We start from the raw sequence: 57,671 nt of genomic DNA, 5'->3' as shown, positions 1-57,671 counted from the left end.
CAATGTAATCGACAAAGCATTAACGGTGGAGCTTATTGTAAAATTTTATGAAGAAAATGCTTTGGCTCAAAAAGTCTATAACAGCATAATTGAGGGTTATGATGATAATTATAATACCTCCGTAAAGGATACAAAGGATAAGGGATTAACGGAAAAAGAATCCTATTTCATAGAGGCATATCATAATTTAGCGGACAAGTATGATAAGAATTATGACTATAATACTTCAATTAACTGGGATTTATTAGAGCAGCTCTCTTTTTCTAAGTTATCAGAGAAGGATGCTGCAAAATCAGACACAGCTGATACTGCAACACAATAAATCAATTATTATAAAAGAACGGAAAGACAGGTGAGGCTGTTGCAAAAGGAAGCTCTGCGGAGTATAACTTGCCATAATGCACTGTTTGACAGATAGATGATATGATTTGTATGCTATTAGCGAACATTTTATGTACGATTTTACCATACAAATCATGCCAGATGTCGGTCAACCGGTGTGTAAGGCAAGTTTATACTCCGCAGAGGTACATTTTGCAACAGCCTCCTATTAATAAATAAGGAGAGGTATGAGAAAATGAACGAATTTCAATTATTGCTTGCAGCAGAAGGTTATAAGGATGATAAAGCATGGAAAAAAGCATTAACAGCCTATGGAGTTCAGATAGATACGATATACTCAGCCCAATCTGTAGATGAGATGAAGGATATTATATCAAAATACCCGGATATCAATGCAATTATTGTTTCGGAGCAGTTGAAGGATTATTCTATTTCGGTGAACGATTTGATAGCGATGGGTAAAAATAATAATATAATAATTATCCCAATCCTTAACCGCAGCCGAAAAGGAAATGTGGAGTTATTGGATTACATCAAAAATAATTTATATAATATTTTATTTGAAAGTGATACTGTTATGGATGAGGCGGGGGAGCTTTTATTAATGGGCAGAGCAGGACAGGCTGCAATGATCTATGCCGGTTTGGATATGGGAGTTAAGGATGACTGGGGTAAGCTGTCAGAGAAAGAAGCTGAGAGTATACAATTTGAAAAGCCTGCACCGGAGAGAAGAAAGCAGCCAATCTTTAATGAAAGGTCTGTCACAATCGGATTTTGCGGCTCGGACAAAGAATTTGATTGCACAATTACTGCAATTTCCGCTGCAAATTATATTGCAATGGGAGGCTATAAAGTTGCATTGATTGAACCGGATTTTTCCCAAGGAACAATAGTAAGCAAATTAATTCCATCCTTATTAGAAAACGATATTGTTACCTGTGCAGCTGTAGATTATTATGCCTGCTGGAATCCGGACAATGATATTTATTCGGCGGATGTGATAATTTTTGATTTTAGTAGTATGAATTATGAGGAATCCGTATATTTAAGTAAAATGAAAAAAGTATTTATATGTTCGGATATGGCCGATACCACTCAATCTGGCAAGCTGCAGAATAACGGCAGCTTTAAATATTCAATTTTATACAAGGAAGATAAACAGGGCATAGAGCCTTTAAATGAATCCTTCGAAGTTTTTAGAGAGTGTTCTTTGGAATTAAAGAGATTACTAAAAATAACTCTGTCAAGCTATGACCTTGATATTACAAACGATGCAGATAGTAACAGTGTAAACAGAATAAAACAGCTGAATACATTAAATAAATCAGAGCACTCTTGGAGAAACGTCTGGCTGGAACGAGAAGCAAAACGTAAGAATAGTGATTCCAATAGTTCTTCACTTGGGAAAATGCTGTTGCCGGACCATGTACTAGCGCAAACAGTAAAGACGGTAAAATCAGAAGATCCAGAACGTACAAAGGGAAATAAAGTAAAATTGGCTGACCGGTTACAAAAGACACAGCCATCTAAGACTGAACCGGTACAGAAGATTACTGCTGCTCCCAAGGAAAATAAATACGTCAAAGAAGAATTGGCGGCAGCAAATACTTTTATAAAGCCTGATCATGAGGAGAAGTTTGTAAAAGAAAATAATATACCGGCTCAGAATAGCAATAAGGCTGATAACACCGGAATACAAGAGGATGAATATTATAATTATAAAGTAAATGATACAAGTAAGAAGCCATATGAGTTAAAAGAAGATTATCTCAAAGAATCGAGTACAGCTGCAAAAGGATTTTTGACCAACAAAGCCGATGGCAGCCCATCCAAATCGTACACACAGCAAAAGAATGAAAACAAGCCTTCAATACTAAACCAATGGTTTTCAGCAGAAAACAAACGGGGATTTTTCGCGGATAATGCTAAAAATAATGATGAGTATGAATATGGCTCTAAAAATGAAGGCACAGATAGCTATGATGACGATAATCAGGAAATGAGTACTTTTGAATATATAGAGGATAACAGGAACAAGCCCAGAAAAAAACAGTTAATAAATCAGGTCTTATGCGGAAAAGAAACTATATTTATAACAGGATTAAAACATGGCTGCGGCTGTTCTCATACCGGGTTAAGTTTTGCAAAATACATATCAGGTGCATATGCCGAAAATATTTGCATATGCCATAAAAAGGGTGCCTATGACATGGAGGATGAGGGAATAGCGGAATATACCAAAGATACTGATTATGGCAGTGTTTTTAGCAATAATCGATTTATTGTTTATGATTGTGGTATCCTGGGAGAATTAAATGAAGACCAGCTTTTAGAGCTGAAGCGTTGTAATATTAAAATCATGGTATGCAACGGAGATGAAAAATATCTTGGTAATTTATCGAAATTTATCAGGAGCCTGGGCAATTTGTCCGCAGAATGGATATTTGCATTTAACCTGGTAACTTCAAGAGAGAAAGAGATAATGATCCGTAGAATAATGGAAGGTTATAAAATATGTTTCATTCCTTTACATGACAGTGATAATCCTTCAAAAAAAACTTCCAAAATATGGGATTCTATATTGAAAAGAAATCTATTATAGATTATAATGATAAGTGCTTTCTAATAGCCTTATATTAAATATATAAAATAACTGTAAAAACTGTATACCACAAGTTAGCCATATTTTAGAATGGGTATAGTTTACCATAAGTAAAAAGTTATTTTGTTGTATTTATTACAAATTTTTAATCATATTATGATAGATTAGTTTTATTTATTTAAAATTAATATTTATATTTGTGTTAAAATTCTGGCTATGTATAACATTAAATTGATTTCTAACCGATAATTATTATAGACCTTATATACAGCAAAAACCTCTGAGAGCTATAATATTATTGTTATATTCTGAATTCATAGATAACAGTATATCTATGCATATTAGTATATAGAAAGGAGTATAATTTAAATGGACAATACTGTTATTAAAATGAATTATCTGGATTTAGTCAGAGACAGTATGTGTGAATATATTATGGGTAATTTTTACAAACAATTAACATATGAAGTAATTAATGCTTTTTATATAAATGATAAAGTTATTATTCATACATGCAATGGACATAATATCATCGAGAATGGTCTGGAGCCCAGTGAAAATATTATTAAAAGAATGAAGGAAATCGGCGGAAATGATATTTTAAAGGATAATGCTCTAAGCTTACATATTGGAGATTGGGAATTAACGGCCTTAAATGATGAAAACGCAGTATACATTACACAAAGATAGATATTATTTATGAAAAAAAGAGCTGTCAGCTCTTTTTTTGTTTTATAGAAAACAGTCTTAAATTTAATTGCAATAATATTTACTTTTTTATCTATATTTGTTATACTATGTTAATAAAAGGGGGAATTTATCTTTAAATCTATTTTTATACAGAAAGATAAAAAGGTAAATCGCATAAATATCTGTTAGTTAATAGTCTGTGAGAGGGGTTTGACGAATGGAAAATCAAAGCAGTGATATTTGTGATGAGGAACTGGTAAATGATGTAAAAAACATAATGAAGACCGGAAGTCTAATGGAGAAGTTAGACACTTTGGAGTTTGTATCCAGTTATTTTAACAGAGATGTAAAAATGACAGCAATTCTCGTTGAAGCTGCAAGAGACATGAATAATCCAGTGGTAAGTGACAGGGCAAAGGAACTGTTTATTAAAAAAATGGATAAATTCATATCAAAGTTTATTTCAGAACAATATCCCACTTTTATCAGAGCACATTATGAAGATATGATACAGGCTGCGCGGATGGGAATTGTGATTGGCTTGGAAAAGTTTAATCCGGAAATAGCAAAACCAACGACTTTTTTTATTTTATATATCAAGCATGAAGTAAGCCAGTATATCAATAATTATGTCAATGGGTTATCCACTTATTATGCAAATGAAAAGTATAAAATTAATAAGGCAATCAGTTTGCTGGAAAGTCAGAATCAGGAAACCACAGATGTAAAAATAGCTGAGATAACAGGGATAACACCTGAAAATGTAAAGCAGCTGAGATGCATGACAGCTTCGAGTGCAAATGTGGAGTTTGACGAAGTATTTATGAACAAAGCGGATGAAAATGATACACCTGAACAGATTATATTAAAGAAAGAGCTGGAAGAAACAATAAACAACACCATTGAGAAGCATTTGACGGAAACGGAGAAACAAATTATCACAATGTATTATGGACTGTCAGGCAAAGGGGATACCTCTGAAAAAGCGGCAGTATTTCCTACCAAAAAGGAATTTCGAAACATAAGTGATACTTTAGGCATCCCTTATGAAAAAGTACGGAAATATCATGCAAGTGCTTTAAGAAAACTTTATACTGCTGTAAAGAAGACCAATATAGTTTCCGGATTAAGTAAATCGGAAAAAATACTTAATGCAGAATATATTTCCTTTGTTTCTGAAGAAGAAGGAAATAGGATTATGCGTACCCATGCATTAACAGACAATGAATTTGATGTATAGATTACGGCAGCTGGAGCAGGGAATCCTGCATGGAAGGAAGTCCTGTTCCTGTATGTCTTTTATTATATTTTTTAAAACAATTAAAAGCTATTTTAAAATAGCTTTTTTTATTGCTATTTTTATAGCTTTTTTCTTGGAATAAGCAACTTAATAGGTTGAATATAAAAACATTCTGTCATATTAATATAAAATATAAAAAACATAAAAGGTGTAAATAATGAGAAAATTGAAACGAATTCTTTTTTTTATACTGGTATTCATATTGTTAATCCCTGTAAATTCCTATGCATCTGCCAGTTATACCACAGATGATTTAAGGGTGTTAATGGGGATGCACAGATTGTCGGAAGACGGTTCCATGCTTGAAATAAAGCGTCTCTTAAGCACTTGCTATAAAGAGAAAGAATGGAATGAACTGGTTTCCCATTTGGGAGAGGTTGGAGATGAAAAAATAAAGGAATTTAAAGAAAAAGAAGATGCCTGGTATAATGCAAAAGACATATTGGAGTCAAATTTTGTCAGTAATAAGCCAATCAAAACAATACTGAATAATTATGTCGAATATCAGACAGCAGCATCTCTTAGAGGTGTGGAGAGCAATGAAAGTTATTCAGATTTGTCATTAATAGACGAGGAGAATATAGAAGCTAAAATTGCTTATGCAAACTCTCTGTTAGAAGCAGCAGATGATAGCACCGATATCGGTATTATCGGTTATAAAATGAACCCCTTTACCAAAGCCGGTCTGTTAATTTCGATACCCTTTGGCAGCTCCTATTCCATTGACAGCGGCAAGCAGCAGTATAATAAGGGACTTACAATTGCTATAAAACAAAAAAATAAAATCTATTCTCAGTTTAATGGAATTGTAACAGCTGTTACGGATAATTCAGTTACGGTAAGGAGTGGTAAATCAATAGAAATAGAGTACCTAGGAATTCGGCCTTCTGTTGTAAAAAAACAAATAGTTAAACAGTATAACACTATTGGGAAAACAAAAACAAAAAGCATAACTATAAAATTCAAATTAAATACTGTCTATGCTGATCCATTGCTGCTGTATGGTTCGAGGAGCGGTAAATGGTATGAACAATGGGAAAATTCCAATCCTGGCTGTACCATTGAAAAAAGGGATTATTCTGAACTGCGAGATAGTATAACGGCTGATATAACAGCTGGAATTACTAAGAAAGCACCTGATTTTAAAGCCGGAACAATTACAGACAAAGCCGGTAAAACGGAGCAAATAACCATTCAGGGTGATAACAATTATACGGATACCCCTGATAACATAGTGATAGAAAAGGCACCATCGGAGAGTATTGATAAGGAAAATAAATGACTGAAAGAAGGGCGGCAATGAAAAAAGTACTATATTTAACGAAGAAACGGATTTTAATTATAGCATTCATCTTAATAATGCTTTTGGCAATACTGTTTGTTTATTTGAACGTGAATAAAAGACATAAAATCAATATAGATGCTAATAAGCAGGATTATACTGTGACGGAATATTTTGCAGAAAAGGATGAAAATTCTTCAAAAACCTATGAAGTCCGCTATGATACAGGGAAAAAGGAATCTTATCTAATATTGACCGAAAAAAACGGAGTTAAAACAAATAAAACTATTACTAAAATTAAGACGGAATTTACCAATGAATATGCCGGTTTTAAAATTGACAATAGGGCTCCTTTAAAGGCCGCCAGTCTGGAGCAGTATGCGGATGATTCAGGTTTTGTGTATAAATGCAGGACAGAGGAAATACAGGCATTTTTAACAAATGAAGCAGCTGGGGGTAAATTCCGGTTCCTGTTTTTAACGCCGGATTATTTGGAATGTTACATAGAAAAGAAAGAAGGAAATATAATGCGGGGATTACTCCTGTATAATTCTGATGCGGAAACAGGAACCTTGATTTACAAGCAGTGCAAAAAGGGCATTGATATCCCGGCGGCACTGGAATCAGTCACTGAAATTAAAAACGGCAAAGAGTAAGAAATGAAGGCTAATAAAAAAAATTCTGTCATATTAACTGTATGTAAGTTAATCCAATAAAAAACCTCTTAATAAAATCATTCAGGAAACCCAATAGGAAGGAGGTATCCCGTAAAGTATCATGTTACGGTGATAACGGATATGTACTCAAAGAAAAAGTACTTTGTAATGGCTATTGTGCTTGTATTGTTATTAGCAGCCGCAGGAGTTTTTATTATGAAAAAAAATGATGAAAATATCATAGCCCAGCGGGAGGCTGAGATAAACAAGCTGCAGCAGCAGTTGGACGAAATCGGTGAATTGGTTACGGTTTATCAGTTAAATACCAATGCCAAGAGCGGAACTCAAATGCAGGATTTTCAATTTTCGATGGTTCAGATTCCGGAATATTCAGTGCCGGCAAATGCAATTACATCATTGCCTGATATTGAAGGCTTTTATTACAAAATCTCGTTAGCCGGCGGCACAATTGTAACATCAGATATGTTAATGCAGCAGAAATTAACAGATGATGAAAGAACCTTAGATGTTGTTCTGGATGAAATTCCCATCGGAATCGAAATAGGAGATTATGTTGATATCAGAATTGCATTTCCATTAGGGCAGGATTATATTGCAATGACCCATAAAGAAGTAGTTGAAATTAATGGCTCAACACTTAAGCTGATTGTTTCTCAGCAGGATTTTTATTCCTATCAGTCCATGCAGACGGATGAGGCTTTATTTTCCAGTACAAAAGCATATGGCTCTACCTATATCGAAGGCGGGATACAGACTGCCGCACAGCAATATTATCCTGTCAGCCTTGATGTTCTGAAGACAATGCTGCTGGATCCCAATATTGATACCTCCGATTACAGTGATGTCTTAAAGCGGAGGGAACAGCTGGAAAAGCAGTTATTAAGCTCAGAAAAAGTAACAATTAATGATACGGTAACAAATGGAAAGCAGAGCCTTGCTGATAAATTTAAGCAGGCAAAAGATGATTATGATGCGTTACAGGCACAAAAGCAGGCAGAAGCAGAATACAATGCACAGGCACAAAATACACAGGAACAAAATACGCAGGAAGATTCTTCTGATGGCAAATAGTATCCTATGAGCTGGTGCAAAAGGAGAAGAACACAATATGATTAAATTAGCGATAACGGGAAAAGCCGACAAGAGAGTATTGGCATATCCATTTATGCGGGCATGTTCCATAGCAGGGCGCACATGGGTGGTTACGGATGATGCCGCATACAAAAGGCTCTACAGCGGTAAAGAAAATTACGGTGAAATTGAAAGTGTAAAGATTTACGTATTACCTACCATGTCGATGGAAAATATCCTGAAAATTGAAGAGCTGGCAATCAAAGATGAGACGGAATATCTTATTTTTATTTCCGATTCGTATATTTCAAAAGAAATGCAGTACAATTTGCTGCTATGTGAACAAAATACTACATTTTTGGGCAATTCTATTGAAGACATAAGAGAGGATTATGAAAATGCCGCCTTTGGAACCTTGACATTAACTCCTAATAAAAATAAAAGATTGGACCCCAAAGAGGTACATATGCATCAAATAGTCTGGAAGCCGGATTATTCCTTCTATTTATTTCGCGTAGAGCAGCTAAGGCAATTATTGCCTTTAAAAGATAAAACTGTTTCCATATTATTAGGGGATGCCTTTGCTGCTGCCCTGAACATAAAGCCGGAGGAATTTCAGAAATTGCTTAAAAGAAAGAGATATTCTTTTTCGAAATAATAATGGAAAGGAAATATGATTATGAATATATCGGTAATCTCACCCCATGTTCATGGAAATGGGAATACTACGGTGGCGGCACTTTTAGCCTATGAGCTGTCTTCCCGGAATAAAAGCGTTTGCCTAACGCATGTGACAAGTAAATCTGAATCCATGTTCCCTTATTTTGGATTAGAAGAATCAGATGACCAGACAAGTAATCCTCTGCAGCTAATAAACCTGATAAGAGAAGGCGGGCTCAGGAAAGAAGATATAGGGAATTATTGCAGGGAAATCACGGAACGCTTTGACTTATTCAGTCTTGATACCTTTGTTTCCAGAACCGGAAAAGACAAAAATGTAAATGATGAACAGATGCAGACGGTTCTGTCCTTTATATGCAAAGACTTCCCATATGATTATATTGTATTTGATATAGATGAAAACAATTTGGAAAAAGAGAATGTGAAATTGGTTCTTGCCCATACGGATTGCCTGATTATTGTTTTGACACAATCACTGTCAGAGCTCCAAAGGTTTTCAGGGCAAAAAGCAAAAATATTGAAACAAACTGCTAACATTCCAAATTTAGTTGTTATGAATAAATATATTGATATGATCGGCACAGATAAAGATGCGGCAAACGTACTCGGAATTAAGCATCCAAGCAAATGGTACCATATCAGGTTCAGCCAGTGGATTCCCTATTGTGAAAACAGAGGGCAGTTAAAGTATTTGTCGGAACAGATTCAAAAAAGAAATGTGGATGTATTGGAATTGGACGCTGATATCAAGCATTTGGTCAGCGGCATACAGAGCATTAAGCAAGCCGTCAGAGAAGAAAAGAGAAAAGCCAGGGGTTATTAAAGGGAGGATACATTATGAGCAATTTCAATCTCGGATTAGCTTCCATAATAGCAATTACTTTGATTCTCTTTTTCTTGTATGTGCGTGCGAAAGCTAAAAAGCAGGTGGTTGTAGAAGAGGATTTATCTTCCTTTGAAGAGGTATTGGATGCCCTGAAAATTTATATCGTTAATCTCACAAAAGAGGATTCTATAAGCAGCCTGGAAACCGATGAAGACTTAAAACGCCTTGCAAAAAGAAAAGCACAAAGGAAGGAAGCTCTTAAAAATTCAGTTTACGGTATAGATAGTGCAAAATTAATGGTAAAAGAAATGATACATACCTTTCTTGACGACCATATGAAGCCGGAGAAGATGAGGCAGATAATAGGTCTTGACAGGGAAAGCGAACCCAATACCAATACCATGTTCGAAATTATCATGTACAAATATAAAAAAGATTATGGGAGAGATGCCTTAACAAAGTGGATACTGGAAAATGAGTTCGAAGGTGAGAGACCGGCAGTTGGTATTGGCGGTGAGAATGACAGAGCCTACTACATAACAAAAACAGATTTGGAGGAAAGCTATTTTAAATTAGAGTACCACTTGACAGACCCGGAGGTTACCGACATTTTTACAACTCTTTTATATCAGGCCTATAAGGGCTTTGGCTGTATTGACACGCTGGCAGAGATGAATGTCAACGGTTACAATGTAGGAGTTTCCGGTTCCGTAATGGATGCCATCAATGTCAGCTCACAGGCAGACGGGGAAGAGAATGCCGACGCATGCAGTGAAGCAACCAATGCTTTATGGCTGTACTTTAAAGGCTCATATATACATTTGCAATTCCTCGATTTTGGTTCTGAGGATGAGATAAGGAGGATTGTACAGCTGCTGATCCGCTGGAATTCCCCGGGACCCTTATCGGCAAAACGCGGATATTTAGTAAATACAATGCACGATAAATCCCGTATTTTAGCTGTAAGGCCCCCGGCCGGTGAAGTATGGGCAGCTTTTGTACGTAAATTTACACTGGATATTATCACACCGGAAGCATTGGTCATAAAGCCGGGTGTTACGGATGGGGAAGTTGCTATCAAATTAATTGAGTTCCTGATGCGAGGACAGATAACAACTGCTGTTACAGGCCGCCAGGGCTCCGGTAAAACAACGCTTATGAAAGCGATTATTGCATATATGGACCCCAGGTATAATATCCGTGTACTTGAAATGGCACCTGAAATGTATCTACGTGAAATATACCCCAACAGGAATATCTATTCGGTACAGGAGACAGGCACGGTTACCGCAGAATCCTTACAGGATGCGTTAAAGAAATCGGATTCTTCTATTACGATAATCGGTGAAGTAGCCACTGACCCGGTTGCCGCCCGTATGATTCAGCTGGCAATGACAGGATCGTTGTTTACTTTGTTCTCACATCATGCCAACGAAGCCAAAGACCTTGTCTTAACATTAAGAAATTCACTGGTAAATGCCGGCGGCTTTGATAATATGACTACAGCGGAGAAGCAGGTTACCGATGTTTTGAAAATCAACATCCATCTTGATTTTACACCGGATGGGAAGCGTTATATTAAGCGTATTACAGAAATCACACAGTTAGAGGAGGGTATCCCTTATCCTGGTTACAATAATGAAATAGGGCTGGAAGAATCCAGATATGAATTGGACAAGGAATACTACACAAGGCAAACTGACCGTATATCCTTTTCAACAAGAGATGTTCTGGTCTATAACACGGAAACAGACACCTATATGGCGAAGGAAGAATTCAGCGACGGGTTAACAAGAAAAATCCGGGAAGTGCTTTCCAAAAAAGAACGGGAAGAATTTGACCGGTTCTTGGCCTATTATTGGAGGGGTGAATCCATGGAAGAATACCAGGGCGTTGCCAGAAAAGAAGCGTATGACGATACGGCTAAATTCGAAAATGCCAGAAGTGCGGAAGAAAATGCTGTGGATTTTAATTCGGCACTTGCAATTCTCAGCAACAGAAGTTCAGTAGCAAAACAATTTAATATGGGAGATTAAAGCATTGTGCAATAGGAGGCAAATAATACAATGGAATATTTAATTGAGATATTTCGTTCTCCTGTTATGATTGTTGGAGCGGTGATTTTTGTTATATCAACTGTCGCAGGGGCACTTGTTTTAAAATTATCGAAACAAAAAGTAAATTATAAGAAACAAACAAAACAAGAAGCATTTTATTGCTGCTTGTACGAAGAATATAAAAAATTTCCTATATTAAAAACGTATATACGGGTTATGACAAAAAAGCTGTCTTCCATGTCTGTTTATAGTAAAAATGAAGTAAAAGAAATAATTTCCAAATATTTGACGGCTACCATGGCCAGTGTTGCTGGGACCATTTCGGTGGCATTGCTTATATTCAGTGATATAGCAAGTGTGGTGCTATGCGGTATATTAGCGTACATATTAATTACAACAATGCTGGAAAAGCGTATGGAGCGTATTAATTACATTGTTTATACGCAATTGAAATACGCAATGGAATCCATCCGCCTTGAATATATGAGATGCAATGATGTTGTGGAATCCCTGGAGACTGCAAGCTATGGGAACAGAATAGCTAAAATAATGGAAAGAATCCATGGAGTGCTGATTTCAACCAACGGAGAATTAAAACTCAAGGAATTTTTCGAGTCTACTCCATTCAAACCCGTTCAAACCTTGGCATATGTCTGCTATTCAATCAATAATACCGGTGATGGCTATGATGCGGAAGGTAATTCTACCTTTATTAGTACCTTGTTAATTATGAACAAGGATATAAACCAGGAGCTGGAAAGGCAGGATTATCAATTTATGAAATTCGGTAAGCTTGAATATCTGACTTTGATACCAATTCCCTGTATACCCTTTGTCCAATGGTTCCTTTTAAAATATATGCCCGGTACCTCTATTATTATAGAAGGAATGGCAGGATATGTAATAAGAATATTAATTATTGTTGCCTGTATCTATTGCTATGACTATATATCCAAGGCAAACAGCATGCATGTAGTAAAAGAAGACGATAGAATATTGTTTATTTTTAATTTATTAAAAAACAAATTTATTTTTCATTTTGTAAAAAATATAACACCTAAAAACAGAAAAAGGCGGCTTTTAAAACAAAAACTTGAAAATGCCTTTTCAAAAAAATCCATCGAAGAATTGTATGTTGAAAAGCTTTTGTATGCAATGGCTGTCTTCGCTTTTGGTATTATGCTGTTTTTAAGTGCTACCATTGCCGGAAGGAACTATATGCTTCATTACACCGGCTCCTTATCCATGATATCCGATGAAAAAGATTACAAGGATAAGAACGGTAAGCCCATTTATACAAAAAAAGAGCTGTATGACATGGACCTGACTTATATAGGATTAAGAAATAAGGGCAAGTTTGACTTTGACCGCATGCAGGGAAGCTTGCTGGAATCCGGGCAGGAGGAACTGACAAAATTAATACGGGGAACGATGCCGACTATCAATGATCTGCAGGTAGAAGATCAGAAAACAAGACTTGCAAAGAAATATGACTGGCTGCAGAAGGTACATTTTTATTGGTATTACATCGATATTTCCTTTGTCATTGCTGCTGCCGGATTCTTTTTACCTAACTTAAATCTTAAGAAGCGCAGCAGCTTTTTAAAAGAGGAAGAGGAGGAGGAGTTCTTACAGCTGCAGACGATTATGACCATTCTTATGTCAATGAACTGTGATACGATGGAAGCCCTGGAACATCTGACCCAGGTTTCAACGATACACAAGGATATGCTGACTTACGGCTACCAGGGCTATGCCTCCAATCCCATTGCGGAATTAAGCAATATGATTGAAAAAACTCCGATTCCGGATTTCAAACGTTTCATAGAAAAAATGAAAATGACAGTTGATGAATTATCCCTGGAGGAAGCCTTTGTGGACTTAATACAAAACAGAGAGCATATCTGTAATACCCGTGATGAAGTTTTGAAGAACAATATTGACAAGCGCCGCAATAAATGCGGACAACGGGCTAAGGTACCATTTATGATGACACTTATACTGCTCTTTGTATTTCCTCTTATGTACATGGGATTTACAGAGATGATGTCCGGTATTAATGAGCTCCAGGATATTTAAAAGGCGGGACTGCCGGGCAGGATATCCGTTACCCCTTTCTATAAAATGGAGTTTAAAAAGCAATGGAATAAATATGGTTTAAAAAAAACTCTATCATATTAATAATAGAAACACAAACAAAACAAAAAGGTTTTAAAAATAACGGATTGCGTTATTGTTTTCCCAAAACAATAACTGGAGATCCAATCAAAAACAAGAGGAAAGGAATGATGATAAAATGGCAGGAATGGGAGACGAAAGTATAGACCTATCGAAACTTGGAACGGCGTTATTTGCCTTTGGCTTTGTTTTGGTAATCGGTCTTACAATTTTTACAGTTGGTAAATCTATTACAAATTCAGGTGCCGATAAGGTTACCACTCAGCTGAATACGGTTGAGCAGTCGGAGTTTGAGGATTATGACCAGCAAACGGTTCTGGGAACAAAGGTAAAAGCTGCTTACTCTAATTTTGAGGGTAAACCTTTTGCAATTGTTGTTACAACAAGAAGTATGATTGATAATGAAGGTACTATTGGGCAGTGTCCTGAATTAGATACAACAGGAACACCTGGCAAAGATGCTATTAGGCAAATTTATCTGGAGGGTTTGACTGCAGTTAACAGTAAAGGAAATCCTTTTGTGAAATATTGGGGCGTAAATTATAATGCAGTATTGAAAGATCCTAATTCACTTAAAATGGACAATGGTGCATTCGTTACACAGGATACGTTTGTAATGGACAATGGTTCCATTCAGTATTATAACCAGGTTTCCAATATGAGAAAACAAGGTACGGCAGAATTTATTCCCACCGGTGCCAAGTATATGTCTACATTAATTAAAGACTCTACCGGCTCTACCTGCGGTGTTGTATTTGTTCAGACATCATCTAACTAATACAAGGTGTACAAACGAAAAGATGGGTTGGGAAGTCTGGCATTTCCCAGCTCGTTTTTTAAAATCTGGTGTTAAAATCAGAAGGATTTGGTATTTGCGAAAGGAGTTTGTGTGAATATTAAAAAGCAATTTTTACACAAGTGCCTGCGAAATCTTCGGCCTAATCTTGCAGCGTGCTGGGAAGGCATGGCAGTTAGTTTGAAAAAACGTTGCATTTTTCAAATTCCTATTTAAGCAGTATCCCAAGCAAGTTCGGGATATGCATGGGGATTAGTTTGAAAAAAAAAGCTGTTATTTAACTATGGATTAAAAAATATCTAAATGGAAATTGGATTTTCTGGAAAGAGGTTAAAATGACAAGGGAAACACTGGAAGAGATGATTACTATCGGTGTTGAGTTTTTGACGGTAGCAATCTTTCTGGTTTTTGTCGTTAATTTCGTGGGAATAAAAAAAGACTTTGCAGAGGTAAAGAACAATAAGACAGCAACGGCACATCAGGTCCGGCAATATAGAGAATTTGGAAAATATGAAACTGGATTTTCACCCAAAACAGAGGCGGCCAATTATAAAAGTGAATGTCTTTATGCCGATGATGTTCTGGAAGCAATTAGAAACTATAGAGACGGCAGTATTGAGATTTATGTTGACAAGCCAAACAGTACGGGAGTACCGATTCATTTAACCACAGGGGATGCCGAGCAAAATCCGTCGAACTATTCCCTGGAAGTGCTGACATCTACGGCAAAAGGAGTTGATTTAAGCGCCCTGTTTCATCCTTACCTGATTTACAATGGAAGTGATGTTACGGATCCTTCCTATTATAATAACTATTCCTCCGGAACTGTTACAGGGATTGCTTTTATCAGATATTAATAATGCTCTGCCGGAAAGGTACTATTTATGAGAAGTGAAGAGCTGCAAGATGTTATCAGGATGGCAGTCAATATGGCTGCCATGGGAATTTTCTGTGTAATCCTGTTTTTTCTTTCAATAACCGCCAGACATTTGTATAATCGGGAAGCGATGATTACTAATCAGGGTGAATTGCTGCGGAATGAAGCTGCGGATTATTTATTTGAACATGGAGAGAGGGTTTCCGGTAATGATATTGTTGAATTTATACTGAAATACGACAACAAGTATGATTACTACATAACCATCAATGAAAAGATATATCCCATAACAAATGAACTGTATCTCAGCTATCTGAAAAATCCCGGAACCGTAGAATTTCCAACTATTTTGTGGACTCAGGATTACCTGGTAAATCATGTGATGAAGGATAATATATATGATAATTTCCTGGTTACCATAGATAAAAGCAAGCTGAGAAAAATATACAGGTTCAAAGCCTACTAAAGGAGGGCAAACATGCAGAGGGGGTTAGGTTATGAAGGCATTGATGTTATTAAAATAGGTGTTATGATGGGGTTCATTTCGATATTGCTTGTCTATGTAATATATGGAGTTCAGGTCGGGAAAGGAATGGGAAACAAGGTCTATGATAATATGTCGGATGCTGAAATAGAGACGGACAATGCTAACCTGAAATCCTTATCCTACGATTATGCTATATTGCCGGCAGCTTCCGTGTATTCACTAATACAATATAATTCCAATGAAATTCATGACATAACGTGCTATATCTGCGACAATGCCCATGGTAAATATGAAACGGTAAGCGACACTCCTTGCCTGCTGGAGCATTTACAGGGAAAGGTGAAGCTAATTACGGAATATGATGAAATGCTTGGCCAATACCACTTAAAAATTTATCCCTATTCTTATACGATTAAATTTGATGCAAATGGCGGCAGCGGGAATATGGCAAACCAGGAGTTTGTTTATGATAATTCGAATAGCAGTTCGGTCTTAGGAGAAGCCTTAACCAAAAATGCTTTTTACAAGCAGGGATATAATTTTGCAGGCTGGTCTATAACAAAGGGAGGAAATGTTACTTACACTGAGGGGCAAAAAGTAAAGAACCTTCTGCTTTTTGGAGAGTTCATCTTATATGCCGTATGGACCCAGTAAAGGAGTGTGAATACAAATGGATAAAGAAGCTATGGAAGTGTTGGATTTAGGAATACTAATGCTTGTTCTGGCACTCTGTATTGTTACAGGTGTCGCTTCCACCTTTGAAACAAACCGAAGGGCATATGGTTACAATGAAACGTATATGCAGGATAAAAACACAACAATAAAAAACAATGCATATGTATTGACAGAGTACGGTTCTTATGACGCAAGCTTGTCAAAGGCGGAACTTATGCTTGTTACCCAGATTCAGGATTCCAATATGCCGGCTCCGAAGAGTCTGAAAATTCATGACACCCAGTTTGATATTAATTATACCTATAAAGAGAATTTGTCCATGTATGGGCAATATATGGCAGGCGCCATTCAAAATGACCAAAAAGATACAAGATATTTGGTCACCTATGAATATGAAACTGACAGCAATGGTAAAACGGCTAATGCCTACTACAACTTTGCAGTAACTAATTAGTGCCTGGCATTTGTATGTCTTGGATTTTCTGAAAGTTATTCTAATTAGCAGAGCAGAGGAGGAAGATACTCTGTCTTGGAGTATCAGAATAGAATGAATGGTTTTTTATCGAGAATAATTTCCCTGATATTAGTTTTTTTCATGCTCATATTGGCTCCATTGGTTAACTCCTATTGTGTTACAGAGATGGAGAATAGAAGGCAGTTATTAAATGAAGTAACCTACTTTTTAGATGTAGTAACGGATAAAAAGTCCGTAACGAATGATGACTTAAATGAATTTTATATGAAAGTATCATCTTATGGCATGGTTTTAGATGTTCAGGTCAACCGGCTTGTAAAGACTGCAACACGTGAAAGTGATGGAACTGTAAATATAACATATATTTCAGCTGATAATATCAGTTTATTAAATCAAAGAGATGTCGTACAGATAAAATTAAAGGAAAAATCAGAATCGGCATATCAAAAAATATTAAATATCTTTCTTGGAATTGAGGATGAACATTATTCCTTGACAATGGCTAAGATGGTGCACTAAAAGTGAATCGGAGGGTACGGTATGAAAAAAATTAATTTCAGAATATGTATTTTAGCAGTTTGCTTCAGCTTTCTAATGATATTTGCAACAGGTCCTAAAACGAGGGTGGAGGCATATATTTCACCTTATTTGGAAATGCCGATTAATTACACCTCATCTGTGGATAATTTACAATATCCTCAAACAGACCAATTTACGGCCTTAACCGGAACATCCGGAGTTGGTATGGTTGTCATAAAAGAACCGACTATCATAAAGGCATATTTGAACTGGAATTCGTCAGAAGCAAACAGTCCGGTTATTTGGTTTTCCCGGGATATCAAGGGGATAGATCTGGTTGGCTCCCAGGTGACCTTATCTTCCTCTAAAAACTATCAGGTGATATTACTGGATACCGGTACCTATTATTTTAACTATACCATAAAAGCAAACAACAGCTATAATAGCAGCTCTTATATTTTTACAACAGTTGGAGCCTGCTTGGTCGGTCAATATGCAAACAGCACGGAAAGGATTTATAACTCCTCCAAGGATTCTTCCAATTTAATAACATTTAACAAGATGGAAACCGGATTTCTCAGTATTACGGCTCCTATCGATTATTACAAGTTCGAATTGAATGAAAAAAGCATTGTAACGATTAATTTTAATTTTTTGGAATTAAAGGATATCAATTTATATGGTTCGGCCTGTGTATTAAAAAATTCAATGGATGCCAATATTGTTGAACAAGCCTACAATTCCCAGGGAGCACAGTATAATACGATAACAAAAGTATTGGAGCCCGGTGTTTACTATATAACTATGAAAGGCACTACAACTATTACCTCATTGGTAGTTAAAAAGATACCTTATGTAGTGAAAGCAGCTGTCAGTACAAGTTATTATACGAAAGGAAACGTAAGAATTCATTTAAAGGTGCCCTTTGAATATACAGAAATTCTTGTAACAAAAGGAAAGGTCTCCAAGGCCAGGATAACGGACTATTATACATGGTCTACTTATCAGAGTGAGACTACGAAATCATTAACTGACAATGCTTATTCGGTTACAGCTAATGGTACCTATACCTTCCGGATATTGGATTATATGGGGAACTACTCCTTGTATGCCGTTAAGATATCCAACATTGATAAAATGGCCCCGGCTGTTTCAGGGGTTAAAAACGGAAAGATATATCAATCAGCAGTCACATTAAAATTCAGTGATGGATTATCCGGTATAAAGTCTGCTTTATTAAATAATAAAGCAATCAGGAACGGAGCTAAAGTGTCTGGAAAAGGAGCTTATACCTTAAGTGTATCGGATAGGGCAGGAAATAAAAAAATCATAAAATTTAAAATTAAATAACAAGTGCAGATAAAGGAGGTGTAGGTCTTGAAAAACTGGCTTATGGTATTTAATTTTGTAGCCTTATGCTGTCTTATTATTATGCTCACGACCTTTTATATACAACTGGAGACAGCTACCACAGAGTATGATACGGATAGATTATCAAAAGCCATAGAATATTCAGGAGATATGGCCTTTCACTATTCCCTGGCAAGTGTTAACAGTGAATTAGCTTATCAGGATATGAATCAGACAACACTCAGTCCCAGTTTGTGCCTGCCTGCTTTTGAAGAGATGATGTGCTTAAACTATGATATGTCCATATGTAATGATAATCTGAAATATATTGAAGACAGCATTGCTACCGGGTTATTGGCTACAAATGACGGTTATTACATAACGCTTATGTCAGAAGTCAATGAAACAGGTGAAGCACACAGTAATACCTTTGAATTTAACTGGTCTCCCAAATTACCCTACACCATTATGACATATGATGACAATGATAAGCTGGCTTCTGAAATAGCAGTACGTCTGGGCTCTGAAAAATGGATCAAAGTGAATGCGAATAACTTAGGCATAACAAACGGAACCTCCTATGCGGAGCTTGGCAGTATTAAAACAAGTCCGAAGGAAGCCGGAGTTCCTGCTGCGAGTATCTCCCTGAATAGTGAAACAGTTTCCAGAGCTATCAATACAAGAATAACCAATGCCATTACCCATAACATTGATGCCATAGCAGAATTAAGAAGTGACAAAGATTATACCCTGTATATTCCTTCTGAGCAGACATCCAGCGGTCTAAATAAAATTGACAGCCCAAGCTTTATTTTAATAATGAAGGATGTGGATTTTTCCGGCCAGGCTAAAATTAGAAATGCTCAGATTTCGGGGTTAAAGGTAATTAAAAAAGTACGTGTTATCGGATATCTTAATGAATTAAACCAGAAGAAGTATTGTTATGAATCCCAGATCGCAGACAGCTATCGTGTAAAGCTTAAGGCAGTTGCTGTCTATAACAGTGTGGAAGAAGCCGCTTTGGCAGGATTTAAGCCTGATTATAATTGCATTTTCAACAAGATAGATACATCCTATATCACGCAATAGCTTACAATAGAATTTTCTTACGGGTAACTCAACTCTATACCCTTATTTCCGCTGCTTTCTGTCATATTAAATATATAGAATTCGAAAGAGGAGGACACAACAAAAAATGCATGATATACAAAACTTAAAAAATGATTTCAACTTACATAATCTGATAATTGTTGTAAGGCTGTTTTATGGGTATTTTGTTATTGCTGTCATTATAATTACGATAATATGGCTGCTGAAATATTTTAAAAGTCATGAACCCTCAGGAATTAAGATTACGGAGATGTTTGATGAGAGAGGGAAGAAAAAGACACCATTAAATCTAAAGCCTGTCATAACGGCAGTAATTATAATTTTTGTTTTAATATTAATTTATGTTGCATTATTGTTTGTTAAAATTTAAAAACAAATTTGTTTTTTAGCATTTCATAATATTTCAGAGCAGTAAGGGAGTTTAGAATGGAAGATGATAAATTTTATGATTTTTTAAATAAATTAATGGTTATTAATTTAATAATGTCAATTCTATTCAGTGTTATAACGTTTTTATTTAATATAAGCATCTTAAGTATAGCATTTGCAGCCTTGCCAATCGCTGTTAAATTAATTTTTTGGTTTAGCAGAAATAGTTTTATTTACATAGATGAAATTACGGATAACACAAGATTAATTATAAACTTATCCATTATAACGCTATATTTTGTTATGGATGCTATTATATATCATAATTTTTTACCGTCATCCATATTTCTGATAATTCCAATTTTCGTTTTAGCCTTAAAAAAGGATATTGAAATAGTTAAATTAGAAAGTGTCATAACAGTAGTATTTATGATTTTAATACTTATAGTCTCGATATTTATTACTCCCTTTCAATCTAATTTTCTGACAAATTTCATATTATTTATAGTTGTGCTGATACAGTTTTTACTGACTATAAAGACGTATACGGAAGAAACCCTGTCAATCAGTGCGAAATCAGACTTTTTTATGGATAAATCGAAAAGGGATGGGATGACCGGATTATATAACAGCAGTACCTTCTATGAAACGGTAGCGGAAAAGGTGCAGCTAATGGCCCCCTTTTGTATCGCTATCATAAATATCGATAATTTTAAATATGTGAAGGATACATATGGACAGCCTTTCGGACTTTATGTATTAAAAACACTGGTGAAGACCATAAAAAAAGCGTGCCGTGACCAGGATATAGCATTTCGTTTTAATGGTGAAGATATAGCTGTGGTTTTTCCCAGAACAACAGAAGATGATGCTTTTAAAATTGCGGAAAAAATCAGAAAGAATTTTCAGGAAAAGACATATGAACATAACATTGAATGGGCCAGAACAAAAAAACCTATTTCAATCAGCATTGGACTTATTGAAAATAACAAAAGAGGTGCAATGCCCCAGGAATTAATAGAAAAATGCGATCAGGCATTATTTTATTCAAAACAGCATGGGAAAAACCAGACTACGATTTACCAGGAACATATAAAGGAATGGGAGGATAAATTTGAAGACTTTAGAAGAAAGTATCGGGATTATGAAAGATAAAAATTATGTTACCATCACTCATGAAAAAATGAATGACTTATTTTCAATAGTGGATGATATCGAATTCTCTGCCCTTAGATATTACCCCACAATGGAAGAAATTGAAGTAATGAAAACAAATATTCCGAAATTTTATGCTTTCATTTTATGGATATTATCCAATCCGGGCGGACCTGAAACCAAAGAAGAGCAAAAGGCAGAAAAGGAATTGAACCGCATCATTATGAAACATACGAGGTTAAAGAAAATCAAAGCCGAGACCTGAAAGGCAAAATGCCGGCGCGCTATAGGATAATGGATATATCAATATGTACAGCGGAAATAAAACGGAGGCAATTAGGATGAACTTCACGGATAAAGTAGTTGAAATCAAGGACAGTCAAAATCATGCTTATATTTTAGAAGCCCCGGAATTATTTTTTTCCGTAGGCTATAAGGTCTTATTGGGGCAGGAGAAAAACGGATTTATCAAGTGTACGAAGGTCAGCCATAACGGAAAGGACAAGCTGATTTATGACATATCAAAATTTAAGACATTGGAAACTCTCATGTTTAGCCTGAAGCTGGATGTAATTCTAAGTATACTGATTAATTTCCTGGATTCCATTATCCTTGTAAAAAACAACGGATTTATGCAATGTGAAAATATACTGGTCTCACCGGACCAGATTTTCATAGACTGTGAGAATTTAAGTGTAAATCTTATTTATTTGCCCATCTATTTTGAGGCAGATAATGTTAGCTACAGAATCTTTGAAAAGGAGCTGAAAATAAATTTATCCGTTATATTAAAGGCTTATAATGAACAAAATCCTTATATTAACGCCATTTATGAGAATATGATGGATTCGGATTTTACATTGGAGGATGTCCATGCATCCTTGAAGGATTTGCAGCTTAAGGATTATGCGAGCCTGAATCAGCGGGTCGGTAAGAAAAAAAATGGGAATAAGGGACTAAAAGGAATGGGAAGTAACGATAAATTTGCGGGCATGAAAAAACGGTTTTTATTTGGAAGAAAAAAATAATGGAGCGTCGGGCAAAGAAACGGAATTCTATCTTGTTTGACTGCATAGGGAAAGGGGTTATCACATGGCAAATATAAAGATACTGCTGGCTGATAAGGATGAGAAATATCTGTTGCCGCTGGAACGGAAATTTATTGATGAATTGGAGGATAAGGCAGATCTTATCGTAATTACTGATCCGGATTATTTAAAGGATTTCTTTTCCACACCTCAAAAAATAGATATTCTTGTTATCAATGAAGAATTGTATGATGCGGAACTGGAACGGCATAATATCGGAAATACCTTCCTGTTAACAGAACAGGTTGTTTCCGATGGCAAGACTGGGGATTCGGAAATGAACCGGATATATAAATATACAAGTGTCAAAGAGATTTATAATGAAGTGATCAACAAATCTTCCACAAAATCAGTTTCTTTCAATAATACTGAAGAAACAAAGATACTTATGTTGTACTCTCCAATTGGGGGAATCGGTAAAACCACGGTTTCTGCCGCGCTGTGCGAGGCAATCGTAAAGTATCACAAGAAGGCCTTGTTTATTGGAATGGATAGTCTGCAGACCTTTGGAAGTGTCATTGGCGATTTGCCTGCCATGGAAAGCGGTATTGAAAAGATGATGATAGAAAAAAATGAGTATATCTATGACATAGTGAAATCAAAAATAGTCACAAAAGGGTTTGATATATTGCCGCCCTTTCACCTATCCCTTCCCTCCCTGAATGTCAAAGGGGAAGACTATATTAACCTGTTGAATTGTATAAAAGCAACCAAAGACTATGATTATATCATTGTTGACGGGATCAGTGATTTTACAGAAGATGTGTCAAGGCTGATGGGTGCGGCAGACCATACGATTATTATTACCGGACAGGAAAAAAAAGCAGTGCATAAATTAGAGTGCCTGTTAAGAAATATTGATTGCTCTGACAATGAAAGATTTGTCTTTGTGTGTAATAAATACCAAAGTAATAGGGAAAACCATCTGATGGATGAACGTGATACCCAGTCATTTAAAATCAGTGAATATATAGATTACCGGACAGACAGCAGTAATCAGGAAATTGGATATCTGTCAAATGACCGGAATGTTCAGAAACTTGCACTCATGTTTATCTGATACCTATTGAAGCTTTTTTTATTCCATTGTGAAAGGTGACTGCTATGACCAGTGATAGAATTATAGCTATTCTGTATATACATAAAAGGTCCTTAAAGGTTGACATTGATATTCCTTCGGATATTACAGTGAATGAATTGATCATTGGCTTAAACGAAGGATTTCAACTGGGGCTGGACACGAGCGATCTGTCGAAATGTTTTTTAAAAACAGAAAATCCGATTGCATTTTTAAAAGGAAATAAAAGTATTACAGAGTATGGAGTAAGAAATGGGACAACAATTAATATTACGGAATAGGAGAGATATTGGTGGACAAGCGATATAAGGTAATAATTCTAAGTAAGCGGATATATAAAGAAATTGAACTGCCGGCAGAACACAAAAAAGTTACTTTAGGAACGCTAAAACAGAATGATATCCGATTGGGGAAAGAGAAATTCTTCGGAGATTTTGAGATTACATTTATGAATACCAATGGAAACTGGATTATTCGATGTGACGACAGTATATACATATCCGCCGATGGAATAATGAAGCTGGTAAGCAAAGAATTGTCTCATGGTGATGATTTTATGATAAAGTATCAGAATTCCAACCAGGAAGTCTTTCGTATAAGCTTTGTTATGGATTTTGATTTTGAGAAAAAGGACTATGAGAAGGAAATAGATATCAGTTATAGCAATCAGGTAAAAATCGGCGGAAACGATAATTGTGATATTATGTTAAAAGATGAGCTGATTGGAGCAGATTCTATAACTCTTGTCAAAGAAGAGGATGGACTATTTATCCTTGATAATGGCACAAAATATGGACTGTATTTAAATGGTTTAAAGGTAAGGCAAAAAGCCGAGGTAAAAGATTTTGATTTTTTTTCTTTGCTTGGGTTCAGCTTTTATTATAAATTTGGAAAGCTTTATACATCTTCCAGAAGCAGCCTGGAGATTCCCTCATTGGTTTATTCAATTCACAGCGATGCCAAGAGCCATTTTGACTATCCCAAGTTTAACAGAAATACACGTATTATATCTTTGATTCCATCGGAAGAGATATCAATTCTGGACCCGCCGGAGCAGCCTAAGAAGCCTAAGAGGAATATTATGCTGACGTTGGCGCCGGCATTTGCAACCCTTGGAATAACAGTCGTTTTACGTGGGGTAATGGGCGGCGGAGGCTCCTTTGTCATATTTAGTGTGTGTTCCATGGGAGTGGGTATTATAACTTCAATTTATAGCTTTATAGATGAGAGCAAGGATTATAAAGCATCAACTAAAGGCAGAAAAAAAATGTATTTTAAATACGTAGAGAATAAAAAAGCTGAAATCGAGTTTAAGAGAAAAGAGGAGTTGCAAATTAGAAACAATACATACTACTCACTTGAAAATGAGGTAGATATGGTAAAAGATTTTTCAGGGGACCTCTTTAATAGAAGCTATGAAGATGCAGATTTCCTGGATGTAATACTTGGAATTGGAGCGACAGAATCAAACCGGCAGGTTGAATATAAGAAGCAGGAAAGATTTGAAACGGAAGATTCCCTGGTCAACATTCCGGAGCAGGTTACAGAAGAATTCCGTCTCTTAAAGGATGCACCTATTGTCCTGAAGCTTACGGAATGCAGTGCCGTAGGTGTTGTCGGAGAAGAAAAATACATCAGGGAGCTGTGTAAGAATATTCTTTTGGACATTTGCATAAGGCAATATCATAGTGATGTAAAGCTGTTTTTCATCATGGAAGAGGATTACTCAAAGAATATGGAGTGGGTCCGCCTATTGCCCCACCTGCAAAATGATGACCTGGGTATTCGGAATATCGTATGCGACGAGGAGAGTAAGAATATTTTATTTGAATACCTTTATAGAGAGCTTTCAAGAAGAGAAAATTCCGAAGAAATGAATCCGAGAATTGTTGTGTTCGTTTATAACGAAATCGGTATAAAACGCCATCCCATTTCACAGTATGTGGAAAAGGCAAAGGACTTGGGGGTTACTTTTCTATTTTTTGAAGAATATAAAGAGCTTTTGCCCTTAGGCTGCCAGAATATCATAGTTTTAAACCGCAACGAACAGCTTGGAAAATTAATAGACAAGTCAGATTCTACCAAGGTAAATGAGTTTAGCTATGAATTTATTGATGATAACACAGCCCTAGATATAGCAGTGAAATTATCCCCCGTTTATTGTGAAGAAGTTAGCTTGGAAGGCTCCCTTACCAAGAATATTTCCTTATATGAACTGCTGGGGATACTTTCCGTAGAGGATCTGGAGGTTGATAAAAGGTGGGCGACATCTGAAATTTATAAATCTATGGCAGCACCTCTTGGAATTAATGTAAAAAAAGATATTGTTTATTTGGATCTGAATGAAAAAAACCATGGCCCCCATGGATTAGTTGCCGGAACTACAGGCTCCGGTAAAAGTGAGATACTGCAAAGCTATATCTTATCCATGGCAACACTGTTTCATCCCTATGAAGTCGGATTCGTAATTATCGACTTTAAAGGAGGCGGCATGGTAAACCAGTTTAGAAATCTACCCCATCTGATAGGGGCTATCACCAATATTGACGGCAGAGAGATTGACCGCTCCCTGTTATCGATCAAGGCAGAGCTTAGAAAGCGTCAGGAATATTTTGCGGCAGCTAATGTCAACCACATTGATGCCTATATAAAAATGTATAAAAAGGGCGAAGTGAAAACACCCTTACCCCATCTTATTTTAATTGTTGACGAGTTTGCCGAATTAAAAATGGATCAGCCCGAATTTATGAAGGAGCTGATCAGTGCGGCAAGAATAGGCCGCAGCCTTGGTGTCCATTTAATTTTAGCTACCCAGAAACCAAGCGGTGTCGTGGATGCCCAGATATGGTCCAATTCAAAATTCAAAATGTGTTTGAAGGTACAAAACAAGGAAGATAGTAATGAGGTTTTAAAAACTCCTTTAGCTGCCGAAATTAAAGAACCGGGAAGAGCATATTTACAGGTCGGAAATAATGAAATATTTGAATTGTTCCAGTCAGCATACAGCGGCGCTTCCACTAATATGGATGAATCGGCGGCAAAAAAAGAACATGTCATTTCAACGGTCTCTTTGTCCGGGAAAAGAACCCCGGTTTATAAGAGCAAAAAAGGAACAGCTAATAAGCAAACGGAGACACAATTAGAAGCAGTCGTGAATTTCATACATAATTATTGTATTGATAAGCAGATTGAGCAGCTCCCGGGAATCTGTATGCCTCCGCTGGCTGATGTTATTAATTATGAAGATACAGCATATGTGAAAGAGGACCTGCAGACAGTCGTGAGACTGGGAATTTATGATGACCCGAATAATCAGCAGCAGCTGGAAGTATCCTTGGATATTCAGAGCGGGAATACCTTTATACTTGGTGCTTCCCAGTTTGGAAAGACCTGTTTGCTGCAGACGATTATACGCGGGGTCGCAGACAGGTATTCACCGGAGGAGACAGCTCTTTATATCCTGGATTTTGGCTCTATGGCATTAAGTGTCTTTGAAGGCTTGAACCATCTTGGCGGAGTAATCCTGGCTTCCGATGATGAAAGGTTAAAAAATCTGATGAGAATGCTGAATACGGAAATCAAGGAAAGAAAAGAGCGATTCTCCAAAATCGGCATCACCTCCTTTAGTTCTTATAAAGAGGCAGGCTATACGGATATGACCAACATTATTGTAATGATAGATAATTTCCTTGCTTTTAAAGAGCTGTATCCGGAATATGAAGATAACATTCTTAACATTTGCAGGGAAGGAAATTCCGTAGGAATCAGTTTAATTATTACCACAAAACAAACCAATGGAATCAGCTATAAATATATGAGTAATTTTCCAAACCGCATCTGTCTGTACTGTAACACGGCAGATGAATATGGTGCTTTGTTTGATAAGTGCAGGGTGCAGCCTAAAAATGTACCTGGCAGAGGCCTTGTAGAGATCAATAAAAATATCTATGAATTTCAAACTTATCTTGCCTTTCAGGGAGAGAAGGAAATCGACAGAGTTGAAGAAATCAAAGAGTATCTGAAAAAAATCAATCAACGGTACACAGAGGTTTATGCAAGACGGATTCCTGAAGTGCCTCAGCGTTTGAATTATGAATATATCATAAAGAATCTGAAATATAGCCATACGAAATCCTATTGCGTTCCTATTGGTATCGACTATGATACCGTTGAGCTGAATTTTATAGATCTCTTAAAAATGCAGTTACTTAGTATAACCGGTAGAGATGGAAGCGGGAAAACCAATTTATTGCAGGTTATCTTCCATTACCTCAGACAAGGAATGTTTGAATTTCCGGTTAAGGCTTACATAGTGGATGATTACCAGAAACGGTTAAGTTCTCTGAAAGCATCCGGCCTTGTAGAAAAATATACGGTGGACTTTAACGACTTTGATCTGATTCTGGAAGAAATCAATTCAGAACTGCAGGAAAGAGCGGAACTGCTTATGGAAAGCGGAATGGAGGCAATACAGGAAAAACCGCTGCTGCTTGGGGTAATAAAAAACAACGGTATCTATGGTGCCAATGGTATCAATAAAGATTCCCTGGAACTATTAAAAGACATTCTAAAAAATTACCGGCAGCTTAAGGTGTGTTTTATATTTTCAGATGTGGAAAATGCTCCTGTTGCCTATGGAGCCTCCGAGCTGCTTAAAATGATTAAGGATAATAAAAATATTTTTGTGTTTGAGGACTTGTCAAATCTCAAGTTTTTAGAATTACCGACTATGGTTTTAAGGCAATATAAGAAAGAAATTGAGCTGGGTGATTCTTATTTTGTAACAGAAAAAGGAGTGCAAAAGCAAAAAGTCATAAATGGAAAGGGGGAGATTTAGTATGAGTGAATCGGTTATAAGAAAACTGGATACCAGTAAAATGGATGCGGCTATCAAGGCTTTCAGTGAAGGCGTAAAGGAATATAACAATATCCGTACAACAGTAAAGCTGGCTACAACGAATTTATTTCTGGATTGGAGCGGAAAAGGAAGAAATGCATTTGAAAAAGATTATGAGGCTATTTACATACAATTAAAAGATATTGAAGACATTTTATATGAATTATACAACGCATTGGTTGATGGTTTGAGTGCTTATATATCTTCAGATGAGGCATTAAATAAAAAAATGACACGTTGAAAAATTTAACTGAACCTGCTTAGGGGAGGGAGGAACTGGTATGAGTAGTTTAAGCTATTTAAATAGTGCACTTTCTATGTACAGGCAAAATCTGAAAAAGGCAGAGGATGAGCTGAAAATACAGAAAAAAAGGCTGAGTGATATCAAAAATATTTTGTCAGTTTTAAATAGGAGCTTTGATGATTATGCAAGCGATATCTCAGGCTATGCCAGAAGCACATCGGATAAGATTATAGCTGGGATTAAAGGAAGCAGAAATATGGCACAAAGTTCAAGAGATGTTAGTAATGAACGGGAACCGGAACCGAATTCCGATTCCAAGCTATCTTCTGCAAAAGCCAGTCTAATGGGAGAAAAATCAGTTGTTGAAAATAAAATAGCAGAACTGGAAGCCCAAATCGTAAGTTTAAAAAACCATATCTCCGAAACGGAAGAAGCTATCCGGGAGGAAGAGAGAAGGCTTGAAGAAGAGAGAAGGGAAGCTGAACGAAGGGAAGAAGAAAGACGGGAAGAAGCAAGAAGTCTTGCAGCTTCGAAAGCTTCTTCCAGATAAGCCTGTATCTGCCCGGTGCAGTAGTTAAGCTTCGCATGAATGAAAGGCAATCATGTAAATCAACACATTTGAAAGGAATAAAGAAATATGAATGAAATGCTGGCAACGGAATACCTAAAGCAGGGAGAGGTACTGCTTGAAAATGGAAAGGATGAATATTCTCTGCAATATTTTAAAAAAGCAGAACAGGAGAATCCCTTTAGTTCAGTGGTTTATATTGGTATGGGAATTGCATATACCAACATGGAGCAGTATGGACAAGCAGAAGATTCATTTTTAAAGGCACTTAAGGTAAATAGCGAAGAAGGTAACATATATTTTCACCTGGGAAATATAAACTTTCTTAAAAACGAAAAGGTAAAAGGAATTCAGTATTACAATCAGGCAATTGCTAAAGGGTATGATGAATCCCAGCTATATTATAATCTGGGAATCGTATATGAAGAGGAGGGAGAGGATATTTTAGCCCTTAGAAATTATTCTAAAGCAATCATAAAGGCACCTTTACGGGGAGAGATTCGGCTGAGAAAAGCGCAATTATACATAAAACAGAAAAAATATCATGAGGCAGTCCAAGCCTTAGAGGAGATGACATTGGAATGTCCCGATTATTTTGAAGGCTATCATATGAAAATCAGGCTGTACAGTGACATGGAAGAATATGATAAATCTCTGGCTGCCGTAGAAGAAGTGAGAAGAATTTTTCCGGAAGACTCCGGCTTTGTCCTTGACCAGGCGAACCTATATGCTGATTTAAACCGGTTTGATGAGGCGCTGGAAGTGCTGGAAGCGGAAGAAGGCAGAATAGGTAATGGATTAGATAAGCGGGAGGCTGCCATAGAGCGAGCGCGAATCTATGCCCTGAAAGGCAATATGCAGGAAACGATTAGTAATTTAATAAAAGCCAAAGAAGCATCAAATGAAAAAGTTCCTCCTGAAAGCGATCCGGCAGCAGAGTATTTTCTATTAAATTGCTATATCAGTATAGAAGATTATGAAAAGGCATTGGACTGTGCGAAATCCCTAAAAGGTATAGAAGAGACGGGATATTATACACTGGCGGCTTACTATTATGAGCCTTATTGTTTACAAAAGCTGCAAAGGGAAAAAGAGTCGAAAGAGCTGTATCAGGTGGGAGTTGAAAAATTGCGCAGTCATTCACTGGAGTATCCGCACCACTTAGATGCCTATTTTTTTCGGATATTATGCCTGAAAGATTTGAAAATGTATGATAAGGCTTTGGAACTCTCCGATTATATCATTAAAGTCAAGGATGATTCTGCGGAATTTTATGCAATCCGTGAAATGCTGCTTTCCGAAATGGGCAGAGAGGAAGAGGCTAAGGAGGCCAGGGCAAAATCACGCAGTTTAGGCGGAATTACTGCATTATTGCCTGCAAACGGAGAATAAAAGGAGGGGTACCATGCTAAAAGTTAATGAAGAATCGCTGAAAAAGGCAAAGGCAACCTATCAGGAGCAGTCACAGCGGATGAGAGATTTAAAAACAAAATTATCAACGGCAGTAAATGGAATAAAAGAAGGCTGGGACTCGTCAGCCGGGGATGAATTTTTTAAAAAATATGATAATGAATGGGAAAAGAATATCACAGATTATATCGAAGTAATCCAGCATATGTCAGATAATATAAATATAGCCGATAACAAATATCAAACTGTCTTTGATACGGCGGATAAAATTAAGCTGCGCTAATGGATTTATGGGACTATTCAATAAATTTATAAAACAGTAATTGGAAAGGGATACCGGCATAGGATCGGTCAAATGGCAGCTTTATTATCTTCTATAGAGACAGTATGATTAGATGCATTTTCAACTTGAGATGTATTTTCAGCTTGAAATGTATTTTCGTCTGCCTTACATGACATGAAGAAATTCCGGAAGAATGGTAAGGAAAGCCTATGTGTTCAATTAAAGGAGAGATATAAAACAGGATGATATAAGCAGGTATGTTAAGGTACTTTACAGTTCAATAACAATTCATGATAGGTATGGTAAAGTACTTTACAGTTCAATAACAATTCATGATAGGTATGATAAAGTATTTTAAAGTTCAATAACAATTCATGGTAGGTGTGTTAAAGTACGTAAAATTCAATAATAATTCATAGATAGCTGTGTTAAAGCACGTAAAAATTCAATAACAATTCATAGATAGGCGTTAAAATACATTAACAATTCAAAAGGAGAAGGGCATAAGAAGAATGTCCTTTTTGGGTACGGATTTTATCCAGTTGCTATTTCCTATATCCTGTGCTACACTGGATACAAAGTTGCTATCACAAGCTAATTTAGACATTTTCAAACAGACCAGGGGGTTAAGATAAAATGCCTGATAAGAAACTGGAGCAAAAGAGTGATGAGGAAATCATAGCTTTGATCCGCGGAGGTAATTCCTATGCCATGGACTATATGCTTACAAAGTACAAGAATCTTGTTAAAAACAAAGCAAAGGCATTGTTTTTAATCGGCGGTGATAAAGAAGATCTAATCCAGGAAGGTATGATAGGCTTATATAAGGCAATCAGAGATTATAGTCCGGAGAAAGACAGCACTTTTTACAGCTTTGCAGACCTTTGCAGCTCCAGGCAAATGTATTCTGCCATAAAGGCTTCCAACCGTAAGAAAAATATCCCCTTAAATACATATGTGTCATTATATACTCCCGCATACAGTGAAAATGCTGATTTTGAGGATAAAGAGACCCTTGCTGATGTCGTTATTCAGAATAAAATTTCAAATCCTGAAGAATTAGTTATTGACAAAGAGAGTACTAGTATGTTAGAATATGAACTCGTAAGGCATTTAAGTCAGTTTGAAAAATCAGTTTTGGATTTATATTTGCATGATTATTCTTACCTTCAGATAGCAGACAAATTAAAGAAAGAACCCAAGTCAATTGATAATGCACTGCAACGGATTCGTTTAAAACTAACCATGGTTTTAAAGGAACTGTATTAATTCAATAAATGCCCCCGTAGCTCAGTCGGTAGAGCGTTACCTTGGTAAGGTAAAGGTCTCGAGTTCAAGTCTCGTCGGGAGCTCTCAAGAAAAGCTAGTTAGATCAAGGCTTAGTGCGAAAGAGAAAAGGCATCCAGTAAAGGGTGCTTTTTTTAGCGCCTGGGGGCCTATTTGGGATTTGTGTGTGCAAAAATAGTACGCACTATAACAATACGTTCCAGAGAATTAAGCTCTTTTATTAAAAAATTTTTCAATGAAGAAGCTGCCTTTTATTTGACTTTTTAAGGCTGTGAGTGTATATGTCCATGGTGGTACTGGTCTGTGCATGTCCCAATCTGACCGAAACTGTTCTTACATCAGCATTATCAGTTATTAGCAGAGTAGTGGAAGTGTGTCGGAGTCCATGCAGTAGCGATATGTTTGACATTTTCAAGGACTTATCCTCAATGGTAGCATTGTATTTGTGGATAATATTTTTGAAAGTTAGATATGGTGTGGATATATTCATCTGTAGGTGATCTTTTCACTAGATACAAACTTACCGTTTTTAATTCTTCTTTCTAAATCATATACGAAATCTTCCAAGTTTTTTTATTGTTTCTCTGTCATGTATGCATCAGGTGTGGAGGTGGTGTTCTCCTTGAGCTACTTATCGGTTACATCATAGCCGTTGCTGACTGTAATTAGGTGAGTGTATTGTATAGGCTCATGCTAATATAGTATTTATTTAAGTCGTTCCTGTTGACGCAGGGACGGTTTTAACTTTGTTGACTTAGTATGTATTTTAGGATATAATATGCTTAGCAAGACAGCCGGAGGATAGCTCCAATCTATCCGTCCCGGTAAAATTATTTGGTTAACTACAAAATAGCCGTCCTAACTTTTAGCGGAGTCCAGGACGGCTATTTTTTGTGCTTGTTATCTCTAACGAGTGTAATGATAGCTACAAGCATAATTACAAATGTGAATAAGTCACCATATGTAATGTACATTAGCACCACCCCTTTCGCAAGACTTGAAACGGATGGCATGACCGTCCTACCGGCTGCCTGGTTAAGCATATTATATCGTCAATGAAGTAGAAGACATATAAGAAGCTAAAACATGTTGCTAATTTTCAACATACATCGAAACCGATTTTATGAGTATATCCTTAAATGCATAAATATCATTAATTGAGTCAATATATGTACGGATAAATTCCTTATTTTCATCGGGTATCATTATTTGCTTCTTTTTAGTATCAAGGTTCACTCTGCAAATTGTCTTACGAATATTTCCCTTATATAATACAGAGAAGTATCTTTCATTATCCTTATATGTTATATTTTCGGGACTTATGGTACCGTTTAAAATACTCTTGATTATGTAAAAGCACTCTATTTCTTCATCAGTTGTATGAATTTTTGTTATCTCTATATTTTCCTTAGACTCTACTGGTTCTTCAATGGTAACAGCCGTTTCATTTTCATTTTTCAGTGCTGATGAAATTTTATCATTCATCATTTCACTTATGTAATCGTTGAGGGATTTTTTGATAATTCCTCTGAATTTATCAACTACATTTTGTGTCTTAACTCCATCATATACACTTGATAAAAAGTATTTAATAAAATCATCAGTAGGCTCTTTCAATTGATTGGCGAATAGGTTTTTCACAGCTTTAGAATATTTTAATTCTGATGCAGTACTAAATATATTCTCCACATCAAAGGAATCCCTGCTGAATTTTTTTAATTCTGCAACAAGATTGGGTTTAATATTAAGTATATCAAATTCTAAAAAAGGAATTAAGTCCATTTTATTGGATTCATCTAAATCAGTATAGAAATTATAGTTTAAGCCATTTGTAAGGATACCGAATTTTGCTTTGGAGGTACCAAAGTATCTAAATAGCTGCGAGCTGTGCTTGTCTAAATTTTCACCACACCACTTGCATTCAATTAGTATAACAGGGGCGCCGTCTTTCATTATGGCATAGTCAACTTTTTCACCCTTTTTAATGCCTACATCGGCGGTGAATTCAGGTAAAAATTCATCAGGATTAAAAACATCATAACCAAGCATCTGAAAAAACGGAACAACTAAAGACATTTTGGTAGCTTCCTCTGTAGGTATCTGATCTTTTAGTTTTTGAACCCTTGCTGAAAATTGTCTTACTTCATCAATAAAATCCATAGCATTTTCCCCTTTTCATAAGTTATTTATAATGAACTCATTTGAGTTGCATTTGTTATGTTGTAATTTTTAAAATTAGTATAAGAATAGTATGAAACAATCATTATGTTATGTCAATATATGGAATGGATTTTACGATTTTAATGTATTTGAGCGATGGAAAATAAACTAAAAATGATGCAAATAGAGATATAAGTATTTATTCGCTGTCTCTATTATCCTTGTATTATAGATTCCTCCTCAATAGTGTATGATATTTGTAATAATATTTTTTATATTGGAAAGGAGGAAGAGTAGGATTGCGATAGAAGCCTATCGAATACTCCGCCAATAGCCGGAAAACTATAAGCGGAGATATCAATAAGCAATCTGAATGAAGACTTGGCAACTATAACAAGTATTATGTACAACATAGCTGTTTAGTTATCATCAAGCGAATGCAAGGCATTGTAATAAGTTGTTATTAAATTTGTTACAGTTTCAGACTTTAGAACATGGCCTGCATGCTTTATTACAGATGTTGCTTGGATTTGGGCAATAACGAGTTCTACAGCAAGTTCTTTATCTGATTTCCCCATAAGTATTTATTCCTTTCTCTTGTACTCAGCCGATAGCCTGTAAGAAGATTATACCATAAAAACCAAGAAAGAAAGTGGTAAAGTAAGAAATAGGACAAGTAATAAGTGAAAATTTTCATTTTACTTTAATAGGAACAGTTAAATCATTTTTTTACATTCATATAGTATCCTCAATAAAATTAAAAGACGCGAATTTATACCTTCATTATGACCTGCCATGAAAATTTTCAATAAAAAATACCCGGCCATAGCAAACCGGGTATTCCCCTCTATTAAGTATTATAACATAACTATTGAAATAGTCAATAATTATTTTTATCTCTTAATTACCCAAATGTAACACAGTCGGTATATGCTCCATCAATTACAAAGGTTTCCAGTAAAGGTAAGGTAACAGTAATAAGTGAAGGATTAACATTCTAAGATATGACGCTTATCAAAGTCAATAGATGCCTTTTTATATTGATGAAAAATGTAAAATGATATATAATTATAAAAACATTGGGGGAGCATAAAAATGGAAGAAAGAGATTATTTGAACGAGCAAGCAACAGAAATTAATCGTATTTACAAAAACCAATTATTGCAGGAGCCTTTTGCCAGTCATTTCTATAGTGAAAAAACACGTTATAGGGCAGAGGGTCCTTTTCAAAGAGATTTTTCAAGGATTATGTATTCATCTTCATTCAGAAGATTGCAAGGGAAAATGCAATTATTAGGAATTAGAGAAGATCAGTTTTTTAGAAATAGATTAACACACAGTTTAGAGGTATCTCAAATTGCTAGATCTATAGCATTTGAATTAAAATATGATATATCAGAAATTTATGTAGTTGAGGCTGGAGCCTTAGCACATGATTTAGGAAATCCTCCGTTTGGACATTCTGGTGAGACTAAGCTCAATCGTATATTTAGTGAGATTGGTGGATTCGAAGGCAATGCACAGACTTTAAGAATATTGACAAATATAGAGAAAAAGAAGCCAGATTTCAGGGGTCTTAATCTAACGTATAGAACTCTTTTTAGCGTAGTTAAATATAACAAGAAATTCGATAAGGCTAAAAGAGATGAGAAACAGAAGTTTATTTATGATGAAGACTTTGATTTTCTTAATGAATTTTTAGCTAAGAATGATTATAAAGTAAGGACACTAGATGTGCAAATTGTGGATTTGGCTGATGAAATAGCTTATGCTGCACATGATTTAGAAGATGGATTGAGACTTAAATGCTTTACTATTGATGAAATTTTACATGACTTTTATTCGGCATATGCTGAAAAAGATTTAAAATCTTATGAAAAGCTGAAAGAGATAGTTGACGCTTGCAGAGATAGCAGGGACTATGCAAATATCGATTCATCTGACTATACGAAACTTTTCCGTCAAGAACTTACATCAAGCCTTATAAATTTATTGATACACGATATAGGGCTTATAGAGGTTGATCAGGAATTTATTAATGCGACCGGTACTATGTGGCCAAGAGAATTGGGCTTTGTAAATTATAGTAATCTGGCCGAAGGGCTAAAGAAGATTACATTTAAGTGCATTAATCATAATGATGAAGTATATCATTATGAACAGCAAGGCAATGAAATAATTGATTTTTTGGTTGATACTTATAGGAAGAATAGGATGTATTTACCTCCTGAGTACCGTGCATCTTACGTAATTAAGGAAATGGAAGAAAGACAAAGAGAAAAATTAATAAATGAAGAACAATTACAGGAAAGATTAATTTGCGACTATATAGCAGGTATGATGGATTCATATGCAATAACAACCTATAAAAAATTTACTAAAAAGGAAAGTTGAGACTAATATGAATAAATTAATGGGCTTTTTTGAGTTACGCAGCTCCTCTTTACCTGTTGTGCCCTGGGAAGAATATAATAAGAATACATTGCTGGATGAAAACTTATTGTGGACAATTAGATCGGCTGTTTTCCACGGAGATGACTTGAACTTACCTAGGTTGATAGGCTGTAATTCACATGAGGCCAAAATATTCGCTGATAAAACACTGGATGATTTGGATGATAATGGAATCGTGATTTATTATCCCTTTTTCATAGCAGAAAAAAGTGGAACAATGAACGTTTATAAGGATAAAGTAGTAATTGAAGCTGTTAAAGATGATTTGTGGAATTTAGTCACTTACTCAGAGCGAGATGTTACTGTTTTTATTTCTGAACAGGGAATTGAGTATGATGGTAATGAAGCTTTTCTAACATCTATTGAAATGAATGAATTGTGCAACTTTGTCCCTAAGCTAAGACATATGTTCAGAGATTTTTTTATAGAAGGAAAAAGTGTTCTGGTTGAATGGAGCTTTGCCTATAATAGTGATATAAATAAAAACAAAACCGGTGATAAATATTTAGTATTCTATGAGGCGCGTACAGTCTGATTATGAAGCATCCTTATGGGGCTCTTTCTGGTTGCAAATATAATACTTGCATGGTATTATTTGTAAGAGGTGAGAGCGCATGAAAAAACTTGATTTGAAAAGCCTAAACTTGAAAACACTAAATTTGTCGGCATGGTTAACAGTAATTAGTACCTATTTACTGCCTTATAGGCACACTGATGGTTTTGAGACATCATTTGGGTATCCGATACCATTTATATCTGTACATGATGTGCCAATTGGAAGGACACCCTTCAGTTCAATGAGTGTTAATGCACTTGCTCTGATAATCAATGTATTAATAGTATATATAATACTTTCGGCCATAACAAAGGTTTGGAAAAGGTTAAAAAAATCATAGTGGTATTTTACGGCTTATAACCTGTGGGTTATAGGCTTTTTTATTTTAAAAGCGGGAGAAGTCTTAGAGGGTTCTCAAAACAAATAGGGATTCATAATCATTTTTCTTATAGGATTCCAAGTCTTGTTGGGACTTCTCCTGATATAATATGGAATAAGATAAGGTCTATATATATCAAAAACAACAAGAAATAAATTACGATCTGTTATGAGGTTTTTGTCAATAAAAATACCCAGCCATAGCAGACTGGGCACCCCTCATAAAGAATTATAACATAACTATTGTAATAGTCAATAAAAACTTTTCAAGGTATATAATCTTATAAATATAGCAAATATAATGGCCTAATATCTGTATTTGTAATGGAAGATATATTTGTCTGGAGAATATATTTGTCTGGAGAATATATTTGTCTGGAGAATATATTTGGCCTGGAAAATATATTTGGTCAGGAAAATATATTTGACTGGAAATTATTTGGTCTTGGAATTATATTTGGTCCGGAAATTATTTAAATCAGCTGATAGTTCTTTTGCAACCCCAAAAGTCTGAAAGTTCAACAACACTATTCATTCAAAATTCCCAAAGGATTGCAGCTGCCTGTACTGTCTGGGTGCCATGCCGGTGAATTTTAAAAATGACCGGTTGAATGACCGGGTGGAATTAAAGCCCACACTATAGGCAATTTCAGTGATACTCATATCCTTATTCACGAGAAATTTGCAGGCATCCGATATTCTCAGCATACCAATATACTCATTAAAGCTCATATGTAATTTTTGGGAAAAAATGCGGGAAACATAGTACTTGCTTATATGCAGCTCCCGGGATATGGATTCAAGCTGCATATCTTCCCTGGTATAATTTTTGGCACAATAATTTAGAATAGATTTCACCGTATCGGTATCCGAGGCTCTGGCATCTTCAAATTGGATCATCTGGAATATCTCACTGAGCAATATTAAAAAATATCCTCTGATAATAGCATCGTGGAATTGTGTCTTTTCCTTGTTGATTTTGGCAATACTTTTCATGAGAGGCAGCAGCCTGTTGTTCCTGGCTGCATTTTTTATTAAAGGAGATACGGGAACCTTATATTTGAAAATATTCTGAAATTCGGGGCATAGGTCCTGGGGAAAGATACTGAGAAAGAAATTCTCATTGCCTATTCTCTGGTACTGATGAATTTTATTGGGAAAGACTATTAAAATATCTCCGGCTTCTATAATATACTCCATTGAATCTACATAAGCTTTTGAGCGGCCTTCTATCATATAAACCAGTTCAATGTGCCCGTGTAGATGTGCGTCGAAAGCCAGACATACTCCATAGTGCGCAACTACAGATAAATCCTTGTTTTCATAAAAAAATTTCATATCGAAGTTCCCTCTTATGGTTTGAAATTTGATTCGGGTGTTATAAGTTAATCTCAGCTTTCGCTTATGTAAATTAGGGTTATGTATATTTGGGGTATAAAAATGCAATGAAGTGACTTTTACGGAGCTGAGTGTATTTTTATACCACAAGTATACATTCAATAAACATGGCATTGACTTAAGACACTTGAATCAAATTTAGGTATCAATAAATTAAAATTAAGCGGCAAATTGAACAGAAATGCAAAATATCAATATCTGTCCTATATCATTACCATTTTGACTTGTATTATAGCATTTTAAGACCTAAAATACAAATATAGTCCATTATATTTCATAGAGGAGGAAATTACTTATGACATTCCCAATAGCAATACAGCTTTATTCCGTTCGTGAAGAACTGGAAAAAGACTTTTCAGGAACGCTGAGGAAGATTAAAGCGCTTGGATATGAAGGTGTAGAATTTGCAGGACTTTATGGCCATAAGCCGGCAGAGATTAAGCAGATACTCAAAGAAATCGGTTTACTCCCCGTATCTGCCCATGTCCCCTTTGTTGACCTCATTGCAGACCCTGCCAAGGTGGTAGGCGAATATGCCGAAATTGGCTGTGAGTACATTGCAATTCCTTACCTTACACCGGAATACCGTCCCGGTGCCGATAAATTCAATGAAGTTATTGAAGGCGCCAAGATAATCGGAAAAGCTGCCAATGATGCGGGGCTTGTATTATTATATCATAATCATGATTTTGAGTTTGAAAAAATTGATGGTGAATATGCTCTGGATATTCTTTATAACAGCGTATCCAGTGATTTGCTGAAAACGGAAGTGGATACCTGCTGGGTAAATGTTGCAGGTGAAAATCCGTCAGATTATCTGCGGAAATATATTGGCCGTTCACCGGTTGTTCATCTAAAGGATTTTGTGATGCCTGGCAAAAGGCCTGACAAAATGTATGAGCTCATAGGCATAACAGAGGAAAAGAAGGAAGAGGAGTCAAAGGCTTTTGAATTCCGTCCTGTAGGATATGGCGTGCAGAACTTTTCTGAAATACTTAAGGCTTGTAAGGATATCGGTGCCAGCTGGGTTGTAGTGGAACAGGATGCACCTTCTATGGGAAAAACTCCTTTGGAGTGCGCAAAAGCAAGTATCGATTATTTAAAAACATTATAATGAGGCATAATTAGGAGGAAATTTATATATGTCTGATGCAGTACTAGGTCAATTTGCACCACCAGCTGACACGGAAGCTGAAGTAGATACATCAAAGAAATTAAAATTTGGAATTATAGGAACCGGCTGGATTGCAGAATCTCATGTTTTAAGTCTGAAGCAGCTTCCTGATGTCCAGATTGTTGCAGGTGCCGATTTGATTCCCGGAAAGGCTCATAAATTCTTTACAAAGTACGGATTGCCCGAGGTGAAATGTTATCCGGACCACAAAGCCATGCTGGAGGCAGAGGAACTGGATGCCGTTTGCGTTTGTACCTATAACAGGACCCATGCAGAATGCACCATTGACGCCTTAAACAAAGGTATTAATGTTCTCCTTGAAAAGCCCATGTGTGTAACGGTGGATGAAGCGGTTGAAATCATCAAGGCTGAAAAGCACAGCGGCAAGCTCTTGTCAATTGGTTTTCAGCCCCGTATGGATGAGAATATGAAGATGATCAAAAAGGTCGTTCAATCAGGAGAACTGGGACAGATTTATTATATCCAGACAGGAGGCGGCCGCAGACGCGGTATTCCTAACAGTACCTTCATTGAGGAGAGTACTGCAGGAATCGGCGCTTTAGGGGACATTGGCTGCTATTCACTTGACATGGTTCTGAATGCTATCGATTATCCAAAGCCAATTACTGTTTCAGGATATAAATCCAACTTTTTTGGAACAAATCCAAAGTACAATAACCCTGCTGATGCTGCCAGATTTGATGTAGATGATTTTGCCGCAGCTTTTATCCGCCTTGAAGGCGGAATTATCGTGGATTTTAGAATTGCATGGGCAATGCACATTGACACTCCCGGTGACACCATCATCATGGGTACGGAGGGTGCGCTCCGGATTCCTTCTACAGAATGCTGGAACGGTACAGTAGGCGGTCCTATGAAGCTGTATAAGGATATTGCAGGTAAGCAGGTGGAAGTAGAAATCCCCTTATGCCCTGAGGATGAAAGCAATGGCGGTATTTTTTATAAAAAACTGCGTTCCTTTGTCGATGCCATCAAAAATGGAACGGAAGCACCGGTACCATCCAGCCAGATACTATACAATCAGGCCATACTTGACGGTATTGTAAAGTCTTCCGAGCTTGGACATGAAATAGAGATTAAAATTCCTGATATTATCTGATGAATGATTCGGGTGCCATATGCTAATCTCAATAAACATGGCACTGGTTTATGACACCTGAATTATTTAATAGTATAAAGCAGGAGGCAGATGATTATTTCATCTGCCTCCTTTCTGACACTGTGTATGTGGTTCTTGCCTTTGGCGATTTTCTGGTATATGCGGCTGCATTCTTTCGATGCATTTACACCGCGTTTTTTCCTGCTATATGTATGGCTTACTCTTCCATATCGGATGAATTTGAAGTGGAAATAGTCTTTCCGGTATCAGCATTCACAAAAGTTACTGCTATATTATCTGCTTCCGAACCGTTAAAAACATTGTACATTCCGCCAAATGTATAAAACACCATGGTGGAAAAGGATTCTTTCAAATCCAAATCGGTAGAGGTAGTTTTAACTGTAAATTTTGTAAAATCATCATTTGCTTTAATGTCTTTAAAACTTGGATAATCTTCTGAACCTATCATTTCCTTTATAGAGTCATTAATGTTATTCGTCATTTCGTCCATCATTTTCTTATGCTGTTTTTTTGTCATAACATAAGTTGCACTGCCGTCATCATTTAGGGTAATTGACTTATATCCTTTATCTTTAGAAACCTTGTCAAGTTCATCCTGTGTCTGTCCTTCTACAAAGGATTCGGGAATTGTCAGCTTAACATCAAATAATCCTTTATCAACAGCTACTTTACCGGAATCATCTGATTTAGATGAATCCTTATCCTCCTCTTTTTCGGCGTTCCCTTCTACCTTGGTTACTGATTTTGCTTTCCCAGTGTCAGAATCATTATTCCCCGTAGTTTTACTGCCGCATGCAGATAAAATCAGAGCCGATGTTAATACCAGCATCAATAGTAACTTTTTCATTTGTTTTTTCTCCCTATAAATTCTATTAATAATCAGCCGAAGCTGGATTATTCCTTGTAAAATTGAATAATATATTTGCAAATCATTATTCCAGCCTTTACCAGAAAGTAGAATTGTTTTTCTGTTAATTATATATGATAAAGTGATATTATTATAAGAATAACTGTAAAGGCGGATAATTCACAGCAGGTAATATTATACATAATTATGCACCCTTTGGCAAGACGCAAATTGGATGTACAACACAAATTGGATGTACAACACAGTGGATGCCATAAAAACACAAGTTGGATAGCATGATAATACCAAATAGATGCCATGACAACTGCTGGCATCCGCAATTATTTATTCAGCACTTCCATGGTGGGATTGGGCATTTACCTTAGAATATACACACCCGCAGTAATCCTGCCGGTAAAGCTCATATTCCCTGGAAAGCTCAATAGAGCGTTTGTATCCGTTGCGTTTTTTAAAGTCTGAATTAAGATAGGATACACCATATTCGGAAGCTGCCTGTTCACCAATTTCATTTAGCTTAGCCGCATTCTTATGAGGACTTATGGAAAGAGTGGTGGTAAAGTAATCAAAGCCATGCTCCTTTGCACATTTGGCAGCCTCTTTCAGGCGAAGCTCATAGCAGGCAAAGCACCGGTCACCGCCTTCAGGCTGGTTTTCCAAACCCTTTGCTATCTGATAAAAAGCCTCCGGCTCATAGTTCCCTTCCAGGAAGGAAATGGGATTCTTAACAGGCAAGGCCTTAATAAGGCGCATCTGTTCCTGCACCCGCCTGTCGTATTCCTCTTTGTAAGAGATGTTTGGGTTATAATAAAATATGGTAACATGAAAGTAATCAGTTAAGTACTCCAGGCAGTAGCTGCTGCAGGGCGCGCAGCAACTATGCAGCAAAAGACTTGGCGTAATACCTTTTGCAGTGATGTCAGAAAGTACTTTTTCCAATTCTTTTTGATAATTTCTTACAATATCCAATGATATACCTCCAATACTGCCTTAAATTGTAGTATTTTGGCAGTTTTTACAGCGTTTTTTTCTACTTAATAATACTTTTTAAATTTTTTTAAAAAATATGAAAATTCCTCTTGATTTTTTCTACAGAATATTATATTATAATATTGCTGTGAAACGCAAGACATATTTCGCAGAAACAATCGAGGCGTGGCTCAGCTTGGCTAGAGCGCTGTGTTAGGGACGCAGAGGTCGCAAGTTCAAATCTTGTCGCCTCGATTTTTTATTTATAATGTATTATAATAGGAAGCAGTAGGATTTAGATGGAAATCCTGCTGCTTTGTTTTTGCATATAAAATTCTATATATTTCAAATAATAAGATAAAAGGGGGGGGCGGCATCCGGTAAAACGAATCGGTAAACTGAAAGATGTTACGCGGCTTGCCATGTATCTTTACAGTGATGAAATAGCTTTAGAACCAGTGAAAACATTATTGCAGACGGTGGAATGAGCAGGCTTATGGCTTATCACAATGATGAGGGATGGAAATATAAGGTGTAATATTGGCCCGAAGTGTGAGAATTAACCGGAAATTATATAAATATTTCTTATAAATTTGAAAATAAAAAAAGGAATCAGGAAGTTTTGGTGGAATATTAATAATATAAGCATTAATCTATAAGAAAGGAGACAGGTATGAAAGAAGAACAAAAAGTAAAATCAGAGAAACCATTAAGTATGCGTGAGAAGCTGGAACAGAGGGAGCATCTGTTTTTAAGCCCCTATGCATCTTTTAGTGACAGGTCCCTTGGCAGGGATGTCTATGAGGAACCCTGTGATATCAGGCCCATTTATCAAAGAGACAGAGACCGTATTCTTCATTCCAAGTCATTCCGAAGATTAAAGCACAAGACCCAGGTCTTTTTGGCACCGGAGGGCGATCATTACAGGACAAGGCTTACCCATACCCTTGAGGTATCCCAGAACGCCAGAACCATTGCCAGAGCACTAAGGCTGAATGAGGATCTGACAGAAGCTATCGCCCTTGGACATGACCTTGGGCATACTCCCTTTGGACATGCCGGGGAGAGGGCATTAAATGACATCTGCCCGGAAGGCTTTGAGCATCACTTACAAAGCATCCGTGTCGTAGAGCTCCTTGAAAACCATGGCCGGGGATTGAATCTTACCAAGGAGGTAAGGGATGGCATTGTAAACCATCAGACCAAAGGCATGCCAATGACATTGGAGGGTAAGATTGTAAGATTTTCTGATAAGATAGCCTATATTAACCACGATATTGACGATGCCATAAGAGGGCATATCATTGCGGAAGAGGATATTCCAAAGGAATATACGGACATATTGGGACACAGTTCCAGAGAACGCTTAAATACACTTATACATGATATTGTCAGCTGCAGTGAGGAGAAGGAAGATATTTGTATGTCTCCGGCCATTGAGGCAGCTATGTTTGGCATGAGAAAATACATGTTTTACAACGTATATACAAATCCAAAGGCAAAAGGGGAGGAGCAGAAGGCGGAATCCATGTTAAAATACCTCTTTGAATATTACAGCGGGAACCTCGATTTGCTGCCGGAGGAATATTTGGATATGATAAAAGAGAAAGGACAGAAGGAAGCAAGGGTGGTATGCGATTACATTGCAGGTATGACAGACCGTTTCGCTGTTGCAAAATTCAAGGAGATTGCAATTCCCAGGTCCTGGAGTGTATATTAGTACTGCTTTGCGCAAGGCAGTACTAGTTAAGGTATATATGGATAAAAAAATGCATCATAACAGGAAAAGGAGACCCCATGTTTTATCCGGAAGAACTGGTAGAAGAAATCAGACAGAAGAATGACATAGTAGATGTAATCAGTTCCTATGTGAAATTACAGCGAAAGGGCGGCAGCTATATGGGACTTTGCCCCTTTCACAATGAGAAATCTCCTTCCTTTAGTGTAAGTGCGGCAAAACAGATGTACCACTGCTTTGGCTGCGGCGTGGGAGGTAATGTATTTACTTTTCTTATGGAATATGAGAATTATTCCTTTGTGGAGGCATTAAAGCATCTGGCAGGAAGGGTAGGAGTTACGCTGCCGGAGGCAGAAATCAGTGAAGAAGCCAAGCGCCAGGCCGGAGTAAAGGCAAGGCTTTTGGAAATTAATAAGGAAGCGGCAAAGTATTACTATTTTCAATTAAAGTCGGAAAGAGGACAGGCTGCTATGAATTATCTGACGAACCGGCAGCTGACAGAAGAGACCATTAAGAAATTCGGACTTGGATATTCCAATCAGACCGGGAATGATATTTATCAGTATTTAAAGCACCTGGGATATGAGGATGATATCCTGAGAGAGTCGGGACTGATAAGCTTTGATGAAAAGCATAAGGTATATGATAAATTCTGGAACCGGGTCATGTATCCTATTATGGATGTGAACAGCCGTGTTATCGGTTTTGGCGGAAGAGTTATGGGGGATGGGCTTCCAAAGTATTTAAATTCTCCGGAAACAAAGCTCTTTGATAAGAGCAGGAATCTCTATGGCCTTAACTTTGCCAGAACCTCCAGAAAACAGAATTTTCTTATCTGTGAAGGCTATATGGATGTAATCGCGCTCCATCAGGCGGGCTTTACCAATGCGGTAGCTTCCCTTGGAACTGCCTTTACAGGGCTTCAGGCAAATCTTATCAAACGCTATACCGGTGAGGTGCTTTTGACCTACGATAGTGATGAAGCGGGTACAAAAGCCGCCCTTCGTGCAATTCCCATCTTAAAGGAAGCAGGGCTTACGGTTAAGGTCATTAATATGAAGCCCTATAAAGACCCGGATGAGTTTATAAAGGCTCTTGGAGCAGAAGAATTTCAGAAGAGAATCGATGGGGCAAGGAACTCCTTCCTTTTTGAGGTGGAGGTCATGGAGAGAGACTATGATATGAATGACCCGGAGCAAAAAACAAGATTCTTTAATGAGATTGCAAAGAAAATGCTGCAATTTACAGAGGAGATTGAAAGAAATATTTATATAGAAGCAGTATCTAAAAAATACGATATCGGCTTTGACAATCTAAGAAAGCTGGTGAACAGCTACGGTGCCAGACTTGGAACCGGAGAGAACTATAAGCCAAAAGAGTATACGGAAAGGAAGGGCAAAAATTTACCCGGCAAGGATTTACCAGCCGAGGGAATGAGGCAGTCGCAAAGAATTTTGCTGACCTGGTTAATTGAAGACCTAAGACTTTTTGACAAAATAAAGGGTATTATAGCACCAGCTGATTTTACGGAAGATTTATATAAACAGACAGCGGAGCTTTTGTTTGAACAATTCGAAAAGGAGGGCAGGGTAACACCGGCCAAGATTTTAAACCATTTTGAAAGCAAAGAGGAGCAGAAGGAAGCAGCATCTTTGTTTAGTTTGGAGCTTAGCAGTGAAATGAGTACGAAGGAAAAAGAGAAGGCTTTGAATGAGACAGTGCAAAGGATAAAAAAGAATAGTCTGGAGATGCAAAGCAAGGAAGCTATCGCGAAAAATGATATTCAAACAATGCAGGTTATCATCAAGGAACAGACAGATTTACAAAAATTGCATATTTCCCTTACCGATGGTTAAAATACTACTATTACTGTAAAAGCTAGGAGGATGGATAAATAATGGATGAGAACATGGTTAAATTCACGGAAAAGCTAAAAGAACTTCTGGTATTTGCCAAAAAGAAGAAAAATGTTCTGGAATTTCAGGAAATCAACGATTTTTTTGCGGATTTTGAACTGGATTCCGTTATGATCGAAAGAATCTATGAGTTCCTGGAATTAAACAATGTGGATGTTCTCCGCATAACGGAGGAGGAAGATATCCTTTTGGAGGACGATGAGGATATAGAAGAAATCGATTTTTCCATCCCGGAAGGTATCAGCATAGACGACCCTGTAAGAATGTATCTGAAGGAAATAGGTAAGGTTCCGTTACTCAGTGCGGATGAAGAAATTGAGCTTGCCAGAAGAATGAAGGTCGGGGATACCGATGCCAAAAAGAGGCTTGCGGAAGCCAATCTGAGATTGGTGGTAAGTATTGCAAAGCGTTATGTTGGCAGAGGTATGATGTTTCTTGACCTGATTCAGGAGGGAAATCTGGGACTGATAAAGGCTGTGGAAAAATTTGATTATACCAAGGGATTTAAGTTCAGTACCTACGCTACCTGGTGGATCAGACAGGCTATAACAAGAGCCATTGCCGACCAGGCCAGAACCATCCGTATACCTGTTCATATGGTAGAAACTATTAACAAACTCATTCGTGTCCAGAGACAGCTGCTTCAGGAGCTTGGGAGAGAACCAACCCCGGAGGAAATATCGGAGGAAATGAATGTGCCTGTTGACCGGGTCAGGGAAATCCAGAAGATATCCCAGGAACCGGTTTCCTTAGAGACGCCTATTGGTGAAGAGGAAGACAGCCATCTGGGAGATTTTATCCAGGATGACAATGTTCCGGTGCCCGCCGATGCAGCCGCCTTTACCTTGTTAAAGGAACAGCTCCTGGATGTTCTTGGAACCTTAACGGACAGGGAGCAGAAGGTATTAAGGCTTCGCTTTGGTCTGGATGACGGAAGGGCAAGGACACTGGAAGAGGTAGGCAAGGAGTTTAATGTCACCAGAGAGAGAATTCGCCAGATAGAAGCAAAGGCACTACGGAAATTAAGGCATCCGAGCCGCAGCCGGAAATTAAAAGACTACTTGGAATAATGAGGACTTGTTAAAACATGCAATTATCAAATAGACTAAAGACTGTTGCAGATATTGTTACAAAGGGTAACAGGGTTGCAGATGTAGGATGCGACCATGCCTACATAGCCATACATCTTGCAGAAAACAACATAGCCCCCAAAGTGATTGCCATGGATGTGAATAAAGGCCCCTTGAGCAAAGCACAGGATAATATTGCCCTTTGGGGGCTTACGGATAAGATAGAAACCAGACTTTCTGACGGACTTTTAAAGCTTAGACCCGGCGAAGCAGATTCCATCGTAATAGCAGGGATGGGCGGAGCCCTTATGGTTAAGATATTAAAAGAAGGAGAAAAATCCCTGGCAGGGGTAAAGGAACTGATACTCCAGCCTCAATCCGAGATTTTTCTCCTTCGCAGATATCTACATGAAAAGGGCTATGAGATAGAGACGGAAAAGATGTTAAAGGAAGACGAAAAATTTTATGTAATAATAAAGGCAGTAAAATCGAAAAGTACAAAAACCTATGAAAAGGAAATATTCTATCTCTACGGAAAACTTCTTTTAGAAGGGGGAGAACCTGTCGTAAAGGAATACCTGGAGAGAGAGAAGCGTCTAAAAGTCCAGGTAAAAGAGGTCTTGGCAGAATCTGCATCCATGGGAAGTACCAGGAGGCTTGAGGAAATAAGGGAAGAGCTTTTGTCAGTGGAGGAAGCACTCAAATATTTCTAAGAATATAATATTGAGTGTTGGGATGAAAAAATATTTTCCCGTGCAGAAAAGAGGTTAATATGGAAGAGACTGTTAAAGTTGAAATAGATGGAGTTGTAAAAGAATACCCGAATGGTATGGGACTATTGGAAATCAGCCATGAGTATGCACCAAAGGACGGCGGAGATTTTATATTGGCTCTGGTGAATAATAAGCTCCGTGAGCTTACGAAAAAGGTGGAAAGGGACTGTAAGCTCCGGTTTGTTACAACTGCGGAGGATGCCGGGCATAAGACTTATACCAGAGGAATGATACTGGTATTTATGAAAGCCATATACAGCATAGTCGGAAGAGAGAACATTACCAAGGTTTCTGTCGAATACTCTCTGAAAGAGGGTATATATTGCCAGCCCTGCATGAAGGTGCCGGTAACGAAAGAACTGACGGATAAAATAAAGGCTAAGATGCAGGAATATGTTGCAAAGGATCTTCCTTTTAATAAGAAGACCATCGGTACGGATGATGCCATCGAGCTGTTTAATTCCTATGGAATGTATGATAAAGAAAAACTTTTCCGCTACCGCCGTGTATCTAAGACAAATATTTATAATCTCGAAGGCTTTGAGGATTATTATTATGGATATATGCCTCCACGCACCGGCATGCTGGCATGGTTTGATGTAATACCAAAGGATGACGGAATGGTATTACTCCTGCCTGATGGTAAGAACCCCAAGGGATTAAGCAGCTTTGAGCTTCCGGAAAAATTATACCACACCCTGAAGGAATCCAATAAGTGGGCGGATACCATGGAGATCGATACGGTGGGAGCCCTCAATGATGCGATAGTAACCGGAAAGATGAATGAGCTTATCCTGACACAGGAAATGTTCCAGGAAATGAAAATCGGTGAAATTGCCACTATGATTAAGGAATCAGGTAAGAAGCTGGTTATGATAGCAGGGCCTTCCTCATCCGGAAAGACCACCTTTTCCCACCGGCTTTCCATCCAGCTGAGGGCACAGGGCTTAAATCCCCATCCTATCGGCGTGGATAATTATTTTGTGGAAAGGGATATGACTCCTTTAGACGAGTTTGGTAAACCCAATTTTGAGGCATTGGAAGCTATCGACACGGAAACCTTTAACCGGGATATGAACGCGCTGCTGGAGGGAAAGACTGTGGAGCTTCCCACCTTTAACTTTGTGAGCGGACACAGGGAATACAAGGGAGACTTTAAAGTTCTGGGGCCAAATGACATCCTGGTAATTGAAGGAATCCATGGATTAAATGACAAGCTTTCCTACAGCCTTCCAAAGGAAAGCAAATTTAAGATATATATCAGTGCCCTTACGGCATTGAACATTGATGAGCACAACCGGATACCCACCACGGACCTTAGACTTTTAAGAAGACTGGTGAGGGATGCCAGAACCAGGGGGGCCGACGGTGCAAAGACTATCGGTATGTGGCCTTCCGTCAGAAGAGGGGAGGAAGAGAATATCTTCCCTTATCAGGAAGAAGCGGATGTTATGTTCAATTCTGCCCTGATCTATGAGCTTTCAATTTTAAAGCCCTATGCGGAACCGGTATTGTTTGGAGTGAAACGCGACTGCGAGGAGTATATAGAGGCTAAGCGCATGCTTAAGTTCCTGGATTATTTCCTTGGCGTAAACAGCGACGTGGTACCAAAACATTCGATATTAAAAGAATTTATCGGCGGAAGCTGTTTTAATGTGTAATCCATTTAAAGGATTTCTTATATTAAAAATTTTAATATAATTGGGATATTTTGTTATGGGGTCTACAAGGCAGCTTCGAAAATACTTAGGAAATTTCAATAAAATAATCGAAGAGGAAGTTAAGGCTTTACAAGTCATAACATTCATGTTAGAATTACAATTCGTGAGTAGTACAGATGGTCGCGCCTATAAGTGCCGAAAGGCCATAGGTGAGGAAAGTCCGAGCTTCACAGGGCAGAGTGCCGGATAACATCCGGTGGAGGCGACTCTAAGGAAAGTGCAATAGAAATATACCGCCGGGAATTCCCGGTAAGGGTGGAATGGTGGGGCAAGAGCCCACCGCCTGGATGGTAACACCCAGGGCATATGTAAACCCCACTCGAAGTAAGACCGAATATTAAAGCGATACGGCTGCCCGTCGTGCTTTAGGGTAGGTCGCGGTTCGCGAGATACCTAGTATCTCGATGATATCTAGTATCTCAAAGATACTAAGGTATCTTAGAGGTGCAAGCATCTCTAAGGAAACTCAAAGTTTCTCAGAACGAGCCTCATGGTAACATGGGGCAAAGATAGATGACCATTTGATACAGAACTCGGCTTATAGTACTGCTCATGTAGCTGGTGTAGAATAGTGTAACTATTTTACAGCAGCTTCTTTTACTTTTAAGAAAAATGTAAAGACTTTTTATTATAAATTGTGTTAGAGTGAAAGTAATAAAACATCTTTAGGGAAAGGAAGAATAAGATGGAGCAGACTAGTATATTAGTGGTGGACGACGACAGGGAAATTGCAGAGCTGGTGGAAATACATTTAATCGGAGATGGTTATCAGGTCTTTAAAGCCTTTAGTGCCAAGGAAGGTTTTGAAATTTTAAAGAGAGAAGATATTAAACTTATTATATTGGACATTATGATGCCGGGCACAGATGGCCTTAGTATGTGCAAGACCATAAGAGAAACCAGTACCATTCCCATCATTATGTTAAGTGCCAAATCGGCAGACCTGGATAAAATAATCGGTCTGGGAACCGGAGCCGACGATTATGTGATAAAGCCATTTAACCCCCTTGAGCTTACGGCAAGGGTTAAATCCCAGCTGAGAAGATTTACGAAATTCAATCCCAGCTCCCATGAAGATAAGGCTGACAAGGAAATTGCAGTAAATCATCTGATAATCAACAAAGAGGATCACAGGGTAATAGCCTATGACAGGGAGGTAAAGCTGACACCTATTGAATTTGATATCCTGCATCTGCTTGCCAGCAACCCGGGCAGAGTATTTTCCACAGATGAAATTTTTGAGCGAGTTTGGAATGAGAAAATGTATGAGGCAAATAATACAGTAATGGTGCATATCAGGAGACTGAGGGAAAAGATTGAAATGGATTCCAGAAATGCACAAATTATAAAAACAGTATGGGGAGTCGGATATAAAATTGAGAAATAATATATTTAAGAGCTTTCGGTTTGAAATTGTCCTGTACAGCCTGCTCAGCCTTATTTACGCGCTGCTTACGGAGGCTGTTATCGTCTTTGGAATATATATTATCTATCATGTAGTAAATGGGAGTCCGGAGAAAGCATTTGAGCAAACACCTCATGTAAGCAGTAATACAATTGCTCAGAATAATAATTTGTATAATAAATTTCCGGAAAGCGGCAGTTCCCGTCTGCCAAGCCTTGAAGGAGGCCCGACAAAGGGTATGATAGTTATGGCGGCAACGATAGCATTGCTGATCGGAATCCTTTTATTTATGGTTTACTTTTTGTTTCTTTCCAGAAAATTTGCAATTTATATCGAAAGAATAGCCGGCGGCATTACGGCTATTTCCTCCGGTAATTTTGACAATAGGATAACCATTAACAATGATGACGAATTTGCTCTTATTGCGGACAAGATCAATCAGATGGGCGGGGACATCAGACGGATAATTGAGAATGAGAGAAAAAGTGAAAGCACGAAGAACCAGCTGATTACCAGTGTGGCTCATGACCTTAGGACTCCCCTTACCTCGATTATCGGTTATCTTGACCTTGTTCAGGGAGAAAACAAAATTCCTGCCGACGTGAAAAGGCATTATGTGGAGATTGCTTATACCAAATCCAAGAGATTGGAAAAACTGATAGAAGATTTATTTGCCTATACAAAATTCAGTTCCGGCGAGGTCGCACTTGAATGCAACGAAATCGATATGGTCAAGTTTATGGAACAGCTTGCAGAAGAATTTTATCCAAGCTTTCAGGAAAACGGACTCCAATATGAATTCACCACAAATACCGCTTCCGTTTTGATTAACGGGGATGGAAACCTTTTGGCAAGGGCTTTTGCCAACCTGATTGATAATGCCATAAAATACGGCAGGGATGGAAAGAGTGTGCAGATTGATATTTTGGCAGAGCTAACAACCATTGACATATCCGTAGTTAATTATGGAAAGCTGATACCGGAAAAAGATCTGGAGGCAATATTTGAACGGTTTTACCGTTTGGAGGAATCCCGCTCCAGTGAAACCGGCGGTACAGGCCTGGGCCTGGCCATCGCCAAGAATATCATTGAAATGCATGGGGGCAGCATCAATGCACGCAGTGACCATAATGGAACAGTATTTTCTGTTACCCTGCCAAAGCAGGGAGAGGTGCCCGTTTGAGAATTAAAAAGAAAATTTTCACCTTCTATTTTGGCAGCTTGATAAGTAAACTTGTAAAATGCATGGAGGTTGATATGAAAAAAGCAACCTGTTTTGTATCATTGCTGTGGCTTGCAGCCGTTTTATTTCTAACTGTTCCCGTACAGGCAAAGGAGAATCCGGAAGCCAATTTGTTAACGGATAAGGAAAATGGTATAAGCCTTTTGGTCAGCTACGGATACGATAATACCGTAAAATATGGTAGATTTACCACAATAACGGGAGAAATTCGGAATAGTGGCAAAAAGGAATTTGCGGGAAGCTTTCAATGCCTGATACCAAAATCAAAGGATAATGCTCTTTATAAGAAAACAATTAAGGTGGAGCCGGGAGAGAGTAAAAAAGTTTCCCTTATTCTGCCCATTATTGATGATACCGGTTATCTTCAGGTAAAGCTGGTGAATAATAAAAACAAAATGGTGCTGGAACATAAATTTCGCTTTACCTTTGGAAATTATGACAAAGCAGCTTATACCGGTGTTTTAACGGATAACAGAGAGACATTATCCTATCTTGACAGCTTAAATCTTAAACCCTTTTATATTACGGCCGATACTTTGAGCAGTAATTATCTGGGGCTGGATTTACTGGATGTGCTTATTATCAACGATTTTGATGTATCAAAGCTTAGTAAGGAGCAGACGGAGGCCATCAAAGAATGGGTCTACCAGGGCGGCACTCTGGTACTGGCAGCAGGAAGCTATGATAAAGAGGTAAAAGAGGTCTTTGGCAGGGACTTAGGATTATCCATAGACGGCAGCAAAGAGAATATGAATGTAAACTTTTTAGCTCATGGCAATAACTTAAAGGCTTTAAAGCAGTATATCCTCAATTACCAGAAAAGCAGGAGGCTTTTTTATCAGGACCTTGCAGATAAGAATCTAAAAATGTCCCCGGCCGGCAGTAATTCGAATCTTACACCGGGTAGCAGCAATTTTTACGCATCCTATAACATCAGGGACATGTCCGATGAAGAGATTGCGGCTCTTCGCTCAGAAGAGGTAACAAAGCCGGTAAGCGGCATTACCCTGGAGAATGGTATCAGTCTGGTAAAAGGAAAAGAGAAGGAACTTATGCTTTGCTCGAAAAAAGGATATGGCAGAGTAGAATTATTTGCTTTTGATATTGGATTAGAGGGAAAGCAAAAGACAACAGCACTTTCCATTATCAGGCAGATAACAGAGAATATCAGCGAGATAAAGAAAAACCAGCTGGATAATGAGTATTACGGCTGGTATATGACGGACGGATTTATTAGCAGTATAGCCTCGGGAGATGCCAAAAAAGTTCCGGCAACTTATAAATATGTCATAATAATCCTCCTATACCTTCTGCTTTCCGGCCCCGTAACTTATATATGCCTGAAAAGAAGAAAAAAACAGGGCTGCGGGCTTATGGCAGTATCGGCTCTTTCTGTCACATTTGCAGTAATTATCTTTATTGCCGGAATCGGAACAAGAATTACAGAGCCTTATGCAGAATACCTACGCATAAAGGATTATACGGGAGCTGGTATGGACAGGATAGATTTATCTTTGACAATGCCGAATAATTATGACTATACGTTAAAGCTTACAAAAAAGTTTTCCCTGTTGGAAATGAGCGATGCCGATCCTTATACCCGCAATTACAATTCGCCCCGTACCTTTGTCAATTTTAATAATGTAAAAAAGGTAATACAGTATGATGATTCCGGTGTAGAATTACAGGTTACGGATAATACAGCCTTTTCTCCTGTTTACTATCAGGGAATTTTTAAAACAGATGAGAAAGAGGGAGGGCTTATTAGTGATTTAAGCCATACAGGCGATGGCATAAGCGGAACCATCAAGAATAATTTTAATTATGATATAAGCAATGCAATCCTGTTTTGTGACGAACATTTGATAGCTATCGGGGAGATAAAGAAGGGGCAGACAATAACCTTACAAAAAGCTAATGGCAGCTATCTGAATTCAGTTGATGACCTGTTCAATAACTCACTGATAAAAAATCTGACGGGACTGCCGGAAGAAGGAAAGGACCATAATGAGAATTCCCGTCTGAATCAGCTGGTTACCAGTCTGATAGAAAATAATTATATACAGGGGAATTTTACAGATTGTCTTATCGGATATAAGAAAACGGATATCCAAACCGGAACAGGGGAAGGAGATGATTTCCTGGCCCAGATTGCCTCCCTGATGCAGGTTAAGGGAACGGAAATCGTAAAGGTACCAGTCAGTGTAAATAAAAAGCTGGGGAAAGAAGAATTTGAATCCAGCATTGACCCTTATATCCAGTTGGAAGGCAGTAATATGGGAAGCTATTATACCAGCCGTTATATGGTAAACGATAGCTTACTTTTAACCTATCAGTTCCCGGAGGAAGATAAGATAAAAAACTTTACCTTTTTAAAAACCCAGAATTTAAAAGAAAGCAGCAAATATACCCAGAACTTTAACGGGACAGTGTATTTCTTAAATGTAAATACCGGCAAATATGAAGAAGTCTTTACCGATAATTATGATATTAAAATAGATGCTTCGAAATATTTAACAGAGAATAACACATTAACCGTACGTTTCCGTCAGGAAGCAGCCATACAGAATTACCAGGTGGTGCTTCCCCATATATCCTACTGGAAGGAGGCGAAATAAAGTGCTGAAAATCAATAAACTGAACAAAAAATTCGGCAAGCATACAGCTCTTGATAATCTTGACCTTAATATTAAGGAACATGAAATATACGGCTTTGTGGGGCCGAACGGTGCAGGAAAAACCACAACCATGAAAATCTGTGCCGGACTGCTGAAGGCAGATTCCGGAGAAGTCTGGATAGATGGGATTGATGCGCTGAACAATAATAAGGAATTAAAAAAGAAAATCGGCTACATGCCGGATTTTTTCGGGGTGTATGATAATCTAAAGGCAATAGAATACATGGAATTCTATGCGTCCATCTACGGCATTAACGGAAAAGAAGCAAGAAAAGTTTGCATGGAGCTTTTGGAGGCGGTTCAGCTAAAGGAGCATTACGACAGTTATGTGGACAGTCTTTCCAGAGGAATGAAGCAGAGACTGTGCCTTGCAAGATGTCTGGTACATGGACCCAAGCTCTTAATACTGGATGAGCCGGCTTCCGGCCTTGATCCAAGAGCAAGAGTAGTCATGAAGGACATTCTAAAGAGGCTCAGCAATGAAGGGATGACGATACTTATAAGCTCCCACATCCTTCCGGAGCTGGTTCAGATATGTACCCATGCAGGAGTTATTGAAAAAGGAAGATTAGTCATTTCGGGCTCCATGGAGGAAATAACCTCAGCCAGAGGAAATGCAAGGCCAATCGTACTTAAAATGGTAGATAATCAGGAAGCGACCATAAGGATAATAAAAGAAAATCCTTATACGAGAAAGATTACAATACTGGATAATGTGGTTACACTGCTGTTTTCAGGAAATGAAGAAGAGGAGGCTTCCCTTTTAAGCTCCATTATCCAGGGAGGCGGATTAATATCTTCCTTTACCAGGGAAGAGAGCAGCCTGGAGACCTTGTTTCTGCAAATAACCCATGAGGAGGAGACATAATATGCTTCATTTTAATCCGGTGTATCAAAAGGAATTGCGGACAACTGCACGGAGTTTAAGAACCTATATTATAATCTTTGCCTTCAATGGACTGCTCTCACTTTTCGGGCTTTTTGCGCTGTATTTAACCTTTGAATATCAGCAGAACCTTGGTAAAAACGTGCAATATTCGGCTATCCTTGAGATTTATTCCATAATAACCGGGGTAGAATTTTTTCTTCTTATGTTAGTGGTGCCTGCTGTGACTGCAGGAGCCATATCAGGAGAGAAGGAGAGACAGACCCTTGAAATTCTTCTTACCACCCGATTGACATCAGGTTCCATTATCAGAGGAAAGCTGCTGGCTTCTATCAGTATGATGCTAATCCTGGCATTTTCAAGCCTTCCGGTAATTGCACTTGTATTTTCTATTGGTGGAATAACCTTGAGGGACTTGGGAGAGTTCATGGTGCTGATTCTGGAAACTGCCATTTACCTGGGGAGTATTGGAATATTTTTTTCGGTATTGTTAAAGAAGTCGACTTCTGCCACGGTAGCGGCCTATGGAACGGTATTACTGCTCAGCCTTGGAACCTTTGGAGGGGTCTGGGGGATACATTTTCTTACCCAGATGCATTTAGACCATATGGCAGCAGATGCAACAGCAGTTATGCAGGCAGACATCGGGAATTGGATGCTGCTGTTATTTGTCAATCCCATTGCGACCTTCCTGTCCATCTTAAAAGGGCAGGCCGGAACAGGACGGTCACTGGCAGATATGTATGGAAGGTTTGGAAATCTCTCTCCTGGG

The 57,671-nt window shown here is 37.6% G+C and carries 52 protein-coding genes, 2 tRNA genes and 1 other RNA gene (2 of these 55 cut by a window edge); 49 read left to right on the top strand and 6 right to left on the bottom strand.

Annotated elements, in window-relative coordinates; translation table 11 throughout:
* From BUB77_RS15675 to BUB77_RS15520, 32 genes are all read left to right on the top strand, one after another.
* A protein-coding gene (locus BUB77_RS15675; RefSeq protein ID WP_073277583.1) for a hypothetical protein crosses the window boundary here: on the top strand, nucleotides 1-322 show its 3' portion. Its footprint begins 488 nt before the window's first position; only the last 322 of its 810 coding nucleotides appear in the window; its start codon lies beyond the left edge, outside the window; its stop codon occupies nucleotides 320-322.
* A 255-nt stretch (nucleotides 323-577) separates the two neighbouring features.
* Nucleotides 578-2,944 carry a hypothetical protein gene (locus BUB77_RS15670; RefSeq protein ID WP_073277581.1) on the top strand — a complete coding sequence of 789 codons (2,367 nt, stop codon included), beginning with the start codon at nucleotides 578-580 and terminating at the stop codon, nucleotides 2,942-2,944.
* Between the two features lie 369 nt (nucleotides 2,945-3,313).
* Complete coding sequence (locus tag BUB77_RS15665; protein WP_073277579.1) at nucleotides 3,314-3,634, top strand: hypothetical protein; 321 nt, start codon at nucleotides 3,314-3,316, stop codon at nucleotides 3,632-3,634.
* 217 nt (nucleotides 3,635-3,851) lie between these two features.
* A complete protein-coding gene (locus BUB77_RS15660) occupies nucleotides 3,852-4,874 on the top strand; it encodes a sigma-70 family RNA polymerase sigma factor (protein WP_073277577.1) in 1,023 nt (340 codons plus the stop codon).
* 217 nt (nucleotides 4,875-5,091) lie between these two features.
* Nucleotides 5,092-6,216, top strand: coding sequence for a M23 family metallopeptidase (locus tag BUB77_RS15655; RefSeq protein ID WP_073277575.1), 1,125 nt, complete (start codon nucleotides 5,092-5,094; stop codon nucleotides 6,214-6,216).
* A gap of 17 nt (nucleotides 6,217-6,233) precedes the next feature.
* Nucleotides 6,234-6,872, top strand: a complete 639-nt coding sequence (locus BUB77_RS15650; protein ID WP_139241201.1) for a hypothetical protein — start codon at nucleotides 6,234-6,236, stop codon at nucleotides 6,870-6,872.
* A 216-nt stretch (nucleotides 6,873-7,088) separates the two neighbouring features.
* Nucleotides 7,089-7,964, top strand: a complete 876-nt coding sequence (locus BUB77_RS15645) for a CpaB family protein (RefSeq protein ID WP_139241200.1) — start codon at nucleotides 7,089-7,091, stop codon at nucleotides 7,962-7,964.
* A 37-nt stretch (nucleotides 7,965-8,001) separates the two neighbouring features.
* Complete coding sequence (locus BUB77_RS15640) at nucleotides 8,002-8,622, top strand: hypothetical protein (protein ID WP_073277569.1); 621 nt, start codon at nucleotides 8,002-8,004, stop codon at nucleotides 8,620-8,622.
* Nucleotides 8,623-8,643: 21 nt separating this feature from the next.
* Nucleotides 8,644-9,468, top strand: a complete 825-nt coding sequence (locus BUB77_RS15635) for a hypothetical protein (protein WP_073277567.1) — start codon at nucleotides 8,644-8,646, stop codon at nucleotides 9,466-9,468.
* A gap of 14 nt (nucleotides 9,469-9,482) precedes the next feature.
* Nucleotides 9,483-11,507, top strand: a complete 2,025-nt coding sequence (locus tag BUB77_RS15630) for an ATPase, T2SS/T4P/T4SS family (protein ID WP_073277565.1) — start codon at nucleotides 9,483-9,485, stop codon at nucleotides 11,505-11,507.
* Between the two features lie 30 nt (nucleotides 11,508-11,537).
* Nucleotides 11,538-13,607 (top strand): hypothetical protein, encoded by a 2,070-nt coding sequence (locus tag BUB77_RS15625; protein WP_073277563.1) that lies wholly within the window; start codon nucleotides 11,538-11,540, stop codon nucleotides 13,605-13,607.
* 217 nt (nucleotides 13,608-13,824) lie between these two features.
* Complete coding sequence (locus BUB77_RS15620; RefSeq protein ID WP_073277561.1) at nucleotides 13,825-14,484, top strand: hypothetical protein; 660 nt, start codon at nucleotides 13,825-13,827, stop codon at nucleotides 14,482-14,484.
* 353 nt (nucleotides 14,485-14,837) lie between these two features.
* Entirely contained in the window at nucleotides 14,838-15,359 is a 522-nt protein-coding gene (locus BUB77_RS15615) for a hypothetical protein (protein ID WP_073277559.1), read from the top strand.
* Between the two features lie 27 nt (nucleotides 15,360-15,386).
* Nucleotides 15,387-15,845, top strand: coding sequence for a hypothetical protein (locus tag BUB77_RS15610; RefSeq protein ID WP_073277557.1), 459 nt, complete (start codon nucleotides 15,387-15,389; stop codon nucleotides 15,843-15,845).
* Between the two features lie 12 nt (nucleotides 15,846-15,857).
* Nucleotides 15,858-16,520, top strand: a complete 663-nt coding sequence (locus tag BUB77_RS15605) for an InlB B-repeat-containing protein (protein WP_073277555.1) — start codon at nucleotides 15,858-15,860, stop codon at nucleotides 16,518-16,520.
* Nucleotides 16,521-16,536: 16 nt separating this feature from the next.
* Nucleotides 16,537-16,995 carry a hypothetical protein gene (locus BUB77_RS15600; protein ID WP_073277553.1) on the top strand — a complete coding sequence of 153 codons (459 nt, stop codon included), beginning with the start codon at nucleotides 16,537-16,539 and terminating at the stop codon, nucleotides 16,993-16,995.
* A gap of 75 nt (nucleotides 16,996-17,070) precedes the next feature.
* Entirely contained in the window at nucleotides 17,071-17,535 is a 465-nt protein-coding gene (locus BUB77_RS15595) for a hypothetical protein (RefSeq protein WP_139241199.1), read from the top strand.
* A 21-nt stretch (nucleotides 17,536-17,556) separates the two neighbouring features.
* Nucleotides 17,557-18,885: a hypothetical protein gene (locus tag BUB77_RS15590; protein ID WP_073277549.1), complete on the top strand. Its 1,329-nt coding sequence runs from the start codon at nucleotides 17,557-17,559 to the stop codon at nucleotides 18,883-18,885.
* Between the two features lie 27 nt (nucleotides 18,886-18,912).
* The gene (locus BUB77_RS15585; RefSeq protein ID WP_073277548.1) at nucleotides 18,913-19,974 is read left to right on the top strand and encodes a hypothetical protein; all 1,062 of its coding nucleotides are present in this window, start codon (nucleotides 18,913-18,915) and stop codon (nucleotides 19,972-19,974) included.
* Nucleotides 19,975-20,080: 106 nt separating this feature from the next.
* The gene (locus tag BUB77_RS15580) at nucleotides 20,081-20,365 is read left to right on the top strand and encodes a hypothetical protein (protein WP_073277546.1); all 285 of its coding nucleotides are present in this window, start codon (nucleotides 20,081-20,083) and stop codon (nucleotides 20,363-20,365) included.
* A 56-nt stretch (nucleotides 20,366-20,421) separates the two neighbouring features.
* Entirely contained in the window at nucleotides 20,422-21,519 is a 1,098-nt protein-coding gene (locus tag BUB77_RS15575) for a GGDEF domain-containing protein (protein ID WP_073277544.1), read from the top strand.
* Nucleotides 21,479-21,784 (top strand): hypothetical protein, encoded by a 306-nt coding sequence (locus BUB77_RS15570; protein WP_073277542.1) that lies wholly within the window; start codon nucleotides 21,479-21,481, stop codon nucleotides 21,782-21,784. Before BUB77_RS15575 ends, BUB77_RS15570 begins: the two co-directional genes overlap by 41 nt.
* Nucleotides 21,785-21,860: 76 nt before the next feature.
* On the top strand, nucleotides 21,861-22,547 hold the full coding sequence (locus BUB77_RS15565) for a DUF6382 domain-containing protein (protein WP_073277540.1): 687 nt from the start codon (nucleotides 21,861-21,863) through the stop codon (nucleotides 22,545-22,547).
* Nucleotides 22,548-22,611: 64 nt separating this feature from the next.
* Nucleotides 22,612-23,667, top strand: a complete 1,056-nt coding sequence (locus tag BUB77_RS15560) for an AAA family ATPase (RefSeq protein ID WP_073277538.1) — start codon at nucleotides 22,612-22,614, stop codon at nucleotides 23,665-23,667.
* Nucleotides 23,668-23,711: 44 nt separating this feature from the next.
* Entirely contained in the window at nucleotides 23,712-23,966 is a 255-nt protein-coding gene (locus tag BUB77_RS15555; RefSeq protein WP_073277536.1) for an EsaB/YukD family protein, read from the top strand.
* A gap of 11 nt (nucleotides 23,967-23,977) precedes the next feature.
* On the top strand, nucleotides 23,978-28,522 hold the full coding sequence (gene essC / locus BUB77_RS15550) for a type VII secretion protein EssC (RefSeq protein WP_073277534.1): 4,545 nt from the start codon (nucleotides 23,978-23,980) through the stop codon (nucleotides 28,520-28,522).
* A 1-nt stretch (nucleotide 28,523) separates the two neighbouring features.
* Nucleotides 28,524-28,823: a WXG100 family type VII secretion target gene (locus BUB77_RS15545; protein WP_073277532.1), complete on the top strand. Its 300-nt coding sequence runs from the start codon at nucleotides 28,524-28,526 to the stop codon at nucleotides 28,821-28,823.
* 40 nt (nucleotides 28,824-28,863) lie between these two features.
* Nucleotides 28,864-29,376, top strand: coding sequence for a hypothetical protein (locus BUB77_RS15540; RefSeq protein ID WP_073277530.1), 513 nt, complete (start codon nucleotides 28,864-28,866; stop codon nucleotides 29,374-29,376).
* A gap of 87 nt (nucleotides 29,377-29,463) precedes the next feature.
* Nucleotides 29,464-30,786, top strand: a complete 1,323-nt coding sequence (locus BUB77_RS15535; RefSeq protein ID WP_073277528.1) for a tetratricopeptide repeat protein — start codon at nucleotides 29,464-29,466, stop codon at nucleotides 30,784-30,786.
* 13 nt (nucleotides 30,787-30,799) lie between these two features.
* A complete protein-coding gene (locus BUB77_RS15530; protein WP_073277526.1) occupies nucleotides 30,800-31,087 on the top strand; it encodes a WXG100 family type VII secretion target in 288 nt (95 codons plus the stop codon).
* Nucleotides 31,088-31,723: 636 nt separating this feature from the next.
* A complete protein-coding gene (gene sigH, locus BUB77_RS15525; protein ID WP_073277524.1) occupies nucleotides 31,724-32,356 on the top strand; it encodes an RNA polymerase sporulation sigma factor SigH in 633 nt (210 codons plus the stop codon).
* Nucleotides 32,357-32,366: 10 nt separating this feature from the next.
* Nucleotides 32,367-32,439, top strand: a tRNA-Thr gene (locus BUB77_RS15520).
* A 167-nt stretch (nucleotides 32,440-32,606) separates the two neighbouring features.
* Here the strand turns inward: BUB77_RS15520 and BUB77_RS31015 are convergent.
* The 3 genes from BUB77_RS31015 to BUB77_RS29935 form a co-directional block, all read right to left on the bottom strand.
* Complete coding sequence (locus tag BUB77_RS31015) at nucleotides 32,607-32,864, bottom strand: tyrosine-type recombinase/integrase (protein ID WP_073277522.1); 258 nt, start codon at nucleotides 32,862-32,864, stop codon at nucleotides 32,607-32,609.
* Between the two features lie 602 nt (nucleotides 32,865-33,466).
* On the bottom strand, nucleotides 33,467-34,534 hold the full coding sequence (locus BUB77_RS15510) for a type I restriction endonuclease (RefSeq protein WP_073277520.1): 1,068 nt from the start codon (nucleotides 34,532-34,534) through the stop codon (nucleotides 33,467-33,469).
* A gap of 419 nt (nucleotides 34,535-34,953) precedes the next feature.
* Complete coding sequence (locus BUB77_RS29935; protein WP_170866663.1) at nucleotides 34,954-35,112, bottom strand: hypothetical protein; 159 nt, start codon at nucleotides 35,110-35,112, stop codon at nucleotides 34,954-34,956.
* Between the two features lie 517 nt (nucleotides 35,113-35,629).
* Between BUB77_RS29935 and BUB77_RS15505 the strand changes: the two genes are divergently transcribed.
* The 3 genes from BUB77_RS15505 to BUB77_RS15495 all read left to right on the top strand — a co-directional run bounded on the left by BUB77_RS15505 (nucleotide 35,630) and on the right by BUB77_RS15495 (nucleotide 37,884).
* The gene (locus BUB77_RS15505; RefSeq protein ID WP_073277518.1) at nucleotides 35,630-36,928 is read left to right on the top strand and encodes a deoxyguanosinetriphosphate triphosphohydrolase family protein; all 1,299 of its coding nucleotides are present in this window, start codon (nucleotides 35,630-35,632) and stop codon (nucleotides 36,926-36,928) included.
* A 7-nt stretch (nucleotides 36,929-36,935) separates the two neighbouring features.
* Nucleotides 36,936-37,523 (top strand): hypothetical protein, encoded by a 588-nt coding sequence (locus BUB77_RS15500; RefSeq protein WP_242962528.1) that lies wholly within the window; start codon nucleotides 36,936-36,938, stop codon nucleotides 37,521-37,523.
* Between the two features lie 79 nt (nucleotides 37,524-37,602).
* The gene (locus BUB77_RS15495) at nucleotides 37,603-37,884 is read left to right on the top strand and encodes a hypothetical protein (protein WP_073277516.1); all 282 of its coding nucleotides are present in this window, start codon (nucleotides 37,603-37,605) and stop codon (nucleotides 37,882-37,884) included.
* Nucleotides 37,885-38,453: 569 nt separating this feature from the next.
* On the opposite strand, the gene BUB77_RS15490 is transcribed toward BUB77_RS15495, so the two are convergent.
* Complete coding sequence (locus BUB77_RS15490) at nucleotides 38,454-39,260, bottom strand: helix-turn-helix transcriptional regulator (RefSeq protein WP_073277514.1); 807 nt, start codon at nucleotides 39,258-39,260, stop codon at nucleotides 38,454-38,456.
* A gap of 355 nt (nucleotides 39,261-39,615) precedes the next feature.
* On the opposite strand from BUB77_RS15490, the gene BUB77_RS15485 reads away from it, so the two are divergent.
* Together BUB77_RS15485 and BUB77_RS15480 are read left to right on the top strand one after the other, a co-directional pair.
* A complete protein-coding gene (locus BUB77_RS15485) occupies nucleotides 39,616-40,434 on the top strand; it encodes a sugar phosphate isomerase/epimerase family protein (protein ID WP_073277512.1) in 819 nt (272 codons plus the stop codon).
* Between the two features lie 28 nt (nucleotides 40,435-40,462).
* Nucleotides 40,463-41,614, top strand: coding sequence for a Gfo/Idh/MocA family protein (locus BUB77_RS15480; RefSeq protein WP_084124305.1), 1,152 nt, complete (start codon nucleotides 40,463-40,465; stop codon nucleotides 41,612-41,614).
* 217 nt (nucleotides 41,615-41,831) lie between these two features.
* On the opposite strand, the gene BUB77_RS15475 is transcribed toward BUB77_RS15480, so the two are convergent.
* Together BUB77_RS15475 and BUB77_RS15470 are read right to left on the bottom strand one after the other, a co-directional pair.
* The gene (locus BUB77_RS15475) at nucleotides 41,832-42,482 is read right to left on the bottom strand and encodes a hypothetical protein (protein ID WP_073277510.1); all 651 of its coding nucleotides are present in this window, start codon (nucleotides 42,480-42,482) and stop codon (nucleotides 41,832-41,834) included.
* Nucleotides 42,483-42,827: 345 nt separating this feature from the next.
* On the bottom strand, nucleotides 42,828-43,469 hold the full coding sequence (locus tag BUB77_RS15470; RefSeq protein ID WP_139241198.1) for an epoxyqueuosine reductase QueH: 642 nt from the start codon (nucleotides 43,467-43,469) through the stop codon (nucleotides 42,828-42,830).
* A 180-nt stretch (nucleotides 43,470-43,649) separates the two neighbouring features.
* On the opposite strand from BUB77_RS15470, the gene BUB77_RS15465 reads away from it, so the two are divergent.
* From BUB77_RS15465 to BUB77_RS15410, 12 genes are all read left to right on the top strand, one after another.
* Nucleotides 43,650-43,724: transfer RNA gene (locus tag BUB77_RS15465), tRNA-Pro, on the top strand.
* Between the two features lie 418 nt (nucleotides 43,725-44,142).
* A complete protein-coding gene (locus tag BUB77_RS15460) occupies nucleotides 44,143-45,189 on the top strand; it encodes a deoxyguanosinetriphosphate triphosphohydrolase (RefSeq protein WP_073277507.1) in 1,047 nt (348 codons plus the stop codon).
* A 77-nt stretch (nucleotides 45,190-45,266) separates the two neighbouring features.
* Entirely contained in the window at nucleotides 45,267-47,063 is a 1,797-nt protein-coding gene (gene dnaG, locus BUB77_RS15455; RefSeq protein WP_073277505.1) for a DNA primase, read from the top strand.
* Between the two features lie 41 nt (nucleotides 47,064-47,104).
* Nucleotides 47,105-48,193 carry an RNA polymerase sigma factor RpoD gene (rpoD, locus tag BUB77_RS15450; protein WP_073277503.1) on the top strand — a complete coding sequence of 363 codons (1,089 nt, stop codon included), beginning with the start codon at nucleotides 47,105-47,107 and terminating at the stop codon, nucleotides 48,191-48,193.
* Nucleotides 48,194-48,210: 17 nt separating this feature from the next.
* Nucleotides 48,211-48,906, top strand: a complete 696-nt coding sequence (locus BUB77_RS15445) for a tRNA (adenine(22)-N(1))-methyltransferase (protein ID WP_073277501.1) — start codon at nucleotides 48,211-48,213, stop codon at nucleotides 48,904-48,906.
* A gap of 59 nt (nucleotides 48,907-48,965) precedes the next feature.
* Entirely contained in the window at nucleotides 48,966-50,627 is a 1,662-nt protein-coding gene (locus BUB77_RS15440) for a nucleoside kinase (protein WP_073277499.1), read from the top strand.
* 164 nt (nucleotides 50,628-50,791) lie between these two features.
* An RNA gene (gene rnpB, locus BUB77_RS15435) (RNase P RNA component class A) lies at nucleotides 50,792-51,244 on the top strand.
* A 128-nt stretch (nucleotides 51,245-51,372) separates the two neighbouring features.
* Nucleotides 51,373-52,074, top strand: coding sequence for a response regulator transcription factor (locus BUB77_RS15430; RefSeq protein ID WP_073277497.1), 702 nt, complete (start codon nucleotides 51,373-51,375; stop codon nucleotides 52,072-52,074).
* On the top strand, nucleotides 52,064-53,275 hold the full coding sequence (locus BUB77_RS15425) for a sensor histidine kinase (RefSeq protein WP_073277495.1): 1,212 nt from the start codon (nucleotides 52,064-52,066) through the stop codon (nucleotides 53,273-53,275). The genes BUB77_RS15430 and BUB77_RS15425 overlap by 11 nt, the downstream gene beginning before the upstream one ends.
* A gap of 74 nt (nucleotides 53,276-53,349) precedes the next feature.
* The gene (locus BUB77_RS15420; RefSeq protein WP_139241197.1) at nucleotides 53,350-55,953 is read left to right on the top strand and encodes a DUF4350 domain-containing protein; all 2,604 of its coding nucleotides are present in this window, start codon (nucleotides 53,350-53,352) and stop codon (nucleotides 55,951-55,953) included.
* A gap of 1 nt (nucleotide 55,954) precedes the next feature.
* Nucleotides 55,955-56,881, top strand: coding sequence for an ABC transporter ATP-binding protein (locus BUB77_RS15415; protein ID WP_073277491.1), 927 nt, complete (start codon nucleotides 55,955-55,957; stop codon nucleotides 56,879-56,881).
* Nucleotide 56,882: 1 nt separating this feature from the next.
* Nucleotides 56,883-57,671, top strand: partial view of an ABC transporter permease gene (locus BUB77_RS15410; protein WP_073277489.1) — the 5' portion only. Its footprint extends 135 nt past the window's final position; 789 of the gene's 924 nt are visible here — the first part of the coding sequence; the start codon lies at nucleotides 56,883-56,885; its stop codon lies off the right edge, out of view.

Source organism: Anaerocolumna jejuensis DSM 15929, from assembly GCF_900142215.1.
Taxonomy (GTDB): domain Bacteria; phylum Bacillota; class Clostridia; order Lachnospirales; family Lachnospiraceae; genus Anaerocolumna; species Anaerocolumna jejuensis.
Note: the sequence above shows the minus strand (reverse complement) of the source record. Positions and strands in the feature narration are given on the sequence as shown.

Excerpts from the sequence above, each read along its gene's own strand:
- BUB77_RS15445 (WP_073277501.1), top strand. The coding sequence starts at position 48,211 with ATGCAATTATCAAATAGACTAAAGACTGTTGCAGATATTGTTACAAAG.
- BUB77_RS15660 (WP_073277577.1), top strand. The coding sequence starts at position 3,852 with ATGGAAAATCAAAGCAGTGATATTTGTGATGAGGAACTGGTAAATGAT.
- BUB77_RS15505 (WP_073277518.1), top strand. The coding sequence starts at position 35,630 with ATGGAAGAAAGAGATTATTTGAACGAGCAAGCAACAGAAATTAATCGT.
- BUB77_RS15420 (WP_139241197.1), top strand. The coding sequence starts at position 53,350 with ATGAAAAAAGCAACCTGTTTTGTATCATTGCTGTGGCTTGCAGCCGTT.
- BUB77_RS15640 (WP_073277569.1), top strand. The coding sequence starts at position 8,002 with ATGATTAAATTAGCGATAACGGGAAAAGCCGACAAGAGAGTATTGGCA.
- BUB77_RS15530 (WP_073277526.1), top strand. The coding sequence starts at position 30,800 with ATGCTAAAAGTTAATGAAGAATCGCTGAAAAAGGCAAAGGCAACCTAT.
- BUB77_RS15560 (WP_073277538.1), top strand. The coding sequence starts at position 22,612 with ATGGCAAATATAAAGATACTGCTGGCTGATAAGGATGAGAAATATCTG.
- BUB77_RS15565 (WP_073277540.1), top strand. The coding sequence starts at position 21,861 with ATGAACTTCACGGATAAAGTAGTTGAAATCAAGGACAGTCAAAATCAT.
- BUB77_RS15670 (WP_073277581.1), top strand. The coding sequence starts at position 578 with ATGAACGAATTTCAATTATTGCTTGCAGCAGAAGGTTATAAGGATGAT.
- BUB77_RS15600 (WP_073277553.1), top strand. The coding sequence starts at position 16,537 with ATGGATAAAGAAGCTATGGAAGTGTTGGATTTAGGAATACTAATGCTT.
- BUB77_RS31015 (WP_073277522.1), bottom strand. The coding sequence starts at position 32,864 with ATGAATATATCCACACCATATCTAACTTTCAAAAATATTATCCACAAA.
- rpoD (WP_073277503.1), top strand. The coding sequence starts at position 47,105 with ATGGATGAGAACATGGTTAAATTCACGGAAAAGCTAAAAGAACTTCTG.
- BUB77_RS15605 (WP_073277555.1), top strand. The coding sequence starts at position 15,858 with ATGCAGAGGGGGTTAGGTTATGAAGGCATTGATGTTATTAAAATAGGT.
- BUB77_RS15460 (WP_073277507.1), top strand. The coding sequence starts at position 44,143 with ATGAAAGAAGAACAAAAAGTAAAATCAGAGAAACCATTAAGTATGCGT.
- BUB77_RS15440 (WP_073277499.1), top strand. The coding sequence starts at position 48,966 with ATGGAAGAGACTGTTAAAGTTGAAATAGATGGAGTTGTAAAAGAATAC.
- BUB77_RS15655 (WP_073277575.1), top strand. The coding sequence starts at position 5,092 with ATGAGAAAATTGAAACGAATTCTTTTTTTTATACTGGTATTCATATTG.
- BUB77_RS15635 (WP_073277567.1), top strand. The coding sequence starts at position 8,644 with ATGAATATATCGGTAATCTCACCCCATGTTCATGGAAATGGGAATACT.
- BUB77_RS15630 (WP_073277565.1), top strand. The coding sequence starts at position 9,483 with ATGAGCAATTTCAATCTCGGATTAGCTTCCATAATAGCAATTACTTTG.
- BUB77_RS15555 (WP_073277536.1), top strand. The coding sequence starts at position 23,712 with ATGACCAGTGATAGAATTATAGCTATTCTGTATATACATAAAAGGTCC.
- BUB77_RS15625 (WP_073277563.1), top strand. The coding sequence starts at position 11,538 with ATGGAATATTTAATTGAGATATTTCGTTCTCCTGTTATGATTGTTGGA.
- BUB77_RS15490 (WP_073277514.1), bottom strand. The coding sequence starts at position 39,260 with ATGAAATTTTTTTATGAAAACAAGGATTTATCTGTAGTTGCGCACTAT.
- BUB77_RS15580 (WP_073277546.1), top strand. The coding sequence starts at position 20,081 with ATGCATGATATACAAAACTTAAAAAATGATTTCAACTTACATAATCTG.
- BUB77_RS29935 (WP_170866663.1), bottom strand. The coding sequence starts at position 35,112 with ATGGGGAAATCAGATAAAGAACTTGCTGTAGAACTCGTTATTGCCCAA.
- BUB77_RS15430 (WP_073277497.1), top strand. The coding sequence starts at position 51,373 with ATGGAGCAGACTAGTATATTAGTGGTGGACGACGACAGGGAAATTGCA.
- BUB77_RS15545 (WP_073277532.1), top strand. The coding sequence starts at position 28,524 with ATGAGTGAATCGGTTATAAGAAAACTGGATACCAGTAAAATGGATGCG.
- BUB77_RS15610 (WP_073277557.1), top strand. The coding sequence starts at position 15,387 with ATGAGAAGTGAAGAGCTGCAAGATGTTATCAGGATGGCAGTCAATATG.
- sigH (WP_073277524.1), top strand. The coding sequence starts at position 31,724 with ATGCCTGATAAGAAACTGGAGCAAAAGAGTGATGAGGAAATCATAGCT.
- BUB77_RS15615 (WP_073277559.1), top strand. The coding sequence starts at position 14,838 with ATGACAAGGGAAACACTGGAAGAGATGATTACTATCGGTGTTGAGTTT.
- BUB77_RS15590 (WP_073277549.1), top strand. The coding sequence starts at position 17,557 with ATGAAAAAAATTAATTTCAGAATATGTATTTTAGCAGTTTGCTTCAGC.
- BUB77_RS15510 (WP_073277520.1), bottom strand. The coding sequence starts at position 34,534 with ATGGATTTTATTGATGAAGTAAGACAATTTTCAGCAAGGGTTCAAAAA.
- BUB77_RS15475 (WP_073277510.1), bottom strand. The coding sequence starts at position 42,482 with ATGAAAAAGTTACTATTGATGCTGGTATTAACATCGGCTCTGATTTTA.
- BUB77_RS15540 (WP_073277530.1), top strand. The coding sequence starts at position 28,864 with ATGAGTAGTTTAAGCTATTTAAATAGTGCACTTTCTATGTACAGGCAA.
- BUB77_RS15500 (WP_242962528.1), top strand. The coding sequence starts at position 36,936 with ATGAATAAATTAATGGGCTTTTTTGAGTTACGCAGCTCCTCTTTACCT.
- BUB77_RS15620 (WP_073277561.1), top strand. The coding sequence starts at position 13,825 with ATGGCAGGAATGGGAGACGAAAGTATAGACCTATCGAAACTTGGAACG.
- BUB77_RS15575 (WP_073277544.1), top strand. The coding sequence starts at position 20,422 with ATGGAAGATGATAAATTTTATGATTTTTTAAATAAATTAATGGTTATT.
- BUB77_RS15650 (WP_139241201.1), top strand. The coding sequence starts at position 6,234 with ATGAAAAAAGTACTATATTTAACGAAGAAACGGATTTTAATTATAGCA.
- BUB77_RS15480 (WP_084124305.1), top strand. The coding sequence starts at position 40,463 with ATGTCTGATGCAGTACTAGGTCAATTTGCACCACCAGCTGACACGGAA.
- BUB77_RS15535 (WP_073277528.1), top strand. The coding sequence starts at position 29,464 with ATGAATGAAATGCTGGCAACGGAATACCTAAAGCAGGGAGAGGTACTG.
- BUB77_RS15485 (WP_073277512.1), top strand. The coding sequence starts at position 39,616 with ATGACATTCCCAATAGCAATACAGCTTTATTCCGTTCGTGAAGAACTG.
- BUB77_RS15495 (WP_073277516.1), top strand. The coding sequence starts at position 37,603 with ATGAAAAAACTTGATTTGAAAAGCCTAAACTTGAAAACACTAAATTTG.
- BUB77_RS15645 (WP_139241200.1), top strand. The coding sequence starts at position 7,089 with ATGAAAAAAAATGATGAAAATATCATAGCCCAGCGGGAGGCTGAGATA.
- BUB77_RS15665 (WP_073277579.1), top strand. The coding sequence starts at position 3,314 with ATGGACAATACTGTTATTAAAATGAATTATCTGGATTTAGTCAGAGAC.
- dnaG (WP_073277505.1), top strand. The coding sequence starts at position 45,267 with ATGTTTTATCCGGAAGAACTGGTAGAAGAAATCAGACAGAAGAATGAC.